The sequence below is a fragment of the Pseudomonas sp. S3(2024) genome, assembly GCF_036861315.1.
Classification (GTDB): Bacteria; Pseudomonadota; Gammaproteobacteria; order Pseudomonadales; family Pseudomonadaceae; genus Aquipseudomonas; species Aquipseudomonas putida_A.
In genome coordinates this window covers 452,444-507,611 of sequence record NZ_JAZAQQ010000001.1, presented here as the reverse complement: position 1 = coordinate 507,611, position 55,168 = coordinate 452,444, and the positions used below count along the sequence as shown (strand labels likewise).

58 protein-coding genes, 2 tRNA genes and 1 pseudogene (2 of these 61 cut by a window edge) are annotated in these 55,168 nt (G+C 60.0%); 38 read left to right on the top strand and 23 right to left on the bottom strand.

Annotation, left to right across the window (positions count from 1 at the left end):
• From VLA07_RS02450 to recX, 25 genes are all read left to right on the top strand, one after another.
• On the top strand, window positions 1-697 hold the 3' portion of the coding sequence (locus VLA07_RS02450; protein WP_333988354.1) for a phage tail tape measure protein. It extends 1,430 nt beyond the left edge of the window; only the last 697 of its 2,127 coding nucleotides appear in the window; the start codon falls outside the window, past its left edge; the stop codon is at window positions 695-697.
• Window positions 697-1,080, top strand: a complete 384-nt coding sequence (locus VLA07_RS02445) for a phage tail protein (RefSeq protein ID WP_330206349.1) — start codon at window positions 697-699, stop codon at window positions 1,078-1,080. Before VLA07_RS02450 ends, VLA07_RS02445 begins: the two co-directional genes overlap by 1 nt.
• Window positions 1,073-1,285 (top strand): tail protein X, encoded by a 213-nt coding sequence (locus tag VLA07_RS02440; RefSeq protein ID WP_096795852.1) that lies wholly within the window; start codon window positions 1,073-1,075, stop codon window positions 1,283-1,285. The genes VLA07_RS02445 and VLA07_RS02440 overlap by 8 nt, the downstream gene beginning before the upstream one ends.
• A gap of 9 nt (window positions 1,286-1,294) precedes the next feature.
• Window positions 1,295-2,323, top strand: a complete 1,029-nt coding sequence (locus VLA07_RS02435; RefSeq protein ID WP_333988353.1) for a phage late control D family protein — start codon at window positions 1,295-1,297, stop codon at window positions 2,321-2,323.
• A gap of 160 nt (window positions 2,324-2,483) precedes the next feature.
• Window positions 2,484-3,068 (top strand): phage tail terminator protein, encoded by a 585-nt coding sequence (locus VLA07_RS02430; protein WP_333988351.1) that lies wholly within the window; start codon window positions 2,484-2,486, stop codon window positions 3,066-3,068.
• Window positions 3,065-3,244, top strand: a complete 180-nt coding sequence (locus VLA07_RS02425; protein ID WP_027611066.1) for a DUF2635 domain-containing protein — start codon at window positions 3,065-3,067, stop codon at window positions 3,242-3,244. Before VLA07_RS02430 ends, VLA07_RS02425 begins: the two co-directional genes overlap by 4 nt.
• On the top strand, window positions 3,244-4,740 hold the full coding sequence (locus VLA07_RS02420; protein ID WP_225137729.1) for a phage tail sheath subtilisin-like domain-containing protein: 1,497 nt from the start codon (window positions 3,244-3,246) through the stop codon (window positions 4,738-4,740). The genes VLA07_RS02425 and VLA07_RS02420 overlap by 1 nt, the downstream gene beginning before the upstream one ends.
• Window positions 4,741-4,807: 67 nt before the next feature.
• Entirely contained in the window at window positions 4,808-5,155 is a 348-nt protein-coding gene (locus VLA07_RS02415; protein WP_007964335.1) for a phage tail tube protein, read from the top strand.
• On the top strand, window positions 5,152-5,448 hold the full coding sequence (locus VLA07_RS02410; protein ID WP_003222226.1) for a phage tail assembly protein: 297 nt from the start codon (window positions 5,152-5,154) through the stop codon (window positions 5,446-5,448). The genes VLA07_RS02415 and VLA07_RS02410 overlap by 4 nt, the downstream gene beginning before the upstream one ends.
• Before the next feature lie 130 nt (window positions 5,449-5,578).
• Window positions 5,579-7,699, top strand: a complete 2,121-nt coding sequence (locus VLA07_RS02405; protein WP_333988349.1) for a hypothetical protein — start codon at window positions 5,579-5,581, stop codon at window positions 7,697-7,699.
• Window positions 7,686-8,921, top strand: a complete 1,236-nt coding sequence (locus VLA07_RS02400; RefSeq protein ID WP_333988347.1) for a DNA circularization protein — start codon at window positions 7,686-7,688, stop codon at window positions 8,919-8,921. Before VLA07_RS02405 ends, VLA07_RS02400 begins: the two co-directional genes overlap by 14 nt.
• A gap of 3 nt (window positions 8,922-8,924) precedes the next feature.
• Window positions 8,925-9,974, top strand: a complete 1,050-nt coding sequence (locus VLA07_RS02395) for a phage baseplate assembly protein (RefSeq protein WP_333988346.1) — start codon at window positions 8,925-8,927, stop codon at window positions 9,972-9,974.
• A gap of 137 nt (window positions 9,975-10,111) precedes the next feature.
• Window positions 10,112-10,621: a phage baseplate assembly protein V gene (locus tag VLA07_RS02390; RefSeq protein ID WP_027611071.1), complete on the top strand. Its 510-nt coding sequence runs from the start codon at window positions 10,112-10,114 to the stop codon at window positions 10,619-10,621.
• The gene (locus VLA07_RS02385; RefSeq protein WP_007964342.1) at window positions 10,621-11,019 is read left to right on the top strand and encodes a phage GP46 family protein; all 399 of its coding nucleotides are present in this window, start codon (window positions 10,621-10,623) and stop codon (window positions 11,017-11,019) included. Before VLA07_RS02390 ends, VLA07_RS02385 begins: the two co-directional genes overlap by 1 nt.
• Window positions 11,009-12,052 carry a baseplate J/gp47 family protein gene (locus VLA07_RS02380; protein WP_333988344.1) on the top strand — a complete coding sequence of 348 codons (1,044 nt, stop codon included), beginning with the start codon at window positions 11,009-11,011 and terminating at the stop codon, window positions 12,050-12,052. The genes VLA07_RS02385 and VLA07_RS02380 overlap by 11 nt, the downstream gene beginning before the upstream one ends.
• Window positions 12,040-12,639 carry a YmfQ family protein gene (locus VLA07_RS02375; RefSeq protein ID WP_330206355.1) on the top strand — a complete coding sequence of 200 codons (600 nt, stop codon included), beginning with the start codon at window positions 12,040-12,042 and terminating at the stop codon, window positions 12,637-12,639. Before VLA07_RS02380 ends, VLA07_RS02375 begins: the two co-directional genes overlap by 13 nt.
• Window positions 12,640-12,650: 11 nt before the next feature.
• Window positions 12,651-14,204 (top strand): phage tail protein, encoded by a 1,554-nt coding sequence (locus VLA07_RS02370; RefSeq protein WP_333988343.1) that lies wholly within the window; start codon window positions 12,651-12,653, stop codon window positions 14,202-14,204.
• 1 nt (window position 14,205) lies between these two features.
• Entirely contained in the window at window positions 14,206-14,673 is a 468-nt protein-coding gene (locus VLA07_RS02365; protein ID WP_274621276.1) for a tail fiber assembly protein, read from the top strand.
• 145 nt (window positions 14,674-14,818) lie between these two features.
• Complete coding sequence (locus tag VLA07_RS02360) at window positions 14,819-15,706, top strand: gp53-like domain-containing protein (RefSeq protein WP_123587011.1); 888 nt, start codon at window positions 14,819-14,821, stop codon at window positions 15,704-15,706.
• Window positions 15,707-16,153 (top strand): phage tail assembly chaperone, encoded by a 447-nt coding sequence (locus VLA07_RS02355; RefSeq protein ID WP_247269377.1) that lies wholly within the window; start codon window positions 15,707-15,709, stop codon window positions 16,151-16,153.
• A 114-nt stretch (window positions 16,154-16,267) separates the two neighbouring features.
• The gene (locus tag VLA07_RS02350) at window positions 16,268-16,834 is read left to right on the top strand and encodes a glycoside hydrolase family 19 protein (RefSeq protein WP_333988342.1); all 567 of its coding nucleotides are present in this window, start codon (window positions 16,268-16,270) and stop codon (window positions 16,832-16,834) included.
• On the top strand, window positions 16,813-17,337 hold the full coding sequence (locus VLA07_RS02345; RefSeq protein WP_333988341.1) for a lysis system i-spanin subunit Rz: 525 nt from the start codon (window positions 16,813-16,815) through the stop codon (window positions 17,335-17,337). The genes VLA07_RS02350 and VLA07_RS02345 overlap by 22 nt, the downstream gene beginning before the upstream one ends.
• Window positions 17,338-17,405: 68 nt before the next feature.
• Window positions 17,406-17,906 (top strand): CinA family protein, encoded by a 501-nt coding sequence (locus VLA07_RS02340; protein ID WP_333988340.1) that lies wholly within the window; start codon window positions 17,406-17,408, stop codon window positions 17,904-17,906.
• A gap of 83 nt (window positions 17,907-17,989) precedes the next feature.
• Complete coding sequence (gene recA, locus VLA07_RS02335; RefSeq protein ID WP_003222269.1) at window positions 17,990-19,048, top strand: recombinase RecA; 1,059 nt, start codon at window positions 17,990-17,992, stop codon at window positions 19,046-19,048.
• Window positions 19,049-19,056: 8 nt separating this feature from the next.
• The gene (recX, locus tag VLA07_RS02330) at window positions 19,057-19,527 is read left to right on the top strand and encodes a recombination regulator RecX (protein WP_003222270.1); all 471 of its coding nucleotides are present in this window, start codon (window positions 19,057-19,059) and stop codon (window positions 19,525-19,527) included.
• A 56-nt stretch (window positions 19,528-19,583) separates the two neighbouring features.
• Here recX and VLA07_RS02325 read toward each other — a convergent pair whose 3' ends face one another.
• Complete coding sequence (locus VLA07_RS02325) at window positions 19,584-20,702, bottom strand: TIGR00730 family Rossman fold protein (protein WP_333988339.1); 1,119 nt, start codon at window positions 20,700-20,702, stop codon at window positions 19,584-19,586.
• A 356-nt stretch (window positions 20,703-21,058) separates the two neighbouring features.
• Here VLA07_RS02325 and VLA07_RS02320 point away from each other — a divergent pair, with 356 nt between their 5' ends.
• Window positions 21,059-21,253, top strand: a complete 195-nt coding sequence (locus tag VLA07_RS02320) for a hypothetical protein (protein WP_027611087.1) — start codon at window positions 21,059-21,061, stop codon at window positions 21,251-21,253.
• On the opposite strand, the gene VLA07_RS02315 is transcribed toward VLA07_RS02320, so the two are convergent.
• Window positions 21,254-21,679: a PA3611 family quorum-sensing-regulated virulence factor gene (locus VLA07_RS02315; RefSeq protein ID WP_027611088.1), complete on the bottom strand. Its 426-nt coding sequence runs from the start codon at window positions 21,677-21,679 to the stop codon at window positions 21,254-21,256.
• A gap of 189 nt (window positions 21,680-21,868) precedes the next feature.
• Between VLA07_RS02315 and VLA07_RS02310 the strand changes: the two genes are divergently transcribed.
• The 3 genes from VLA07_RS02310 to VLA07_RS02300 all read left to right on the top strand — a co-directional run bounded on the left by VLA07_RS02310 (window position 21,869) and on the right by VLA07_RS02300 (window position 23,927).
• Complete coding sequence (locus tag VLA07_RS02310; protein ID WP_333988506.1) at window positions 21,869-22,615, top strand: tRNA-uridine aminocarboxypropyltransferase; 747 nt, start codon at window positions 21,869-21,871, stop codon at window positions 22,613-22,615.
• A gap of 224 nt (window positions 22,616-22,839) precedes the next feature.
• Complete coding sequence (gene erdR / locus VLA07_RS02305) at window positions 22,840-23,490, top strand: response regulator transcription factor ErdR (protein WP_027611090.1); 651 nt, start codon at window positions 22,840-22,842, stop codon at window positions 23,488-23,490.
• A 74-nt stretch (window positions 23,491-23,564) separates the two neighbouring features.
• Complete coding sequence (locus VLA07_RS02300) at window positions 23,565-23,927, top strand: diacylglycerol kinase (protein WP_003222276.1); 363 nt, start codon at window positions 23,565-23,567, stop codon at window positions 23,925-23,927.
• On the opposite strand, the gene VLA07_RS02295 is transcribed toward VLA07_RS02300, so the two are convergent.
• Window positions 23,924-24,850 (bottom strand): LysR family transcriptional regulator, encoded by a 927-nt coding sequence (locus VLA07_RS02295; protein WP_007964377.1) that lies wholly within the window; start codon window positions 24,848-24,850, stop codon window positions 23,924-23,926. The genes VLA07_RS02300 and VLA07_RS02295 overlap by 4 nt on opposite strands.
• 133 nt (window positions 24,851-24,983) lie before the next feature.
• Here VLA07_RS02295 and fpr point away from each other — a divergent pair, with 133 nt between their 5' ends.
• Complete coding sequence (gene fpr, locus VLA07_RS02290) at window positions 24,984-25,763, top strand: ferredoxin-NADP reductase (protein WP_003222277.1); 780 nt, start codon at window positions 24,984-24,986, stop codon at window positions 25,761-25,763.
• A 170-nt stretch (window positions 25,764-25,933) separates the two neighbouring features.
• Here the strand turns inward: fpr and tsaA are convergent, their stop codons facing one another.
• The 5 genes from tsaA to rimO all read right to left on the bottom strand — a co-directional run bounded on the left by tsaA (window position 25,934) and on the right by rimO (window position 30,288).
• Window positions 25,934-26,632, bottom strand: a complete 699-nt coding sequence (gene tsaA, locus VLA07_RS02285) for a tRNA (N6-threonylcarbamoyladenosine(37)-N6)-methyltransferase TrmO (RefSeq protein WP_027611092.1) — start codon at window positions 26,630-26,632, stop codon at window positions 25,934-25,936.
• A gap of 185 nt (window positions 26,633-26,817) precedes the next feature.
• The gene (locus VLA07_RS02280) at window positions 26,818-27,285 is read right to left on the bottom strand and encodes a DUF1456 family protein (RefSeq protein WP_027611093.1); all 468 of its coding nucleotides are present in this window, start codon (window positions 27,283-27,285) and stop codon (window positions 26,818-26,820) included.
• A gap of 73 nt (window positions 27,286-27,358) precedes the next feature.
• A complete protein-coding gene (locus VLA07_RS02275; protein WP_123587001.1) occupies window positions 27,359-28,069 on the bottom strand; it encodes an rRNA pseudouridine synthase in 711 nt (236 codons plus the stop codon).
• A gap of 189 nt (window positions 28,070-28,258) precedes the next feature.
• Window positions 28,259-28,732, bottom strand: coding sequence for a GNAT family N-acetyltransferase (locus VLA07_RS02270; RefSeq protein ID WP_247269373.1), 474 nt, complete (start codon window positions 28,730-28,732; stop codon window positions 28,259-28,261).
• Window positions 28,733-28,950: 218 nt separating this feature from the next.
• Window positions 28,951-30,288 carry a 30S ribosomal protein S12 methylthiotransferase RimO gene (gene rimO, locus VLA07_RS02265; protein ID WP_003222282.1) on the bottom strand — a complete coding sequence of 446 codons (1,338 nt, stop codon included), beginning with the start codon at window positions 30,286-30,288 and terminating at the stop codon, window positions 28,951-28,953.
• A gap of 349 nt (window positions 30,289-30,637) precedes the next feature.
• Between rimO and VLA07_RS02260 the strand changes: the two genes are divergently transcribed.
• Window positions 30,638-32,479 carry a potassium transporter Kup gene (locus VLA07_RS02260; protein ID WP_409077702.1) on the top strand — a complete coding sequence of 614 codons (1,842 nt, stop codon included), beginning with the start codon at window positions 30,638-30,640 and terminating at the stop codon, window positions 32,477-32,479.
• Between the two features lie 196 nt (window positions 32,480-32,675).
• Here VLA07_RS02260 and VLA07_RS02255 read toward each other — a convergent pair.
• Window positions 32,676-33,001 (bottom strand): annotated as a pseudogene (locus VLA07_RS02255) (DUF3077 domain-containing protein).
• 474 nt (window positions 33,002-33,475) lie between these two features.
• Here VLA07_RS02255 and VLA07_RS02250 point away from each other — a divergent pair.
• Genes VLA07_RS02250 through VLA07_RS02240 form a run of 3 tightly spaced genes read left to right on the top strand, consistent with a single transcriptional unit; the run spans window position 33,476 to window position 35,638 of the window.
• The gene (locus VLA07_RS02250) at window positions 33,476-34,270 is read left to right on the top strand and encodes a MarR family transcriptional regulator (RefSeq protein WP_431061462.1); all 795 of its coding nucleotides are present in this window, start codon (window positions 33,476-33,478) and stop codon (window positions 34,268-34,270) included.
• 1 nt (window position 34,271) lies between these two features.
• Window positions 34,272-34,970, top strand: a complete 699-nt coding sequence (locus VLA07_RS02245) for a hypothetical protein (protein WP_247269371.1) — start codon at window positions 34,272-34,274, stop codon at window positions 34,968-34,970.
• Window positions 34,967-35,638 (top strand): PP2C family protein-serine/threonine phosphatase, encoded by a 672-nt coding sequence (locus VLA07_RS02240; RefSeq protein WP_247269370.1) that lies wholly within the window; start codon window positions 34,967-34,969, stop codon window positions 35,636-35,638. Before VLA07_RS02245 ends, VLA07_RS02240 begins: the two co-directional genes overlap by 4 nt.
• A 101-nt stretch (window positions 35,639-35,739) precedes the next feature.
• On the opposite strand, the gene VLA07_RS02235 is transcribed toward VLA07_RS02240, so the two are convergent.
• From VLA07_RS02235 to VLA07_RS02220, 4 genes are all read right to left on the bottom strand, one after another.
• A complete protein-coding gene (locus VLA07_RS02235) occupies window positions 35,740-37,032 on the bottom strand; it encodes a virulence factor family protein (RefSeq protein ID WP_007964390.1) in 1,293 nt (430 codons plus the stop codon).
• Window positions 37,032-39,671, bottom strand: a complete 2,640-nt coding sequence (mprF, locus tag VLA07_RS02230) for a bifunctional lysylphosphatidylglycerol flippase/synthetase MprF (protein ID WP_333988336.1) — start codon at window positions 39,669-39,671, stop codon at window positions 37,032-37,034. The genes VLA07_RS02235 and mprF overlap by 1 nt, the downstream gene beginning before the upstream one ends.
• Window positions 39,672-39,950: 279 nt before the next feature.
• Window positions 39,951-40,027: transfer RNA gene (locus VLA07_RS02225), tRNA-Met, on the bottom strand.
• A 220-nt stretch (window positions 40,028-40,247) separates the two neighbouring features.
• Window positions 40,248-40,324, bottom strand: a tRNA-Met gene (locus tag VLA07_RS02220).
• A 279-nt stretch (window positions 40,325-40,603) separates the two neighbouring features.
• Between VLA07_RS02220 and dinB the strand changes: the two genes are divergently transcribed.
• Window positions 40,604-41,665 (top strand): DNA polymerase IV, encoded by a 1,062-nt coding sequence (dinB, locus tag VLA07_RS02215; protein WP_097086527.1) that lies wholly within the window; start codon window positions 40,604-40,606, stop codon window positions 41,663-41,665.
• 119 nt (window positions 41,666-41,784) lie between these two features.
• Here dinB and VLA07_RS02210 read toward each other — a convergent pair whose 3' ends face one another.
• From VLA07_RS02210 to VLA07_RS02195, 4 genes are all read right to left on the bottom strand, one after another.
• Window positions 41,785-42,738: a hypothetical protein gene (locus VLA07_RS02210; protein ID WP_027614341.1), complete on the bottom strand. Its 954-nt coding sequence runs from the start codon at window positions 42,736-42,738 to the stop codon at window positions 41,785-41,787.
• Between the two features lie 17 nt (window positions 42,739-42,755).
• A complete protein-coding gene (locus VLA07_RS02205) occupies window positions 42,756-44,471 on the bottom strand; it encodes a proline--tRNA ligase (RefSeq protein ID WP_027614342.1) in 1,716 nt (571 codons plus the stop codon).
• Between the two features lie 129 nt (window positions 44,472-44,600).
• A complete protein-coding gene (locus VLA07_RS02200; RefSeq protein WP_027614343.1) occupies window positions 44,601-46,160 on the bottom strand; it encodes an AmpG family muropeptide MFS transporter in 1,560 nt (519 codons plus the stop codon).
• Window positions 46,161-46,203: 43 nt separating this feature from the next.
• Window positions 46,204-46,557, bottom strand: a complete 354-nt coding sequence (locus tag VLA07_RS02195) for an MGMT family protein (RefSeq protein WP_247269459.1) — start codon at window positions 46,555-46,557, stop codon at window positions 46,204-46,206.
• A 165-nt stretch (window positions 46,558-46,722) separates the two neighbouring features.
• Between VLA07_RS02195 and VLA07_RS02190 the strand changes: the two genes are divergently transcribed.
• A complete protein-coding gene (locus VLA07_RS02190; RefSeq protein ID WP_027614345.1) occupies window positions 46,723-47,730 on the top strand; it encodes a DUF481 domain-containing protein in 1,008 nt (335 codons plus the stop codon).
• Window positions 47,731-47,874: 144 nt separating this feature from the next.
• Here VLA07_RS02190 and VLA07_RS02185 read toward each other — a convergent pair whose 3' ends face one another.
• Window positions 47,875-48,084: a cold-shock protein gene (locus VLA07_RS02185; protein WP_002554837.1), complete on the bottom strand. Its 210-nt coding sequence runs from the start codon at window positions 48,082-48,084 to the stop codon at window positions 47,875-47,877.
• Between the two features lie 353 nt (window positions 48,085-48,437).
• Here VLA07_RS02185 and dcd point away from each other — a divergent pair, with 353 nt between their 5' ends.
• On the top strand, window positions 48,438-49,004 hold the full coding sequence (dcd, locus tag VLA07_RS02180) for a dCTP deaminase (RefSeq protein WP_003222308.1): 567 nt from the start codon (window positions 48,438-48,440) through the stop codon (window positions 49,002-49,004).
• Window positions 49,005-49,106: 102 nt separating this feature from the next.
• Window positions 49,107-49,316, top strand: a complete 210-nt coding sequence (locus VLA07_RS02175; protein WP_027614346.1) for a hypothetical protein — start codon at window positions 49,107-49,109, stop codon at window positions 49,314-49,316.
• Window positions 49,317-49,362: 46 nt separating this feature from the next.
• Here VLA07_RS02175 and pdeM read toward each other — a convergent pair whose 3' ends face one another.
• The 5 genes from pdeM to VLA07_RS02150 form a co-directional block, all read right to left on the bottom strand.
• Window positions 49,363-50,019 carry a ligase-associated DNA damage response endonuclease PdeM gene (pdeM, locus tag VLA07_RS02170; RefSeq protein ID WP_027614347.1) on the bottom strand — a complete coding sequence of 219 codons (657 nt, stop codon included), beginning with the start codon at window positions 50,017-50,019 and terminating at the stop codon, window positions 49,363-49,365.
• Window positions 50,016-52,505, bottom strand: coding sequence for a ligase-associated DNA damage response DEXH box helicase (locus VLA07_RS02165; RefSeq protein WP_333988334.1), 2,490 nt, complete (start codon window positions 52,503-52,505; stop codon window positions 50,016-50,018). Before VLA07_RS02165 ends, pdeM begins: the two co-directional genes overlap by 4 nt.
• Window positions 52,506-52,697: 192 nt before the next feature.
• Window positions 52,698-53,462 (bottom strand): ABC transporter ATP-binding protein, encoded by a 765-nt coding sequence (locus tag VLA07_RS02160; RefSeq protein WP_123586990.1) that lies wholly within the window; start codon window positions 53,460-53,462, stop codon window positions 52,698-52,700.
• Window positions 53,463-53,475: 13 nt separating this feature from the next.
• Entirely contained in the window at window positions 53,476-54,594 is a 1,119-nt protein-coding gene (locus tag VLA07_RS02155; RefSeq protein ID WP_097086538.1) for a succinylglutamate desuccinylase/aspartoacylase family protein, read from the bottom strand.
• Window positions 54,595-54,605: 11 nt separating this feature from the next.
• Window positions 54,606-55,168: the 3' portion of an ABC transporter permease gene (locus VLA07_RS02150; protein WP_041070638.1), read on the bottom strand. The gene runs 148 nt beyond the window's last position; only the last 563 of its 711 coding nucleotides appear in the window; its start codon lies off the right edge, out of view; it ends in the stop codon at window positions 54,606-54,608.

Here is a 55,168-nt window from a genome sequence, read left to right as displayed (position 1 = left end):
TATCAAAGGCCGGGTTGGCAAGAAAGTCGTGGATAAGGGCCTGTCCGTTTTCACCGGCGCCGCCACCGGCACAGCGGGGGCCGCCGCTGCTGGCAGCGGTTTGAAGATCCTCGAGCAAACTTCGCGGGTGCGGGCTCCGCTCCTGGAGTCGACCACCGCTGCCATGCGCCCTCTGTCACGCGCAATGCCCTGGCCTGTAAAAACCGTCGCTGCCCTCGCAGGCCTGGCGGCCGGGGTGGCCACTGGTGACGAAACCCAGATAGCCAAAAGCGTCGGCGCAGCGGGCGGTGGAATGGCCGGCGCTCTTGCAGGCTCTGCTTTCGGTGCGTCACTCGGAGCCGTGGGTGGCCCACCCGGCATGGCCATAGGCGGCCTTCTCGGTGGATTGCTTGGCGGTTGGCTGGGCAGTGAGGGCGGTTCCCTTCTGGGTGAAAAACTCGGCAGTACCCCACCGGACAAACTTGCAGCACCGGCTCAGGTCAGTCAGGCGCTGGCCAGCGCCCAGGCGCCCACGGTGCCAGCCCCCTATGCGCCCACTGTTCAGGTGTATTGCAGCGACCCGGGCAGTGTGGAAAAGATCGGTCAGTTGGTCGACTTTCACCTGAGATCCCAATTCAGCAACGAATTCATTCCACTGATGAACACCAACAGCCTCGCCACCCGCCGTGACGCAGCCCTGACCGATGGAGTCGACTGATGAAACAACAAATGGCTCTAGGCAGTTTCATCTTCGGCCTGTCGCGCAACTTCGCCTACAGCACGCTGGCGCGAAAGTCCGACGGTGGCTGGAGCGACATCCAGATCCTGACCAGCAAACCCAAGTCCAGTCAGACCGGGCAGAAAGCGGAATCGCTGACCATCAGCGGCACCTCGATGTATGCCGTGGGGATGGAACGGCTCGATGAACTGCGTGCGCTGCAAGCACTGCGTACACCGTTGCCGTTGATTGACGGCATCGGCCGCAACTGGGGTTTGTGGCGGATCAACAGCATCGACGAGAACCAGAGCGAGGTCATCGATGACGGTACCGCGATGGTGATCAAGTGGGTGGTCGGATTAACGGAGTTCAACAATGCGTAAGGTACGAAGCGTGGCCGGTGATTCAGTGAATCTGCTGCTCTACCGCGAAACCGGGCGCAGTGATGACGCCGCCGAAGAAGCTCTGTGGACACTCAATCCGACCCTGGCCGAACACGGCCCGATCCTGCCTGCGGGCGTCTGGGTCACGTTGCCGGAACTCGACTCGAAACCGGCCACGATCAAACCGCTCACGGCCTGGGATTAAGGAGGTTGCATGGCACTGGGTTTTACGCCGGTCGTTAAGATTTACGGCGCAAACGCGGATCTGCTCAATCAGCGCCTGATCAGTTGGGAGCACATCGACGCTGCCGGTTTCGAGTCCGATCAATTGACCTTGACGATTGACCTTGAAGGCCTCGAAGGGCTGCCGAATCTGGGCGGGAAAATCGGCCTTAAGGTCGGTTATCTGGAATCGGGAATGGTCGACAAGGGCCAGTTCAAAGTGACGCGCCTGACGCCGACGCTGTTCCCGTTCCGCCTGACGCTGGTGGCCACGGCGGCGCCGTTCAGCAAGGATGATGAGACAGGCTTCAAGCAACGCCGCACGGCCAGTCATGGCCCGACCACCTTGGGTGCGCTGTTTCGCAAACTGGTTTCGAGCCATGGCTTTTCACCGCGCGTTGCGCCCGAGGTGGCGATGATCAGGATCGAGCACGTCGACCAGTCCAACGAAACCGACATGAGCTTTCTGACGCGCCTGGCGAAAAAGTACAACGCGGTAACCAAACCCTACAACGACGTGTACGTGCTGGCCCGTCCCGGCCAGACCAAATCGTTGTCGGGCCAGGTGCTGGCGGACGTGACCTTGTCGGTGACCAGCAACAACCGTCCCGGCGATCACGCGTTCGTCAGCGCCACGCTGGAGGAGTCTGCCCGCGAGCAGACCAAGGGTTGCAAGACCTGTTTCTGGGATGGTGCTGCAGGTGTGTTGCGCTGGGTTGAAACGGGACTTGCACCGTTCAAGACCCTCCGCCAGAAACAACCCAGCGAAGCCGATGCGATCGCCGTCGGCGAGGGCGAAGTGCGCAAGATGCTCCGGCAGAAGTACAAGGTGAAAATCACCTGCCCCGGCAATCCACTGCTGGCCGCCGAAGGCCTTGTGCTGCTCGATGACACCTGGCCAGACTTCATGCGCGGTCGCTGGTCGATCGAAAAAGTCACCGCCAGCGGCAATCGCGAGAACAGCTATCGCTGTGTGATCGATGCCAGCGGCCTTGATCCCAAGGCGGGCGCCAAAGACTGATCTCACAGCCCGCGAGCCCCCTGTAGGAGTGAGCCTGCTCGCGATAGCGGTGTGTCAGGCACATTGCTTGTGGATGTGGCACCGCCATCGCGAGCAGGGCTCACTCCTACAGTGGATTCGCGGTGTTTTCTGCACCTCATTTCAACTCTGGAACACCACCATGAAGATCACCCCGATCCTCACGCAACTGCGTGGGCAATGCCCAAGCCTTGCCAACCACATTGCGGTGGGTGTCGATCTGGCGTTGCTGCAAGGCAATGCTGATCTGCCGACACCCTCGGCCCATGTTCTGCCCCTGGCGGATCTCGCCAGCACCAGCACCGCACAAAACCTCACCGCGCAACCGATCCGCGACCGCTTCGAAATCGTCCTGGCGCTCGACGCCAGCGACAGCACAAAAGCGCTGGATCTGTTGCACGACCTGCGCGCCGAACTGTGGCGCGCGCTGGTGGGATTCAAACCGGGCAATGACTACAGCGCCATCGTCTACGACGGCGGCGAGATGGTCTCGATCAACAGCAGCCGGGCCTTCTATCGGCTGCGCTTTTTTACCGAGTTCCAGCTCGGCCGCAATCTGCCGAGTCAGCCTGCGGAGAGTTGGCACGAACGTGAACTGGACGGTTTGTCGTCCTTTACCGGGGTCACCGTGCGGGTCGATGCGATCGACCCGGCCGACCCCAATCTGAAACACCCGGGCCCTGACGGGCGCGTGGAATTGACTTTCTCTGGAGACGTAACCCCATGAGCAATCGCATCACCGTACTGCCGGCCGCTGGCCGTGCCGTGCCTGACCCGGAAGCGGGCGATCTGCTGCCCAAAGAAGGCCGTGAAGTGCTGGACAGCGCCTGGTGGCGCCGACGTCTGGCCGACGGCGATATCACTCTCAAAACCGTAAAAGTCAAAGCACAGGGAGCCAAATAATGGCGATCGGATTCAGCAACATCCCCGCGGACATTCGTGTACCGCTGTTCTATGCCGAAATGGACAACTCGGCCGCCAATAGCGCGACTTCGGCCATGCGCCGTTTGATCGTCGCTCAGGTCAACGACAACATCGCTCCGACTGAAGTCGGCAAACTGGTGCTGGTCTCCAGCGTCGCGCTGGCAAAAAGCATCGGCGGTCAGGGCTCGATGCTCGCCTCGATGTACGAGACCTTCCGCAAGGCCGACCCGATCGGCGAGATCTGGTGCCTGCCGCTGCACAACACTGAAGGCGCCATCGCCAAAGGCGTGCTGACCCTGACTGGCACTGCGACTCAGGCTGGCGTGCTCAACCTGTACGTCGCTGGTGTGCGTGTGCAGGCCACCGTGGTCAACGGTGCCACCGCTGCTCAAGCGGCTACCGCACTGGCACAGAAAATCAACGCCACCGCCGATCTGCCGGTGAGCGCTGCGGCTGCTGAAGGCGTGGTCACTCTGACCGCCAAATGGACCGGCGACAGCGCTAACGACATCAGCCTGCAGTTCAATCGCCTGGGCAAGAGCAACGGCGAAGAAACCCCGGCCGGCCTGACCACTGCGATCACCGCCATGACCGGCGGCGCCGGTGTACCGGACCAGGTCGCAGCCGTGGCTGCACTGGGTGACGAGCCGTTCGAGTTCATCGCTCTGCCGTGGTCGGATCTGTCGACCCTCAATACCTGGCAAGCAGTGATGGATGACAGCACCGGTCGCTGGTCCTGGGCCAAGCAACTGTTCGGTCACGTCTACAGCGCCAAGCGCGGTACCGTCGGCACCCTGGTTGCTGCTGGCCAGGCACGTAACGATCAGCACATGACCATCCAGGCGCTGGAGCCGGGCGTACCGCAACCGTTCTGGGTCCAGGCGGCAGCACTGGCTGCGCGCACCGCGGTGTTCATCTCCGCCGACGCCAGCCGTCCGACCCAAAGCGGCAGCCTGCCGGGTGTTGATCCGGCGCCGGCCAGCGAGCGTTTCACCCTGACCGAGCGTCAGTCGCTGCTCAACTACGGCATTGCCACCGCGTACTACGAAGGCGGTTACGTGCGCATTCAGCGTTCGATCACCACCTACCAGAAGAACGCTTACGGTCAGGCCGACAACTCCTATCTGGACAGCGAAACCATGCACCAGTCGGCGTTCATCGTGCGTCGTCTGCAAAGCGTGATCACCAGCAAGTACGGCCGGCACAAACTGGCTTCCGACGGCACCCGTTTCGGCGCCGGCCAGCCGATCGTCACTCCGGCGACCATTCGCGGCGAGCTGATCGCCCAGTACGCCAAGCTGGAACTCGAAGGCCACGTGGAGAACGCCGAGCTGTTCGCCGAGCACCTGATCGTCGAGCGCGACGTACAGGATCCGAGCCGCGTGAACGTGCTGTTCCCGCCGGATTACATCAACGGTCTGCGCGTGTTCGCACTGCTCAACCAATTCCGTCTGCAATACGACGACGCGGCCTGATCGCCGCGTTTGGCCGTAAGCATTCAGCCCACTCCGGTGGGCTTTTTTATTTGAAGGGAGTAACACCATGGGTCAAGTGATTGCAGGCACCTGCTACGTCAAAGTCGACGGTGCACAACTGACTATCAACGGCGGCTGCGAAGCCCCGCTGATGGCCGTCAAACGCGAAACCGTCGTACCGGGTTTCTACAAGGAAACCGACGTCGCGCCGTCGTTCAAAGTGACCGCGCTGCACACCGCCGACTTCCCGCTGAAGAAGCTGATCGAAGGCACCGACATTACCGTCACCTGCGAATTCAGCAACGGCAAAGTCTACGTGCTGGCCGGTGCCTATCTGGTCGAAGAGCCGGTTTCCAAAGGCGATGACGCCACCATCGAACTGAAATTCGAAGGCATCAAGGGGACCTGGCAATGAGCGGCGCCGTGAAGCTTCAGGTTGCGATCGAAGCTCACGGCGAGCCTCTGACCGAACTCGTCCTGCGCCGTCCGACGGTGCAGGAAGTGCGAGCGATCAAGGCGCTGCCGTACAAGATCGACAAAAGCGAAGAAGTCAGCCTCGACATGGACGTGGCGGCCAAATACATCGCCGTGTGCGCCGGTATTCCACCGTCGTCGGTCAACCAGCTCGATCTGGCTGACCTCAACGCGCTGAGCTGGGCCGTTGCGAGTTTTTTCATGAGTGCGGCGTCGGAGCCATCACCGACCTGATCGCAGTCGCCTATGACCTGGCCTGGTTCTGGAAGGTTGACCCCGAACAGATGATGGCCAGGCCACTGGATGTGCTCCGCGAATCGCTGGAGCACGCGCAACGGATCAATGCGATGCAGCAGGTGCAGTGATGGCGAATACAAATTTGAGCCTGATCCCGCAGAACTTTCCCGTCACGGTCAACATGCTCGTGGTGCTCAAGGGCGCCGAGAAAATGGAGACCGAGATGAAGGGGCTGCGCGGCAAGGTCGCAGCATTCAAGAAAAGCATGGAAGACAGCGGCCTCGAGCCGCTGGACGTGGCCGGTTTTATTGCCGAAGGTGGTTTGCTCAAGCCGTTTCAGGACGGCATCAAAAAAGCCATCGAAGCGCAGGATGCGCTGGCGAAGAAAGCCAGGGCACTCAAGGGCCTTAAAGTGCCGAAGGTGGTCCAGGGGGAAACCTCGGCCAACCTGGAAAAATTCAACAAGGCGCTGGATAACATCTCGCTGAAAATCGGTCAGGCGTTGTTGCCGGCGGTTAACGGCATCGTCACGGCGCTGACACCGGTGATGACTTCGATTGGCCAGTTTGTCGCCAACAATCCGTATCTGGTCGAAGGGCTGGCGGCCGCTGCCGTAGCGTTTACGGTGGTCACGGTCGGGGCGATGGGGCTGGTCGCGGTGCTGGGGATTCTGACCTCGCCCATCGGGCTGATTGCGGCGGCTATCGCTGCAGCGGTGGCCATCATCGTGATTGGCGCACGGTTGATTACCAATAACTGGGCGTCGATTTCCGGATTCTTCGGCAGGATGTGGGACTACGTTTCGACGAAATTCAACGCTGGAGTTGCGGCGACCACGCAGGCAATCGAATCGATGGGCGCATTGATCAGCAAAACGTGGGGAGAGATCAGCGCGGAATTTTTTGCCGGCGTCGACAGCGTCGTCAATATTTACAACGGCTTGGTATCGAAAGCGCAGGCAGGCACTGACAAGCTCGTGGCGGCTTTCGACTTCTCGCCGAGTGAGCTGTGGAACAAGGCGTTGGCGAAAGCCAGCAGCGTTGTCAGTGATTTCTTCGCCAGCACCATGGCGAATGCACAAGCAGGGATCGACAAGCTCAGGGCGAAGTTCGATTTCTCGCCGCGTGAGGTGTGGAACAAGGCATTGGCTAAGGCCAGCGGTGTCGTCAGTGATTTCTTCGCTGGCACTATGGCGGATGCGCAAGCGGGTATCGACAGGCTCAGGGCGAAGTTCGATTTCTCGCCGCGTGAGGTGTGGAACAAGGCGTTGGCGAAAGCCAGTAGCGTTGTCAGTGATTTCTTCGCTGGCACCATGGCGGATGCGCAAGCGGGTATCGACAGGCTCAGGGCGAAATTCGATTTCTCGCCGAGTGAAGTGATGAGCAAGGCTTTTGCAACCGCGAGCAATGTCGTCAGTGATTTCTTCGCTGGCGCACAGGCCAAAGCTGCTGCCGGTGTGGACGCGCTCAAGGCGAAGTTCAGTTGGTCGCCAGTGCAGACGATTACTGACGCCTGGGGTTCGCTGAACAATGTGTTTGGCAATCTTGTTGGCGGTGTTGCCGATAACGCCGCGGCGCAGTGGGAGCAGGTCAAATCGATCTTCACGCAATCGCCGGTGGCGATGATTGAATCGGCATGGCAACCCTTGGCGCCGGTTTTTTCCGCGCTGTGGGACGTACTCAGGGCTGGAGCCCAGCCGTTGAAAGACGAGTTTCAAAACCTGTTTGGCAGCGCGCCTGTGGAAGCGGTCATGGCGAAGTGGAATGGCGTGAGCGCTTACTTCTCCGGTCTGTGGGCATCGTTGACCACGGATGCACAAGTGGTGAAGAGCATCTTCGGCGATCTGTTCAGCCAGTCGCCGCTGGAGTCGATCCAGCAGAAATGGCAGCCGGTACTGATCTGGTTCAGCGACATGTGGACAAACCTGCAAGGGATTTTCGGGCAGCTTAAAGAACTGTTCGGTGGCAATTTCTCCGGTGTCTTTGCAACCCTCACCGGTACCGCCCCGGCAGCGCCTGCCGGTGCCCCGAAGTTAAGCAGTTCGCTGCCACAAACCTCCAGCGCCCTGATCCAGCAAAGCGCGGCCAACAACCGTACGCAACTCGAAGGCGGCCTGACCGTGCGCTTCGAAAATGCACCGGCGGGGCTGCGCACCGATCAACCACAAAGCAATCAACCGGGCCTGGCGCTGTCTTCGCGCATCGGCTATCGCTCGCTGTCGGCAGGAGGTTCCAATGAACTGGCGTGACCGCTTGTTGCCGGCATCGTTTCGCGGTGTCGGATTCTGGATCGATCAGGCGAAAACCCCGGTCGGTCGCAAAGGTCAGTTGCACGAATACCCGCAACGCGACCTGCCGTATTTCGAGGATCTCGGACAGCAGGCCAAGACCCACGATCTGACGGCGTTCATCATCGGCGCCGATTGCCTGGAGCAGCGCGACAAGCTGCTCAAGGCCTTGGAGGCGGGCAGTGGTGAACTGGTGCATCCGTGGCTCGGACGCTTGCAAGTCAAAGTCGGCGAATGCGACATGACCCACACCCGCCAGGACGGCGGGCTGGTGACGTTCAGTCTGAAGTTTTACCCGGACCGGCCGCTGCCGTTTCCGACTGCCACGGTCAGTACGCAAAAAGTTCTGTTGGCCAAGGCTGACACGCTGTTGGGTTCGGCGGTGGCGCGCTTTGAGCAGGCGATGACGTTGATCAAGGCTGCGCGGATTGGCATTGCCAATCTGCGCAACAGCCTGACCGGCGTGTATGAGGTGATCAAAGAGCAGCTCAAACCGCTGATCGAGCAGTATCGGCAGATCACCGAACTGGTCAAAGCGGTCAAGGAGTTGCCCAAGGAAGTGGCAGCGGAGTTCAAGGGCTTGCTCGGCGATATCAAGGAGCTCAAGGCATTCGCGAAGGAGGGCTACCGTGGCGTGATTGCCGACGTGTCCCAACAACTCGAAGCCATCCGCAAGGCAGATGCGCCGAAGATCACCACCGCTAAGGACACCAACGCGGCGGCGCAAGCCATGGCCGATCTGGTGCAGGACACGGTGCTGGTCAAAGTCGCGCAATGGGTGGCGTCGATGCCGGTGGCGACTCCGGCGGTGAAGCTGTCGTCGACACCTTCGGTGGCGCATCAGGCGGATCAACCGGTGACTCGTCAGGAAGTGCCGGTGACCGAAGAAATGAAAGCACTGCAGAAGGCGGTCGGGGTGGCAATTGACCCGATGCTGGACAAGGCCGATCCCAAACATCACCAGGCAATTAACGATGTGAAGGAAGCGCTGATTGCGCATCTCAAGGCAGTGGCGTCATCCGGTGTGCGCCAGGTCACCAAATCGTTTCAGGAAAGCCTGCCGGCGCTGGTGGTGGCCTACAAGCAATTTGCCGATGCCACACGGGTGACTCAAGTGACGCAGAGCAACGCGATGAACCATCCGGGCTTTTCTCCCAACGACGTAAAAGTGTCTAGGGAGTGAGTCATGAGCGAGATGGATAACCATGTCACGCTGACCGTCAACAACATGGAATACGGTGGCTGGAAAAGTGTGGAAATCACCGCCGATCTTGAGCGCCAGTTCCGCACCTTCAAACTCGACATCACCTGGCAGTGGCCGGGGCAGACGGTGGATCAACGGATCAAACCGGGTGACCCGTGCGAAGTGAAAATTGGCCAGGACCTGGTGCTCACCGGCTACGTGTTCAAGGCGCCGATCAGTTATGACGGACGCCAGATCAGCTTGAGTATCGAGGGCAGTTCCAAGACTCAGGATCTGGTCGATTGCGCAGCCACCAACCGGCCGAACCAATGGCAGGAGCAACCGCTGCTGAGCATCGTCCAGGCTCTGGCGGCGGAATACTCGCTGTACGTGGTCAACGAAATTCCCGAGACCGCGCGGCTCGCCAAACACACCATCGTGCCGGGCGAAACGGTGTTCCAGTCGATCGATCGTCTGCTCTCGCTGTTCCGGGTGTTTTCCACCGATGACGAGCAGGGCCGGCTGGTGCTGGCCAAGCCCGGTAGTGGTGGTCGGGCCAGTGACGCGCTGGAGTTGGGCAAGAACATTCTGTCGGCGAACGCGCCGATGGATCAGAGCCAGGTGTTTTCTGAATACCGAGTGATCGGTCAGCAGAAAGGCTCGGACAAGAAGAGCGGGGCGGCCGTCAGCGAGGTTCAATCCAGCGCGGCTGATCTGAGCTTCAAGCGCCGCCGCACCACGATCATCAACGAGGGCACCGCGCTGACGTTCGAGTTGGCCCAGCAACGCGCCCAATGGGAAAGCGCCACCCGCATGGGCCGGGCGCAGACCACCACCTATCAGGTGCAGGGCTGGCGTCAGGCCAATGGCGATCTGTGGCGCCACAACACGCTGGTGAAGGTCACGGATCCGGTACTCGGCTTTGACGGCGACATGCTGATCTCCAAAGTCACGTATTCGCTCTCGGCGCAGGGCTCGGTGACCACGCTGCAAGTGGCGCCACCGCATACCTTCGATCCTGATCCCATCCCACCGAAAAAAAACCAGGCCTGACACCCATTCCCTGTGGGAGCGGGCTTGCTCGCGAAAGCGTCGGCAGGTCCAACATCCCATTGACTGACCCACCGCTTTCGCGAGCAAGCCCGCTCCCACATTTTGTCCGTGTCGGGTCTGCTCCCTGAGGACAATTCATGAGCCTACTGACACGCCTGCTGGCGCGCGGCACTGTCGTGCTCGCCCATTCGGCATCCAAGCTGCAATCGCTGCAAATGCGCCTCACCGCCGGCGAGGTGAACGACGACATGGAGCACTTCGAACCCTATGGTTTCACCAGCAACCCGCTGGCCGGCGCCGAAGGCATCGTCACGTTTCTCGGCGGTGACCGTTCCCACGCCATCGCCCTGGTGGTCGCCGACCGCCGCTATCGCTTGCAGTCGCTGGCCTCTGGCGAAGTGGCGATCTACACCGACGAGGGCGACAAAATTCACTTCAAGCGCGGGCGGATCATCGACATCGAAACCGCCACCCTGAACATCCGCGCCAGCAGCGCGGTGAACTTCGACACGCCGGTGATCAACCAGACCGGCAAGATCGTTTCCACCGGCGACCAACTCGCCGGCGGCATCAGCCAGATCAAACACGTGCACGTCGGCGTGCAGGCCGGTAGCGGCCAGACCGGTGCGCCGGCAGGAGGCAAATAATGCTTGTCAGCCAGAACCTCCACGCCGCACTGACCCGCGCCGTGCTCATCAGCCTGTTCACCTGGCGCCGCGCCGCCGATGACGACGCCCTCGACGACGAGGAGCGCTTCGGCTGGTGGGGCGACAGCTTTCCCACCGTCGCCGACGATCGCATCGGTTCGCGGCTGTGGCTTTTGCGTCGGGTCAAGCTGACCCGACAGACCCAGATGGACGCCGAGTTCTATGCCCGCGAAGCCCTGCAATGGCTGATCGACGACGGCCACTGCAGCGCCATCGACATCATCAGCGAACGCCTCGACGCCCAGCGCCTGAACCTGCGCACGGTCCTGACCCTGGCCGATGGCGAACGTCTGGACATCAACCCCGATAACAGTTGGCAGGTGATCTATGCCGTTTGAAACCCCTTCGCTGCCGGTGCTGATCAAGCGCACCCAAAGCGACCTGGCCGGCGATTCGCTGCGCCAGTCCGATGCGCAAGTGTTGGCCCGCACACTCGGTGGCGCGGCTTATGGTCTGTACGGTTATCTCGACTGGATCGCCGAGCAGATCCTGCCGGACAAGGCCGACGAATCGACCCTGGAACGCATCGCCGCGCTGCGCCTGAACCAGCCACGCAAACCGGCGCAAGTCGCCACCGGCAGCGTCAGTTTTACCGCGACCGCCGGTGCGGTGCTGGATGTCGACACGCTGCTGCAAGCGAGCGATGGCCGTACCTACAAAGTCACCGCCGCGCGCACCACCGTCAATGGCAGCAACACCACCACGATTGCTGCGCTCGACGCTGGCAGCCTCGGTAATGCCGACGACGGTCTGGCGCTGAACCCGGTGCAGCCGATCGCCGGTGTAGTCGGCAACAGTTTTGTGGTGCTCGCGCCCGGCCTCAGTGGTGGCGTGGCGCGAGAAAGCCTGGAGTCGTTGCGCTCGCGGGTGATCCGCTCTTATCGCGTGATCCCCCACGGCGGTTCGGCCAGCGACTACGAAACCTGGGCGCTGGAAGTGCCGGGTGTGACGCGGGCCTGGTGTCGTGGCGGGGATGGTGGTTTGGGCATTGTCAGCCTGTTCATCATGCGCGATGACGATCCCCAGCCGATTCCCGGGGATGAACAACTGGCCGAAGTTCAGGCCTATATCGATCCGTTGCGTCCGGTAACAGCCGAGTTGCACGTGCTGGCACCGGAGCAAGTCTCCGTCACCTACAAAATGCGCTTGAACCCGGATACCAGCGCCGTGCGCGCGGCTGTGGAAGCGCAGCTGCGCGACTTGCACAACCGGGAAGCCGGTCTGGGCGAGACCTTGCTGCAAAGTCACATCCGCGAAGCAATCAGCAGTGCCACCGGCGAATACGACCACCAACTGTTTGCTCCCGTCGGCAATGTCGTACCAACCGCCAACCAATTGTTGACCTTCGGGGGCTGCGTATGGGAGGCATAAGAACTCCGGCGCAATATCAGGCCCAGTTGCGCAACTTAATGCCGAGTGGTCCGGCCTGGGATCCAGAGCGAGTACCAGAACTGGATGCAGTGCTTGAGGGCATTTCTCAGGAGCTGGCACGCCTGGACGCCCGCGCCGTTGACCTGCAGAACGAAATGGATCCTGCCGGAGTCAGCGAGCTGGTACCGGACTGGGAGCGGGTAATGAATTTGCCTGACCCCTGCCTGGGACAGAAACCGTTGTTTGACGATCGGCGTCTGGCCGTGCGCCGACGATTGCTCGCAGTCGGCAGCCAGACCATTGGCTATTTCGTTGAAATTGCCCGAAGTCAAGGCTACCCCAACGCCAGTGTTACTGAGTTGAGGGCGCCGCGAATGGGGCGCTCACGTTTTGGTATCGGGCACTTTGGCAGTTGGCAGGCGCAGTTCATGTGGACCCTCAATACCGGCGGGCGGCAATTCATCGGCCGCCGTTTTGGCGCCAGTTACTGGGGCGAGCGCTTTGGCGTGAACCCGGGAAGTGCCCTGGAATGCCTTATCCACCGAAGTGCACCTGCGCATACCCACGTGCACATCAACTATGAATAGAGGTTAGAAGTATGGATTACCCAAGAAACACCCCCGGTGTCGGGCTGGTGAATGGACAGTTTGTGGACGAAAACCCGGTGGCGGGAACACCGGGGTCGTTGATCCCGGCGACCTGGGGCAATGCCGTTACGCAAGAGATCCTGAACGTGATCAAAGCGGCGGGGATGGAGCCACAGGAAGATGTTTCAACGCAGTTGCTGGAGGCCATCCAGAGTTTTGCTGCGCATGATTTCAAAAACTCGGTGCGGGTCGCGACAACGGGAGCGATTGCCCTCAGCGGCTTGCAAGACATCGACGGAGTACAACTTGCCGTAGCCGATCGAGTGCTGGTCAAGGATCAGCCCAATGCGTCGCAAAATGGTGTTTACGTGGTGGCTGTCGGCTCATGGTCGCGTGCAGTGGATGCGGCTCAAGACTATCAAGTGACCAGCAGTTTTATCATTGCGACCGATGACGGCGTAGTGAACAAGTCCCGTCTTTGGCAACTGACCACGCCGGGTCCAATCAAGGTCGGAACCACGGCGCTGACGTTTGAATTACTGGCGGGTTGCACCGGGGTTGCATCCGGCGAATACCGCAAGGTCACGGTCAATGCACGCGGGCAGGTGACTGCCGGCTCTAATCCGACCACGCTTGATGGATACGGAATTGCGGATGCTTATACCAAAGTGGCTGCCAATAGTGCCTTTGTGAAACAAGGCACTGGTGCCGGGCAACTTGGCAATTCGGTCTCCATTGGCTGGGATGGCAAGAACATCCTGATCCAGGTAGATGCCACGAGTTTTGGCAACCTGTGGTGCTCGGCCAACTTTGATCCAGGCACCAAGGCCAACGTGTCGGACGTTTACAGCAAGGGGGCAACAAATGCCTTGCTGGACGCCAAGATCGGTTCGGATGCGTGTTCGGTGGCCGGTTTTGCAGGTGGTAGTTCCGCTTCGCCGTATATGCGAAACAAAAACAACAACGAAGTTGTGATGCTGGCGAAAACTGCCTCGACACTGGCTGGCTATGGCATCACAGATGGCATGACCCGTGCCGAGATCACCGGACAAGTCAATGCTCGAGTTCTGAGTGATGGCATTACTTGGGCAGGGTTTGCCAGTAACGACCCGAATCAGCCCTATATGCGGCGGACTTCCGATAACGGTGTTTATCTGCTGCAACCTCGTCTCGGGTTTACGCCGGTTCGCCAAGGCGGCGGAAACTTCCAGTCGACCAATACGGTAATGATTGGTTGGGCGGCTGATGGTACTTCTCTGCGCGCACAGGTCGATGCTACCGATCTGGGTAGCATCTGGACCGATGGTATCGGTAATCCCAAAGCGGTTGCCGCGCAATCGACCGCAGAGGCCGGGGTGGTCGGCTCTTATGCCTTGCTGGTCGTTGGCGGTGGTGGTGCTACAGGCACGGGGGGGCTCGCTGCCGGTGTCAATTGCCGGTTCACGGCCACCGACGGTACTGCCTGGGGCGGAGCACCTGCCGGCACTTGGCGAATTATGGGCGCTATCCGAAACGCGGACGGTGCCAGTCCGGACTCCACCACTCTATGCCTGAGAGTTTATTGAAATGATGACAATTCTGAGTGCACGTCAGCCTTGCTGGAACGACGTGGAACATACCTCGCTAAACCTGTTGGTTACCTTCGAAGAGACCAGGGACTCATTGGGTGAAGTGCCATTTACGGCTTCCCCGAAAGATCCTGAACCTCACGGTCGAGAGTTGTTTGAACGAGCGATTACGCTGGAATACGGCGACATCGCCGAACCTGATCAAGAGTCACTGAAAAATGCAGTACGAATGAAATCCTCCGGACTTTCAGCATTGGCCTCGTCGATGATCACGAAGTTGCAGGGTGACGTGAACACGCTTCAGGACTCCGTGGCACTGGGCATGGCAACGGACGCAGAAGTCACGCAATTGCCAACGACTCAGGCACAACTGGATCTTTGGAGAAAGTACCGGGTACTGCTTTCCAGGGTCGAAACTCAGCCCACTTTCCCTCGTGCGATCGATTGGCCACCGCAGCCTGATTGAATGCTTTTGTGCAGGAGCCGAGTGCGTCAGGCCTGGAAACTGTATGCAAGTCGCCAATGAAATTTGCTTATTGCAAATGCGTTCAAGGGACAGGACAGGTTGTGTGCGCGACTCGGCGTCGACTCAGTAATAGCCGGAGACAAAAATGGATTATCCAAAGAGTGTGCCCAATATCGGACTGGTCAACGGCAGGTTCGTGGATGAAAACCCTACAAGCGGAGCGCCGGGTTCGTTGATTCCCGCCGTGTGGGGCAATGGAGTAACGCAGGAGATTTTGAGTGTCGTGCAGGCAGCGGGTATTACGCCGGATGAGGCGGCCAATGATCAACTGCTTGGCGCACTTCGCAGTCCAGCGCTGTTTTTGACCGCTCCCCAGTTTGATAAAGGTCGGTCAGTAGCCACTGCTGAGTTTGTTCAACGTGCATTGGGCAGTTACGCAAGTGCACGTGGAATATCCACCGCAACGCAACTGTCGGTCGCTGATATCGGTTGCACGATCGGAATGGGAGGAACAATTGCCTATACCGTTACCTTACCTGACGCAGCCTCAGTACCGGATGGCGCGACGATTGGCCTGCACTGTCGCAACAGTGCCCCGGTCACCGTTGCCAGCAAAGCCGGAGCACAGATCAGTCCACAAGGCTCCTATTTGACTTCGATTGTGATGAACAGCGGAGAAAGTGCCAACTTTGTCAAAGAGAGCGGCATCTGGACGGTTTATGGAACGGCAAGCCTGAAATATGCCGCGCTGTTCTCCGGGCTTGTGAGTAACCCTGGGTATCAGAAACACGCCAGTGGGAATATCGATCAGTGGGGCTCGGGAGTATCGAATGCTGACGGTAATGTGTATGTGACATTTCCGATCCCGTTTCCGCGAGGCTACTTCTCAGTTGTGGCAACCCATTCGGGGGGCGACGCGGCGATGGTCGCAGTGACCGCGTTCAGCCAGCAGGGCTGCACGCTGAAAATCCGTAATTCTGCCGGTCAAGTGAGTGTGGGTTGGTCCGTGAACTATTTTGCAAAGGGTTATTAAATGAACACTTTCAATGTTTTGTTCAGCGCCAGCACGTGCAGCGCATATGTGCCGGGTATCAACTCGTCGGACATCCCTGACGACGTTATTGAAATTCCTCAGGGCTATTGGATTTCCCTGCTGCAGCAGCTGGCAGTCACTCCAAAAATGATTGGTGTGCGTGCCGACAATGGTTTTCCGATTCTGGTTGACCCGCCGCCGCCCTCGTCGGATGAAGCCGCTGCAGCCGAGCGCTCTTGGCGCACGGCACAATTGGTCGCCTCTGACTGGTTGGTGGCGCGCGACCGGGATGAACTTGAGGATGGCGACGGCACCACGTTGACCACCGAGCAGTACGCTCAATTGCAGGCTTATCGTCGTGCGCTGCGAGACTGGCCGCAAGGATCATTCTTTCCGTTCAGCGAGCACCGACCGGTGGCTCCGGGGTGGTTGGCTGCTGCAGGATGAAACAGTAGCAACTGATTAAAGCCACTATTGCCTGAAAACTCCGGAAAAAAATGGCTGGCAAGCATTCGCTCTTATCCATGATTCAATCGGAGCATCCAGGGAGGATTACGCATTATGCAAATAACCGAAGACAACCTTAAAACCATCATGCCCAACGCCCGCTCCCAAGCGGGCGTTTTTGTTTCTGCACTGAATAACGCAATGAATCGCCGCCATATCGACACGCCCAAACGTATCGCTGCGTTTCTTGCGCAGATCGGTCACGAGTCGGGCCAGTTGCAATACGTGCGCGAGCTGGGCAACAACCAGTACCTGAGCAAATACGACACTGGCACGCTGGCGTTACGTCTGGGCAACACGCCCGAGGCCGACGGCGACGGGCAGAAATACCGCGGTCGCGGGCTGATCCAGATCACCGGGCGCAGCAACTATCGGCAGTGCAGTCTCGGCCTGTTCGGCGATGAACGTCTGCTGTCCTTGCCGGAATTGCTTGAGCAACCGCAATGGGCAGCGGAATCGGCGGCATGGTTCTGGGAACAGAACGGCCTGAACGATCTGGCCGACCGCGATCAGTTCAACAGCATCACCCGCCGAATCAACGGCGGGTTGAATGGCCTGCAGGATCGGCTCGACATCTGGACGCGGGCGAGGGCGGTGCTATGTCCGTCTCCTGGCGTTTAACCGGCTTTTTGTTACTGACCTTGGGAGGCGCTGCGCTGGCCTGGCAGTTTCAGGACTGGCGTTACGGGCGACAACTCGCGGAGCAGGCGCGGTTAAACGCCGACACTCTCAATCAGCTGAATGTGGCCGCAGCCAGCGCGCAGCAGGTCGAGCAGGATAAACGTCTGGCCCTTGAGCAACGCCTCGCGGCCAGTGAACAAACCCACTATCGAGCACTCAGTGATGCCCAACGTGATCAGGATCGCCTGCGCGATCGTCTTGCCACTGCTGATTTGCGCCTGTCAGTCCTCATCGACGCCGGCGACGCTGCCCAAGGCTGCGGGGTGCCAGCCGCCACCGGCCCCGGCCCCGGCGGCGTGGATCATGCAGCCGTACGCGCCCGACTTGACCCGGCGCATGCTCAACGAATTATCGCCATCACCGACACCGGCGACCGCGGACTGATTGCCTTGCAGGCCTGCCAGGCCTATGTCAGAGCGCTGGCGCCCGAACATTTTGAATGAGTCTGTGTATTGAAAGCGCAACCGGGTCGTGTACGGTGGTAGTCATTCCACCCGATCCGGAGCGCACCGTGAAAGAGATCACTCAACTGGCTGCCGAGCTCGGCCGACGTTTGCAGTTGCTCAACGCCCACGTCACCACGGCCGAGTCGTGTACCGGTGGCGGGATTGCTGAAGCGATCACGCGGATTCCGGGGAGCTCGGCGTGGTTCGAGGCCGGTTACGTGACCTACTCCAACCGGCAGAAGACCCGGCAACTGAATGTCCCCGTCGAATTGTTCGGCACGGTGGGTGCGGTCAGTCGCGAAGTCGTCGAGGCGATGGTGCGTGGTGCGCAGAAGCACAGTCTGGCGCGGTTTGCCGTGGCGGTCAGCGGCGTGGCGGGGCCCGATGGCGGTACACCGAACAAACCGGTGGGCACGGTGTGGCTGGCCTGGGGCGTGGGCGATGCGGTTTCCAGTGAGGTTCAGCACTTCCCCGGCAACCGCGATGAAGTCCGCCGACAAACGGTGAAGGCCGCGCTAGAGGGGCTGTTGCGACTAGCGGCACGAGAAATCGAAAATCAGGGGTAGGCGATCCGCGAACGCTGTGGAATAATACTGGCTACTTATACAGGTGTTGGCCGTCAGGCCTTATTGATTACGTGAGGACTTTAATGGACGACAACAAGAAGAAAGCCTTGGCTGCGGCCCTGGGTCAGATCGAACGTCAATTCGGCAAGGGTGCCGTAATGCGTATGGGCGATCAGGACCGTCAGGCGATCCCGGCTATCTCCACCGGCTCTCTGGGTCTGGACATCGCACTCGGCATCGGCGGTCTGCCAAAAGGCCGTATCGTTGAAATCTACGGTCCTGAATCTTCCGGTAAAACCACACTGACACTGTCCGTGATCGCCCAGGCTCAAAAAGCCGGCGCGACCTGCGCTTTCGTCGACGCCGAACACGCTCTCGATCCTGAATACGCCGGCAAGCTGGGCGTCAACGTCGACGACCTGCTGGTGTCCCAGCCGGACACCGGCGAACAGGCACTGGAAATCACCGACATGCTGGTGCGCTCCAACGCAGTAGACGTGATCATCGTCGACTCGGTGGCGGCACTGGTACCGAAGGCTGAAATCGAAGGCGAAATGGGTGACATGCACGTGGGCCTGCAAGCCCGTCTGATGTCCCAGGCGCTGCGTAAAATCACCGGTAACATCAAGAACGCCAACTGCCTGGTGATCTTCATCAACCAGATCCGCATGAAGATCGGCGTGATGTTCGGCAGCCCGGAAACCACCACCGGTGGTAACGCGCTGAAGTTCTACGCCTCGGTCCGTCTCGACATCCGCCGTACCGGCGCGGTGAAGGAAGGCGACGAAGTGGTCGGCAGCGAAACCCGCGTCAAGGTTGTGAAGAACAAGGTGGCTTCGCCGTTCCGTCAGGCTGAGTTCCAGATTCTTTACGGCAAGGGCATCTACCTCAATGGCGAGATGATCGACCTGGGCGTGCTGCATGGTTTCGTCGAGAAATCCGGCGCCTGGTATGCCTATGAAGGCACCAAGATCGGTCAGGGCAAGGCCAACTCGGCCAAGTTCCTGGCAGACAACCCGGAAGTCGCTGCCAAGCTCGAGAAGCAGCTGCGTGACAAACTGCTGTCGCCAGCGGTGATCGCCGATTCCAAGGCTTCTGCGGTCAAAGAGACCGAAGACGACCTGGCTGACGCTGATATCTGATCGCAGCGATGACCACCGCTGTACTCGATACCCTCGTCGCGGTGCGGCGAACCGCCATGGACCTGCTCGCTCGACGCGAGCACGGTCGAGTCGAACTGACGCGTAAACTGCGTCAGCGCGGCGCCGAGGCGGAAATGATAGAAACAGCCCTCGACCGGTTGACGGAAGAGGGGCTGCTTTCCGAAGCCCGTTACCTTGAAAGCTTTGTTTCCTACCGTGCCCGTTCCGGCTATGGCCCTTTGCGCATTCGTGAAGAGCTGGGCCAACGGGGTTTGCAACGTGCCGATATCGAGCTCGCTCTGCGTGAAAGCGGTATCGACTGGCAGGAGCAGCTTCGCGAGACGTGGCAACGCAAGTTCTCCGGACACTTGCCGATTGATGCCAAGGAACGCGCCAAGCAAGGCCGTTTCCTCGCCTATCGGGGGTTTTCGATGGAGATGATCAACCGCTTGTTCAGCGGCAGAGGCATGGACGATTAAATCGGTTTAAATAGAAACGGCCCGCTATGAAAATAGCGGGCCGTTTTTTTTTGCCTTCAAATTACCTTTGATGGCTCACGTGCACGTTGGGCGGTCTGCGGTTGGGTGTGAGCCCAGTTTTCGGGGAGGTTGATGTAATCCACCAGTTCCCTGAGACGGCCATGATTTCGGGCATTGAACGCGAAAGCCAACCGCACCAGGTGGCTGTACTGCGCTTCGTCATGTTCCTCGCCGCTGTAAGCGTGTTGATGGAACTGGTCACTCAGGCACAGATCGGCGAAAGCCTCCTGCATATGCGCCATCGCCACGTCACTGAGCTTGTGATGCATACGAATCACGAACTGACGCTTGAGCCAGCGACTGGAGTGGAAGTTGCTGTAGAACTGGTTGATCTGCTCCACCGCCTCATCGACGTTATAGACCAGACGCATCAATTTCAGGTCGGTGGGCAGGATGTAGTGGTTCACTTCGAGCTGCTGGCGAATGAAATCCAGCGCGCCTTGCCAGAATGTTCCGCCCGGCGCATCCAGCAACACCACCGGCACCAACGGGCTTTTGCCGGTCTGGATCAGCGTCAGTACTTCCAGTGCCTCGTCCAGGGTGCCGAACCCGCCAGGGCACAGCACCAGCGCATCGGCTTCCTTGACGAAGAACAGTTTGCGGGTGAAGAAAAAATGGAACGGCAGCAGATTGCCGGTGCCGTCCACAGTCGGGTTGGCATGCTGCTCGAAGGGCAGGGTGATGTTGAACCCGAGGCTGTGGTCACGCCCGGCGCCTTCGTGCGCGGCGGCCATGATCCCGCCACCCGCACCGGTGATGACCATCATGTCTGATCGCGTCAGGGCCGCGCCGAGTTCACGCGCCATTGCATACAGGGGGTGCTCGACCGGCGTGCGCGCCGAGCCGAATACCGTGACTTTGCGTCGTCCCTTGAATTGTTCCAGCACCCGGAACGCCTGCTCCAGTTCACGCAGGGCCTGCAGGGTGATCTTGGCGTTCCAGCGGTTGTGATCCTCTTGGGCCATGCGCAGCACGGTCAGGATCATGTCGCGATAAATCGGCAGGTTCGGGCTGTCGGGGGAAATCTGCTTGAGCTGTTCTTCGACCTTGCTGATGAGGTCGGGGCCGCTTTCCTGAAAATGTCGGCTGAGCAGGTCATTCGGTTGGTAAGGCATTCAACGTCTCCTTCTGCACAGAGCGGGTGGCCCTGACGTGCGGCGTCAGTGCCGCGCTGCAAAAACACACACTCGGCAGCTCCTTTTTCTGCCGTGAACAGGTGATCGGGAATACTTTGAATCTAGACCCTTGCGAGCCATTGCGCTGAGTTGATCTTTACGCCGCGCAGGCTTTGCTGGCAACCGTTGCGGGTTTATTGGAAATGAATATTCACCACTCGTCCGAAGGTACGCCGTAGAGCAATCACTCTGATTTACTAACCTACAGGCACTGTACGACAGCTTTGAGTCAGCAATCGTACGCAGGGTGCGCGTTTTTCAAGGATTCGCGGGTAGCAGGCATGGAGGCGGGAGAGATGGCCAGAGTGGTTCTGGAAATCGATACGCAGTTGTATCGGATGCTGAAAGCATCAGCCGAGACCAATCAAGTGAGTCTCGAAGAGGAGTGCTGCCGTCGGTTGGCAGGTGGAGAACGACGTTCTCGCTACTTGCAGGCCCTGGTGGCCGAATTGCGCGCCGAGGATGAACAACGGCGCGCCAATACCCGATGATTACTTCTTCTTCGCCGGGGCAGCTTTCGGGCAATCGGAATCCTGGTAGCTGGCCGAGCCGATGGCCTTGTTGGTTTTATATTCACTGAAGTCGTAACGCATGATCGCACCCTTGGCCATCAGCTTGCGGTACGACGGGTTATTGCACACCGAAGCACCCAGCTGGAAATACACGGCTTTTGGGTCAGCGCGCATCTTTTCGGCGTGGCTGGCCTGGACGCTCAGGTGGTTGATCAGGGTAACGCCCTCAACGGTGTAGCCCTGATCGAGAATGTCTTCATTGATCGCCCGCGGCGTGCCGACGCTGCTTTGCTCGGCGATGTTGCGCAGTTCTTTGTTCAGATTCTGCTCTTTCAAGGACGCCGCTTGTGCGCTGAAGGACAACGCCAGTGCGATGGCCGCGGTAGGAACGATAAGGCGCAGCATGAAACTCTCCTGATTCAGTGACTGGTGGTTCGACCAGCCCCGTGGCTGTGCGTTCAGTGGCGCCGGATTATAGGGGAGCCGGTCGGGACGGTACAGGTTTGCGCTCGTCGCTCTGGTAAACTGCCGGCCTTTATTGCCTTGCCGAGTGCTGTGTGTGTCGAGTTTTCCTGCCATAAGGCGTTGCCCGTGATCCATCATGCCCCCAACGCCGTAGCCCGCTTGCGTGACCAGCGCGAGGACGAAGGTATCAAGCCGATTCAGGCCCGTGGTTTTCGCTCCGAGCGTTGCCGCGACTGCCGGGTGATCATCAGCCACTGCCTGTGCGCCTGGCGGCCGACCGTCGAAAGCCGTTCCGGTGTGTGTCTGATCATGACCGGCAAGGAAGTGTTCAAGCCGAGCAACACCGGCTGGTTGATCGCCGATGTGGTGCGCGACAACCACGCGTTCATCTGGTCGCGCACCGAACCCGACCCGCGGATGCTGGCGCTGCTCAACGACCCGCAATGGCAGCCGTACCTTGTATTTCCCGGCGAATATGTAGAACCGTCGCGGGTGACCAACACCGTCGTGCCCGATAGCAGCAAGCGTCCGTTGTTCATCCTGCTGGATGCGACCTGGACCGAGGCGCGCAAGATTTTCCGCAAGAGTCCGTACTTCGACCGTTTGCCGATTCTCAGCCTGCTGCCCGACAGACTCTCGCGTTATCGCCTGCGCCGCTCGACCCGCAGCGAGCACCTGTGCACCGCCGAAGTCGCGGCTTTGTGCCTGGAACTGGCCGGGGACAGCGATGCAGCGTCGGCGCTGGACGCTTACTTCGATGTGTTCAGCCAGCATTATCTGGGCGCCAAACAACAGTTGCCGCTCAACGAGTCGACTCCGGCCCACGCCGAGCTCTTGCCTTATATACGAAAGCCGCAAGCGGTGTTGGCCCGATAGTGGCCCATACTTCACCCAGCGGCGGCCGTGCTGCTTGACCACCCCGGCTACGCTGGGCATGCTTGGCGCCGATTGGGGTGCGGCCAGGGTTTGAAACGCCGTGTTTGCTCGTGATTGGCGTTGAACGTGCCCCTGTGGATAGCGCTGTGCGGCGGTATCTCGAGTTGCTTTGGCGAGGCCCGAATGCGTCGGGTCTGCCATCAAAAAACAGGATCATTTGAAAAATGGCCACATACGACATCCTGATTGCCGATGATCACCCTCTGTTTCGTAGCGCGCTGCATCAAGCGGTGACACTGGGCCTTGGCCCGGATGTGCGACTGGTGGAGGTGGCGAGCATCGCCGAGCTGGAAGCGCGCCTGACCGAAAAATCCGACTGGGATCTGGTCCTGCTGGACCTGAACATGCCCGGCGCGTTCGGGTTTTCCGGTCTGGTCATGCTGCGCGGGCAGTACCCGCAGATTCCGGTGGTGATGGTCTCGGCCCAGGAAGAGGCTTCGGTCATGGTCAAGTCCCGGGAGTTCGGCGCCAGTGGCTTCATTCCCAAGTCCAGCGACCTGAATGTGATTCAGCAAGCTGTGCGCAAGGTGCTCGATGGCGATGTGTTCTGGCCCCCGCAGGCATTCGAAGCCGTCAGTGTCTCCGATGAAGCCAAAGCCGCCAGCGACGGCCTGGCCAGTCTCACCCCGCAGCAGTTCCGCGTACTGACCATGGTCTGTGAAGGCCTGCTGAACAAGCAGATTGCCTACGAGTTGAGCGTGTCCGAAGCGACCATCAAGGCCCACGTCACGGCGATCTTTCGCAAGTTGAATGTGCGCACCCGGACTCAGGCGGCATTACTTCTGCAACAACTTGAGTCAATTCCGAGCCAATAAAGGCTGGCGTCTTCACGCTTTTTTGACTTTTGTTGCTCTAGCTTTCCCACTCCTTTCTGGTTGGTTTTTACGTTATGTCACCTTTCAAGGGCCAGACCGGCCTGAAACGCATCCTCAACGCATCCGGTTACTCGCTGGACGGCCTGCGCGCAGCCTTCACCGGCGAAGCCGCATTTCGCCAACTGGTGCTGCTCAATGTGGTGCTGATTCCGCTGACGTTCTTCCTGAATGTCAGTCGCGTCGAACAGGCACTGCTGATCGCCGTGTGCCTGCTGGCGCTGATCGTCGAGTTGCTGAACTCGGCGGTAGAAGCGGCGATTGACCGCATTTCCCTGGAACTGCACCCGCTGTCGAAGAACGCCAAGGACATGGGCAGCGCCGCGCAATTCGTGGCCCTGAGCATGATTGCCCTGGTGTGGGCGGTGATTCTGCTTTAAGCGATACTCGGCAAGACGATCTCGTCGCTGCGCTGCACCCCGGCGGTGAAGGCGCGGCACAGATCGAGAAACTCGCGCATGGCCGAAGTCTGGTATTTCTGCTTGTGCCAGATGAAGTAGAACTGCCGGGCCAGGTCCAGATCCGGGGTTTCCACCGCCACCAGGCTACCGCGTCGAAACGCATCACGCAGCGCCAGCCGCGAAATACAGCCAATCCCCAACCCTGATTCCACCGCGCGTTTGATCGCTTCGGTGTGCTCCAGCTCCAGGCGGATATTCAGCGCACTGCGATGGTGCCGCATGGCCTGATCAAAGGTCAGGCGCGTGCCGGAACCCTGTTCACGCAGAATCCACGCTTCGTGCGTCAACTCTTCCATGGTCGCGCTGCCACGTTTGGCCAGTGGGTGCTGCGGCGCGCAAAACACCACCAGTTCATCTTCCACCCAGCTCTGCACTTCGATGTCCGGATGGCTGCAGTCGCCTTCGATTAGACCCAGATCAATTTCGTAATGAGCGACTTGATGCACGATATTGGCAGTGTTCTGTACGTGCAGTTTTACCTGGCTTTCCGGATGGCGCTGCATGAAGCCGCCGATCAGCAGGGTCGCCAGGTAATTGCCGATGGTCAGGGTGGCGCCCACCGAGAGTGAGCCGAAACCGGATTTGCCGTTGAGCAGGTCTTCGATTTCCTTGGACTGGTCGAGCAGTGCCACCGCTTGCGGCAACAGCTGTTTACCGAGGGCGTTCAGGCTCAGGCGTTTGCCGGCGCGATCGAACAGCTGGCAGCTGGACTGGCGCTCCAGTTCGGTGATCGAGGTGCTCGCCGCCGACTGCGAGAGGTTGAGCAGACCCGCAGCACGGGATACGCTTTCCTGCTGGGCGACGGCGACGAAGACTTGCAGTTGACGAAGAGTAAATCGCATATCGATATAACCGATAACCCTTATCTTAATAATCCAGTTAACAGATATTGTCGTCGCTATTAGAATGCGATGCAATTGCGCACTGTTGGCCGCAAAGGCGAGCGCAGACCCAATATCCAGGAGTCCCACGTACATGAGCAACATGAACCACGAGCGTGTCCTCAGTGTTCACCACTGGAACGACACTCTGTTCAGCTTCAAGTGCACCCGCGATCCGGGCCTGCGCTTCGAGAACGGTCAGTTCGTGATGATCGGCCTGCAACAGCCAAACGGCCGCCCGCTTATGCGCGCTTACTCGATCGCCAGCCCGAACTGGGAAGAGCATCTCGAGTTCTTCAGCATCAAAGTGCCTGATGGTCCGCTGACCTCGCAGCTGCAGCACCTGAAGGAAGGCGACGAGATCATCATCTCGAAGAAGCCTACCGGCACCCTGGTGCTGGACGACCTGAACCCGGGCAAGCATCTGTATCTGCTGAGCACCGGCACCGGTCTGGCGCCGTTCATGAGCGTGATCCAGGACCCGGAAACCTACGAGCGCTTTGAAAAAGTGATCCTGGTGCACGGCGTACGCTACGTCAACGAAGTCGCCTACCGCGAATTCATCACCGAGCACCTGCCGCAGAACGAGTTCTTCGGTGAAGCGCTGCGTGACAAGCTGATCTACTACCCGACCGTGACCCGCGAGCCGTTTGAGAACCAGGGCCGTCTGACCGACCTGATGCGCAGCGGCAAGCTGTTCAGCGACATCGGTCTGCCACCGATCAACCCGCAGGACGACCGCGCAATGATCTGCGGCAGCCCGAGCATGCTCGACGAGACCAGCGAAGTGCTCGACAGCTTCGGCCTGAAGATCTCGGCGCGTATGCGCGAGCCGGGTGACTACCTGATCGAGCGTGCATTCGTCGAGAAGTAACCCGCAATACCTGTGGGAGCGGGCTTGCTCGCGAAGGCGTCGTGTCAGCCAACACACCTGTTAATGACAGACCGCTTTCGCGAGCAAGCCCGCTCCCACAATGGTTTCGTGCTACACAGAAAAGCCCGCGTTGCCTGAGAAGGCAGCGCGGGCTTTTGCGTTTCCGGGGTTCAGGTGTTGGCGGGGATGACTTCCAGTACCCGGATCTGCTCCGGCGTCGGGTAATGCCAGCGCACGTCCAGATCCCAGAACTGCGCACCGTATTCGCGCTCTGGTGTCGGCGTCTGATACGCCGGACGCGGATCCTGGGCCAGACACTGCTCGATCAACTCGACCAGAGGCTCGCCGAGGCGCTGAGCATGGCCGTGCGCCTGTTGCAGTGCGGCGTCCGTCCACCGCACGTCAATCAGCTGTGGCGCGGCGCTGGCGATGCTGTTGGAGGCGTCAGCGATGATGTCGGCGTAAGGTACATAGGGTTTGATGTCGAGAATCGGTGTGCCATCGAGCAAATCGATCCCCGAAATGAACAGCCGATTGGCCTCGACCTTGTCCAGCTTCACCACAGACTGCCCGATGCCATTGGGCCGGTGCGTCGCACGGGTGGCGAACACGCCCATGGACTTGTTACCGCCCAGACGCGGTGGCCGCACCTTCAGACGCGGCTTCTCTTCCAGCGCCTGATGAAACAGGAACAACAGCCAGACGTGGCTGACCTGCTCTAGCCCCTGCACGGCGTCTCCCTGATCGAACGGCGCCACCAGTTCCAGCACGCCACGGGCGGCGGGAGCCAGTTGCGGCTGGCGCGGGATGGCGAACTTCTCCTTGAAGCAGGAGCGCACGAAGCCGATGGGGGAGACGCTGTAAGTCATGGTCTGGAGTCGAGGTGGGAGCGGGGTGGGGATGATAACCCGAGGTGGCCGGGCCGACGCCTTCGCGAGCAAGCCCGCTCCCACAGGGATCTCGAGTGGAGTCCGGTTTTGTGTCAGCCACAAAACCTGTGGGAGCGGGCTTGCTCGCGAAGGCCGCGCCGCCGATTCAGAGCTTGTGGCGCAGATCAGCCACGAACGCGCAGGGTCAAGCCCTTGAGGAAGTTGCGCAGCAGCTGGTCGCCGCACGCGCGGTAATTGGTGTGGCCGACCTTGCGAAACAGTGCGCTCAGCTCAGGCTTGGACACCGGGAACTCGGCTGCCTTGAGGATCGCGTGCATGTCGTCTTCCTTGAGTTCGAAGGCCACGCGCAGCTTCTTCAGGATGATGTTGTTGGTCACTGGCACTTCGATCGGCTGCGGCGGACGGCTTTCGTCCTTGCCGCGCTTGAACACCACCAGACCGTCGAGGAAGTGCGCCATGACTTCGTCCGGGCAGCGCACGAAGCCTTCTTCGTCTTCTTCTTTCTTGTCGAGGTACGCGACGACGTCTTTGAGCTCCACGTCCAGGCCGCCGAGCTTGATGATCTCGATGACTTTCTTGTCGCTGATGTCGAGCATGTAGCGCACGCTGCGCAATACGTCGTTATGAATCATGTGGGTAATCCTGATATTTCGTTGTGGGCAACGCGCAGGCGCGCTGCCGGAATGTGTGGCGGCAGTGGAAGCTTTAGAACTTCTCTTTGCCGGACAGGTAGCGCCATTGGCCCACCGGAACCTTGCCAATCGACACGCCGCCGATGCGGATGCGGCGGATGCCGACGACCTTCAGGCCAACCGCTTCACAGAACTGGGCGATGATCCCCGGCTGCGGGTTCTTCATGGCGAAGCGCAGGCGGTTTTCGTTCTGCCAGCTGGCCTTGACCGGCGGCAGCTCCTTGCCCTTGTGAGTCAGGCCGTGCTGCAGGCGATTGAGGCCGTGGGCAACCATGTCGCCTTCGACCTCGACCACGTATTCCTGCTCGATCTTGGCCGCGTCGGCAGTCAGTTTGCGCAGCACTTTCCAGTCCTGAGTGAACACCAGCAGGCCGCTGGCCTTGGGCTGCAGATCGGCGCTGGCCGTCAGGCGCAGGAAGTGCCCGCGCAGCGGGCGTTTGCCGTAGCGGTGCTCGTCGCTGAGGGTGTCGGCGCTGAGCGACTGCATGGCGGTGTCGACATCCATGCCGGCCGGCACGTTGAGCAAGATGGTCACCGGCTCCGGCGCGGTGGCCTGAGCGTCCTTGTCGAGCTCGACCTTCTGGTCGCCGACCTTGAATTGCGGTTCGTCGATCACTTCGCCGTCCACGGTGACCCAGCCGCCCTCGATGAACAGCTCGGCCTCCCGGCGGGAGCAACCGACCAGTTCGATGAGGCGTTTGGAGAGGCGAATCGGGTCAGTCATGACAGGGCCGTAACAAAAAAGGGGTGGGCATTGTACCTGCCTGGCGCCGGTTAAGCCCGGTTCCATTTCGGTAGGTGGTTTTTTGTAGGAGTGAGCCTGCTCGCGATTGCCGTCTGACATTCAGCATTGATGTCGGCTGGTCCGGCGCTATCGCGAGCAGGCTCACTCCTACAAGGGTTCTTTGGTGTGTCAGGCGTGGCTTGAGCGCTGCTGGGGCCGCCGCAGGCGCATATGCAGCAACGGGTACGGCTGGCCCATGCCATCCACCTCCGAGCGGCCGATCACTTCAAAACCCTGCTTGAAATAAAACCCCAGCGCCTGCGGGTTCTGTTCGTTGACGTCGAGTTCATCGGCATTCAGATGTTGCATGGCGTAGTTGAGCAGTTTCTTGCCCAAGCCTTGGCCACGATACTCGGGATCGATGAACAGCATTTCGATCTTGCCCGCCGCCACCCCGGCGAATCCGGTGATGCGTTGCTGATGATCCCTGGTGCAAATCAGCATCACCGCGTCCAGATAACGGGTGAGCACCAGATTGCGCAGCAACTCGATGTAGCTGTCCGGCAGAAAATCATGGGTCGCGCGGACCGAGGCCTCCCAGACCCGGGTCAGTTCTTGATAGTCGCTGAGTTTCGGCGTGTGAATGACCGAATGCTGACGCATGCCCGATGGCCTCTTGTTCGTTTCAAGGGAGTCCTTCCCCCGGTAAACGATAGCCGTAAAAAAGCCCCGCATCTCGTAAAAAAGAGCGGGGCTTTTGATGACACGACTATCCCCTGTGGGAGCGGGCTTGCTCGCGAAAGCAGTGTATCCGTCGACATACCAGTGACTGATACACCGCCTTCGCGAGCAAGCCCGCTCCCACAGGTACTTCGTGGTGCTTAGATCTGCTCAGCCCACAGGTCGTATTCGTCAGCGTCAGTCACCTTGCACCAGACCTTGTCGCCCGGCTTGAGGTTGCTGCCGTTGTCGATGAACACGTTGCCGTCGATTTCCGGGGCATCGAAGAAGCAGCGGCCGACGGCGCCTTGCTCGTCGACTTCGTCCACCAGCACTTCGATCTCGCGGCCGATGCGCATTTGCAAACGGGCCGAGCTGATCGCCTGCTGGTGCGCCATGAAACGCTCCCAACGGTCTTGCTTGACGTCGTCCGGCACTACTTCCAGGTCCAGATCATTGGCGGGCGCACCATCGACCGGCGAGTACTGGAAGCAGCCGACGCGGTCGAGCTGGGCTTCGGTCAGCCAGTTCAGCAGGTACTGGAAGTCTTCTTCGGTTTCGCCCGGGAAGCCGACGATGAAGGTCGAACGGATGATCAGGTCCGGGCAGATCTCGCGCCAGTTCTTGATCCGCGCCAGAGTCTTGTCTTCGAACGCCGGGCGTTTCATCGCCTTCAGCACTTTCGGGCTGGCGTGCTGGAACGGGATGTCCAGGTACGGCAGGATCTTGCCGGCGGCCATCAGCGGGATCAGCTCGTCAACGTGCGGGTACGGGTAAACGTAGTGCAGACGCACCCACACGCCCAAGGTGCTCAGCGCCTCGCAGAGTTCGGTCATGCGGGTTTTCACCGGCGCGCCGTTCCAGAAGCCGGTGCGGTATTTCACGTCGACGCCGTAGGCGCTGGTGTCTTGCGAGATCACCAGCAGCTCTTTGACGCCGGATTTGACCAGACGCTGAGCTTCGTCGAGCACGTCGCCGACAGGACGGCTGACCAGTTTGCCGCGCATCGACGGGATGATGCAGAAGCTGCAGCTGTGGTTGCAGCCTTCGGAAATTTTCAGGTACGCGTAGTGACGCGGGGTCAGCTTGATGCCTTGCGGCGGTACCAGGTCGATCAGCGGGTTGTGATCCTGACGCGGTGGCACCACTTCGTGCACCGCGTTGACCACTTGCTCGTACTGCTGCGGACCGGTCACGGCCAGCACGCTCGGGTGTACGTCGCGGATGTTGCCTTCTTCCACGCCCATGCAACCGGTGACGATCACCTTGCCGTTTTCCTTGATCGCTTCACCGATCACTTCCAGCGACTCAGCCTTGGCCGAGTCGATGAAACCGCAGGTATTGACCACCACCACGTCGGCGTCCTGGTAGGTGGACACCACGTCATAGCCTTCCATACGCAGCTGGGTCAGGATGCGCTCGGAGTCGACCAGTGCTTTCGGGCAACCCAGAGATACGAAGCCAACCTTTGGATTGGCCGGCGCAGGAGTGGTGGACATGTCTAACCTCGGTGTTTTGTGACGTCGCTTGCCGTGTGGGAAAACCGACGGATGGGCGCTTAGGGTGCGCCTCTGATCAAAAAGTGCGCAATTCTAGCGATGAGCAACGCACTTGACCAGCTTTATGCAGGGAAATACGACGAGTGCTGCGCTATGCTTCGCGCCGTTGAGCTTTACCAATTTTTTACAGTCAACAAAACGTCTGTAACAACAGGTAAAACAGCGCATGCTGCACCACAAAGCATAGTGCTTCATTCAAAGAAGCCGGTTCGAGAATCAGGAGTGTTGGATGGGTCAGGCAAGTAGTCAGGCGGCGGGCGCCGAGCATTCGGCTGCAAAACCGCTGAGCATGCTGGTCGCGGCAGTCGGGGTAGTTTACGGCGACATCGGCACGAGCCCGTTGTACACCCTCAAAGAAGTGTTTTCCGGCGCGTATGGCGTGCCCGTCAATCACGATGGGGTGCTGGGCATTCTGTCGTTGATCTTCTGGTCGCTGATCTGGGTCGTTTCGATCAAATACATGATGTTCGTCCTGCGCGCCGACAACCAGGGCGAGGGCGGCATCATGGCGCTCACCGCACTGGCACGTCGTGCGGCGGGCAAGCGCAAGAGGTTGCGTTCGTTGCTGGTGGTTTGCGGACTGATCGGCGCGGCGCTGTTTTACGGCGACAGCATGATCACCCCAGCGATTTCCGTGCTGTCGGCGATCGAAGGCCTGGGCCTGGCGTTCGACGGCATCGACCACTGGGTGGTGCCGCTGTCGCTGGTGGTGCTGGTCGGGTTGTTTCTGATCCAGAGCCACGGTACGGCGCGGATCGGCATTCTGTTCGGGCCGATCATGGTCACCTGGTTCCTGGTGCTCGGCGCCCTCGGGGTGTATGGCATCAGCCATTACCCGGAAGTGCTGCATGCGTTGAATCCGGTCTGGGCGGTGCGTTTCTTCATGGTGCACGCCGGCATGGGCGTGGCGATCCTCGGCGCGGTGGTACTGGCGCTGACCGGTGCCGAAGCGCTGTACGCCGACATGGGCCACTTCGGGCGCAAGCCGATTGCCCGTGCGTGGTTCCTGCTGGTGCTGCCGGCGCTGGTGCTGAACTACTTCGGTCAGGGCGCACTGCTGCTGGAAAACCCGGAAGCGGCACGTAACCCGTTCTACCTGCTGGCGCCGAGCTGGGCGCTGATTCCGCTGGTGGGGCTGTCGACGCTGGCCACGGTGATCGCCTCGCAAGCGGTGATTTCCGGCGCGTTCTCCCTGACTCGTCAGGCGATCCAGCTCGGTTACATCCCGCGCATGTACATTCAGCACACCTCCAGCGATGAACAAGGTCAGATCTACATCGGCGCGGTGAACTGGTCGCTGATGGTCGGCGTAGTGCTGCTCGTCCTCGGCTTTGAATCCTCTGGCGCCCTGGCTTCGGCCTACGGCGTTGCGGTGACCGGCACCATGCTGATGACCACCATTCTGGTGTCGGCCGTCATGCTGCTGCTGTGGAAATGGCCGCCGGTCCTCGCGGTGCCGGTGCTGATCGGTTTCCTGCTGGTGGACGGTCTGTATTTCGCCGCCAACGTGCCGAAGATCGTGCAGGGCGGTGCATTCCCGGTGATCGCCGGTATTGCGCTGTTCGTGCTGATGACCACCTGGAAGCGCGGCAAGCAATTGCTGGTCGAACGCCTCGACGAAGGCGCGTTGCCGCTGCCGATCTTCATCAGCAGCATCCGCGTGCAACCGCCGCACCGCGTGCAGGGCACCGCCGTGTTCCTCACCGCACGCTCCGACGCCGTGCCGCATGCGCTGTTGCACAACCTGCTGCACAACCAGGTGCTGCACGAGCAAGTGGTGCTGCTGACCGTGGTCTACGAAGACATCCCGCGCGTGCCGCCATCGCGCCGCTTCGAAGTCGAGGCCCACGGCGAAGGCTTCTTCCGGGTGATCCTGCACTTCGGCTTTACCGACGAGCCGGATGTGCCTCAGGCGCTGAAACTGTGCCATCTGGATGAACTGGACTTCAGCCCGATGCGCACCACTTACTTCCTCAGCCGCGAAACGGTGATCGCCTCGAAACTCGAAGGCATGGCCCGCTGGCGCGAGGCGCTGTTTGCGTTCATGTTGAAGAATGCCAACGGCAACTTGCGGTTCTTCAATCTGCCGCTGAACCGGGTTATTGAGTTGGGGACGCAGGTCGAGATGTAACCCCGCCTCAACTGAAAAGCCCCCGTCAGCTTCAAGGCTGGCGGGGGCTTTTTTGTGCCCGCACATAAACCTCTAACCCACTGCAAATCCCCTGTGGGAGCGAGCTTGCTCGCGAAGGCCGAGTGTCAGTCGAGACATGTGGTGGCTGATCCACCGCATTCGCGAGCAAGCTCGCTCCCACAAGGATTCTGTGGTGTCAGTGGCTTTCAGGCAATTCTTCTTCAGATTCGGTCTTCGTCCGCGCAGGTCGCGGCATCAGCGCTTGGATCACGTCATCAATCAAGGCTTTGCCCATCACGGTCAGGTAATGCGCAGCCCAGGCGTGACGGTCGGTGTCTTCGATGAAGGCAGCGTCTTCGGTGAATGATTTGGCGAGGGACAGCAGGTCGGAGGATTGGGACAGTGCTTCGAGAATCGGAATGCCAGAGCGGACATTGAAGAACGCTTGATCCGAGTGGTAGAGGAAGGGGTGCAGCCGATGGTTTTAACGTTCGCGGGTCCGTGCAGATCAGTTTCGGTCATCGTGTTACTCCTTGGTTCGAAGTGCCGTGACTTTCGTTTCCACGCGAATGGGTGGCAGCTGTACGCAGGGTGGTAAACCGGGAGAGCAAAAAAACCGGCAGACCCGAAGGTCTCCCACGCACAGCCGCCATGACTCGGAATTGCAGACGTAAAAACACCTGAGTCGTGTTGGGAGCGTTGTTGCACTTTGCTTAGCCGGGTTACCACACCCGATCACTGAATTGGTCAGCGACCTCTGGAGAGTATCCCGTCGAAAACAGCGCAACAGAGCGGCAAAGTGCCTAAACATGAGATTAGGAGTTTGCCTACAAGGTATGCGAACGTCATCTGATATTGCGACACCGGTAACCGGAATTAAGGTAGCGAGCAATCTCGGGGCAGGTGAATTCTTGAGTTGGCGCCACAGGAGCGGGGCCGAATAAAGGGCTTGACTATCGGATATTTTGAATGAGAAAAGTGTCCACGTTTTATGGAATGTGGACGCTTGGGGTTTTAAGCTTCATGAAGAGTCAAGACATTTTGCTTTTGTTCAAGATGGCCAGCCTTCACGCTCAGGAGGAAAACCTCCTTGGGGTAATGGAGTCGGAGTCAAATTCGAACAGAGTCGAGGAGTTGTTGAAGCCCTACGTGGTCAGTCAAATGACGGCGGGCGGTCGGGTGGGGCAACCATTGGTCACCTACTCCACCGACGGTGAAGATACTGTATTCCGTCGACAGGATTTCGATTCGCCCCTGGACGATGAGGCGGGGTGGGAAGGGTGGTCGGAGCCGGTAGCTGTTCCGCCACTGGCGAGCTGGAGTGAAGGTTACTCGTTGCGTGCGTTGTCTGCTGCACTTGGGCTAAGCAAGAGCGAAGTTTCAAATTCCATCGCCAGGTGTCGTGTGTCCGGGCTGCTCACCAATGACTATGACACCGGACTTCCAAAAGTTAACCGGCGGCAGTTGCTAAACATCACCGAACACGCTCTGAAATACTTTTTCCCTGTAAAGCCCGGGGCAATGGTTCGCGGCATCCCGACGGGTTTTGCAGCACCGGCACTGTCCAAAAGCATCAAAAGTGCTGGCGGACTGATTCCGGTTTGGCCAGATGCACTTGGAGCTGAGCGTGGACAGGCGATAGAGCCGCTCTACAAAACAGTGCCGGAAGCGGTGAAGAGGGACAGGATCCTTTACCACTATCTTGCGCTTGCTGATGCAATCCGCCTTGGAGGTCCGCGAGAGTGTGGTGTTGCGGTCAACATTCTAAAAGCAGGGATGGGACTGAAATAACATGTCATCCAACACTGATCACAACTACGAGCTTATAGAGTTTGTTGCTGAGGGTTTGGGAGAGGCGTTTCTCGCGGAGGTTGCCTTTGTCGGAGGTTGCACCACAGCCATGCTGGTAACTGATGCTGTTGTGCTGGACGACATTCGCTTCACCGATGATGTTGACCTGGTGATCGAGCTGGCAGGCATTGGCGCCTGGCAGCAGCTTACCGAACGGTTGGCGGCCAGGAATTTCAAGATTACTGGCGAGGATGAAGTGAACTGTCGTTTCCGCTTCAACGACATCGTCGTTGACGTGATGCCTTCTGATCCCGAGGTTCTCGGATACGCCAACCGCTGGTTTGTAGAGGGGCTGGCGCGGGCCAATAAATTTACGTTACCCAGCGGTACCGTCATCCAGATATTCAAACCTACCTATTTTCTCGCGACAAAACTGGAAGCCTTCAGTGGTCGTGGTGGTGGCGATCCATACCATAAAGACGTCGAAGACATCATTATCTTGATTGATGGACGTCCAGAGCTTTTAGAAGAGGTTCGGCAGGCGGAATCCGAGCTCAAGGAATTCATCACGGATGGAGTTCGAGCACTCAGGGTTCTCAGTGGCATTGACTATGTGATTGAAAGCTCGGGCTCGGTACAGGCCAATCCGGGAAGAGGACAAATCATTCATGGGCGCATGAAAGAACTGGGCAGCGCATGAAATACCACGTCAGATCGGTAGCAGGGCGAGCCAGGAGAACCAATCATGACTTTGCTGGAGCGCTCTGTGATGGAGAAAACGGCGTATTTGTTATCACGGACGGTACCTCGAGGGTTGGCAGTGGCCAGTTGGCTGAGTCCTTTGTAAAGGGTGTTTTAGATGTCTGGTCAAAACACTTTGATCACGGCCTCGATATCACTGAGTGCGAAGCTGTTGAACAGGTACTGCTTTCTATACTGGCCGACCTCCACCCCGTGTTGTTTGCAAGTCACACAGGCGCCACTTGTTATGTGGTGGGTGTCGCCGCTCATGGGAAACTCACGCTTGCGTATGAGGGTGATTGTTCGTGCGGTGTTGTGACGCCGGCAGGCGCGATCGAATGGATTACGTCGCCCCACTGTAAGGCTAACTGGAGGCGCGACCGTTCCCACTCCGAGTTGGCGCAAGATCCGGCTCGACACCGGGTGACTCGTTGCTTGAAGGCGAGTCGCGCACCGAACCCTGACTTTGTGTTTCATTCATTGACCCTAAGAGAGCGACTGGTATTTGCAACCGATGGCTTTTGGGCGGAGCTAACCGAGTTACAGCAAAGCTACTTGCTAGCAGCGCCGGATGGCAGCTGTATCGATGTAGAAGATGACATCACGTGGATAGATGTTCAGCTTTAGTCTCGGTATCGATAGAAGTTTCGACTGGCAGGAAGTGCTGCAAGTTTGCGTAAAAAAGCCCCCGCAACCGTGAGGTTGCGGGGCTTTTTTATCGGCGCAGATCACTCTGCCGGCTGATCCTTGCTCTGACGCTTTTCGATCAAGTCCACCAGACGCTTGGCCAGCGCCGGGTAGTTCTCATCGAAGTGGTGGCCGCCAGGCAGTTTCACTGCTTCGCCGACTGCCGTCTTGTCGGTGCAGCCGCTTTCGTCGGTTTCTTCGGCGCCGTAGATGCACACCACTTTGGCGGCAGGCAGCTTGGCCATTTCCGGGCCGGTGGCGGCTTCTTTGCCGGCGTTGCCGAGCCAGCCTTCGACTTCGATTTCGAAGCTGCCGGTGCGGGCGAAAGCCAGCAGGATGATGGCGTCGACGCGTTGCTGCTCGGTGTCCGGCAGGCGGTTGTAGATCGCCGGCAGGACATCGGCACCGAACGAGTATCCGGTCAGGATGAAGCGTTTGGTGCCCCATTTTTGCCGGTAGTGCTGCATCAGTTCGGTCAGGTCCAGCGCGCTTTGCTCGGGGCTCTTGTGCTGCCAGTAGTAGCGCAGGGTGTCGATGCCGACCACCGGGTAGCCAATCTTGGCCATCTCGCCGGCCACGTCGCGGTCGAGGTCGCGCCAGCCGCCGTCACCGGAGAGGAACAGGGTCACGGTGTCCTTGGCTTGACCGGCCGGCACTTCCACCACCGGGATCGCCAGACCGCCGTTGGCCTTGTCGCCGCCGACGAGGATTTTGCGCAGCTCGTTGTTCAGCACTTGCGGCAGGTTGATGTCGTAGTCGCTGATGCTGGTTTCGGCGTTCGGTTGATCGCGCACGAAACCGGCGCTGGTGTCGTCCGGGTTGTCGTTCCATGCCACCAGCCAGTGGCCATGTGCCGCGGATTTCGGCAGCAGGTGGGTGCAACCGGGTTTTTCCAGGGCCAGGTCTACCGAGATCGCCTGGGCCTTGTCGTCCTTCTGCTCGGACAGCCAGCGCCAGGCCAGCACCGCGCCAGGGCCGATACCGCTGACCAGCGTGGCCGGGCCATTCAGTTCGCGCAGGCCGGTTTGCAGGGCGCGGCTCTGTTGCAGGCAGTCCTTGGGCAGAATCACTTGAACGATCTGCGCCGAGGCGCTGCGGCTCAGGGTGCTCAGTTGGTTGTCGGTCAGCTTCTGGTCGTCATTGACCGCGACCAGCACCTGAGCCTTGGGCTGGGTGCCGGGAATGACGCGGGTCATGACCGTGCCGTCGGCGGCCGTCAGTGGTTGCAGAGTCGGTTGCGGTGCCGGGCGTTTGAGGTACCAGTAACCGCCGCCGGCAATCACGGCCAGCACGATCAGTGCGGCCAGGATGTACTTCAGGGAGCGTTGAATCATCAGCGTTTCACCAATCCAGTCAAGCCGCCCGCGATCAGGGCAGCAGTATCGGCCAGCGCCACCAGCGGATCGAGTCCGGCGGGCACTGCCATATAACGGGGTTCCCAGTCAGGCTGGAACTTGTCTTTGAAGCGGCGCAAGCCTTGGAAGTTGTACAGCTGCTCACCACGGCGGAAGACCATCGAGCCCAGGCGCTGGGTCAGCGGTGCACCACGCCGGGGTTGCAACCCCGACAACGGCACCATGCCCAGGCTGAAACGCGCGTATCCGTGACTCTTATAGTGTTGAATCAGGCCGACCATCAGGAACTCCATGGTCAGCTTGGGGGCGTCCGGGTGCGAGCGCATCAGGTCGAGACTGGCCAGGTCATGGCTGAAAGTCTCGAGCAGGTTGGCGAACGCCACCGGGCGGCCTTCGAAGCGAATCACCGCAATGCGGAAATGCTTCAGGTAATCGTCGCTGAATCGACCGAGGGAGAAACCTTTCTCGCGCACGTTCTTGCCGGTCAGCCACGCATCGGAAATCACTTTCAACTCGTCCATCGGCGCCTGGCCCGGCTCATGGATTTCCAGCGACAGACCATCGCGGGTACCGCGGTTCCAGGTGTAGCGCAGGTCCTTCATCTCTTTGCCCTTGGCTTCCAGGTCAAAGCGATGCAGATCGACCCGGGCTTCTTCGCCGAGCTTGATCGCGGTCAGGCCGATGTCCATGTAGTACGGCAGGTTTTCCGCACGTACCTGATAGAACACTGGACGGGCGTGATGGATGTCGCACAGGTCGCGGAACTGCCAGATCATCTCGGCGCGTTGCTGGCCGGGGCCGATCGGGTCGTACAGCGCCACCAGGCTGCGGCCACGGCGGGCGTACATCAGAAAGGCTTCGTCGTTCTGGTGAAACAGCAACGCCTTGTCACCGGTCAGCGCGAGGCCGCCATCGGGTTGCGACGAAGCCATCAGGATTTTCGCGGCGCGATCCAGTTCGTCCGGGGTCGGCAGGTGGATCACCGGGCGCGCGGTGCGCAGCAGCCAGGTCAGCGCGATCACCAGCAACAGCACGGCGGCGCCGAGCAGCGAACGCAAGCCGCGCGGGGCGTCAGCGTCGAGGGTGAACTGCCACCACAGTTGATGGCTGTACGGCACGTCCTGATAGGCGAACAGCAGCAACCAGGTCGAGGCGCCCAGGACGCAAAGGCTGGCCACCAGATACAGCGGCGAGAAGGGCAGTTCGGTCAGGCGGCTCGGACGATAGAACGAACGACGGAACACTCCCAGCAACGCGGCGGTGAGTGTCATCAGCGTGGCTTCTTCCCAGTCGAAGCCTTTGAGCAGCGAGAGCAGGGCGCCGACCAGCAACAGAATGGTGGTCAGCATCCACGCGGCTGACAGGCGACGGCGCAGGCCCTGCGCCAGCATCAGGCACAGCACACCGATCAGGCTGGCGCCGAAGTGCGAGGCGTCAACCAGGCGATGCGGGATCAGAAAACCGATGTGTTCAAGACGCGTGTCGATCTCCGGGGTGGCGCCGGAAAACAGCAGCACCACGCCGGACAGGAATACCAGCACCGCCAGAATCGGCGCGGCCAGACCGGATGCGGCGCGCATGGTCTGGGTCTGGAACAGGCGCTGACCTTCATTGATCAGCAAAAACAGGCAGGCCACCAGCAGCGGCAGCACGACGTAAATCAGACGATACAGCAGCAGGGCGGCGGCGAGTGGCGCGGCCCCGAGGGTGTCGGCAAACGCGGCCAGCAGGATCGCTTCAAAAACCCCGACACCGCCAGGCACGTGGCTGAGGACGCCGGCGGCCAGTGCCAGCAGGTAAACCAGCAGGAAGGCGCCGAACGGCGGGGCTTCCGGCAGCAGCAGATAAAGCACGGTGGCCGCTGCGGCGACGTCGAGGGCGGTGATGATCAGTTGCAGGAAGGTCAGGCGGCGGCCCGGCAGGCGCAGCGTCCGGCGACCGGCCCTGACCAGCAGGTTGTCGCGGTACGGTTGCTCCGGCAGACGGCGGCGATAGATGCCGGTCGCCAGAATCGCGCCCAGACCCAGCACCACCATGGCGATCGTGCCGAGCAGGCCTTCTGACAGGCCCAGTGCGGCGGAGGCGGCGGGCAGGTCGCTCAGGGTCGCGAGAGCCGCCAGCGGTGGCAGGGCGCAACCCAGCGACAGGCTGGCGAACAGGGTCATGTGCGCGACTTCGGAGGCGCCCAGCCCATGGCGTGCATATAAACGGTAGCGCACCGAGCCGCCGGACAGCAGCGACAGGCCGATGGCGTTGCCAATCGCAAATGCGGTGAAGCCTCCCAGCGCCAGAGTGCGCGGCGGCAGTGTCACGCCGGCATAGCGGCTGGCCGACCACTCATAGCCCAGCAATATGATGAAGCCGACCACCGTAGCAGCCACTGCGCCGAGCAGGGCCGGTTTCGGCACAGCCAGGATCGAGTCGTGCAATGCGTAGAGATCGAGCTCGCTCAGCAGGTGGCGGCAGGCAATCAGCGCAATGGCAAACAGCAGCAACGTGACCGCCAGACCGATCGGCTGGCGATATTTGCTCAACCGATCCAGCAAGCGCAGGCGCTCGGGTTTGATCGGATGTTCTGCTGTGACGGTGTCTTGTGAATCAGACGAGTTGGCGCGCATCAATCACCTCTTGGATTGTGCGCGACAGGATGGAGGTATCCAGCCAAGTTACCAATCCCTGTAGAAAAAAATAATCACAAAATACTACGCCTCTCATCCGGGATCGGCGAGGGCGGGTCATGGATTGCAGACGTCTTGCCTGCGACTCAAGCATAGTCGCAACTGGGCGGGTCTGATGATCCTGAGCGTTTCACTGCAGCGTGACAGATCATTGTTGCGAAAGGACTTTTTCCACAGATACAAAAAAGGCCACTCTTTCGAGCAGCCTTTTTTGATGTTTGGTTGCGGGAGCCGGATTTGAACCGACGACCTTCGGGTTATGAGCCCGACGAGCTACCAGACTGCTCCATCCCGCGTCTGTGTGGCGGCATTCTACAGGCGAACGGCGAGGTGTCAACCGCTAATCCCGTAAAGGGTCAAATAAGTGTGAATTTGCGTCAAACGGTCGCAGCGGCGCGGTAAGTTTCGGAAATGCAACGAATTCCTGTTCGCCCGGATGTGCGTGATGCGGAGGCTGGTCTGAAAAACACACAGGCACAAAAAAGGCCACTCTTTCGAGTAGCCTTTTTTGATGTTTGGTTGCGGGAGCCGGATTTGAACCGACGACCTTCGGGTTATGAGCCCGACGAGCTACCAGACTGCTCCATCCCGCGTCTGTGTGTCGGCATTCTACAGAGGATCGCCGGGGTGTCAACCTTGAATCTGGATAAATCTGTTCCTGTTCAATCGGTTAGCGCTTTTTGCAGTGCAGGAGAAGGGCGCGCAGGGCAGGTGGGGCAAGGCTTTCAGCTCTATCGGTCGGTGATTCTCGATTGAGAAAATAAATTCATGGTTGTTTCCTACAATCTGAAAAGAACCTTCAGACCACTGGTGCTATATACAGGTGCGAGTGAGATACTGCGTTTCCGGCTCGCCATGTTTCCTTTTCTGTCATGACCCAGCGAAAAATCATCCACGTCGACTGTGACTGTTTCTACGCCGCCATCGAGATGCGCGACGACCCGAACCTGGCCGGCAAACCGCTGGCGGTGGGCGGGTCGGCGGATCGGCGTGGGGTGATTGCCACCTGCAACTATGAAGCGCGGGCGTATGGCGTACGTTCGGCAATGTCGTCCGGGCATGCCTTGAAGCTGTGTCCCGACCTGACCATCGTCAAGCCGCGCATGGAGGCCTATCGCGAAGCCTCGAAGGAAATCCATACGATCTTTCGCGATTACACCGACCTGATCGAGCCGCTGTCGCTGGATGAGGCCTACCTCGACGTCTCCGACAGCGCGCATTTTGGCGGCAGTGCCACGCGCATCGCGCAAGATATCCGCCGGCGGATCTCCAATCAGTTGCACATCACCGTGTCTGCGGGCGTGGCCCCGAACAAGTTTCTGGCCAAGATCGCCAGTGACTGGAAGAAGCCCAACGGGTTGTTCGTGATTACCCCGGATCAGGTCGAGGATTTCGTCAGTGGCTTGCCGGTGAGCAAGTTGCACGGCGTCGGCAAAGTCACTGCCGACAAACTGGGCAAGCTCGGCATCGTCGATTGCCTGCAACTGCGCGAGTGGGACAAGTTGGCGCTGGTGCGCGAATTCGGCAGTTTCGGTGAGCGACTCTGGAGTCTGGCCCGTGGGATTGATGACCGGTTGGTGCACAACGACAGCCGCCGTCAGTCAATCAGTGTGGAAAACACCTACGACGTCGATCTGCCGGATCTGCGCAGTTGCCTCGACAAGCTGCCGGAGCTGCTGGAAACCCTGAAAACCCGCATGGAGCGGATCGACAGCAGTTATCGCCCGGGCAAGCCGTTCGTCAAAGTGAAGTTCCATGACTTTACCCAGACCACACTGGAGCAAGCCGGGGCAGGGCGCGATCTGGGCAGTTATCAGTTGATGCTGACGCAGGCGTTCAACCGGGGTGGGAAACCGGTGCGGTTGTTGGGGGTAGGGGTGAGGCTGGAGGATTTGCGCGGCGGGTTTGAGCAGATGGAGTTGTTTGAGCGCTAATGCCTGTGGTGTTGCTGATGCCGCTTTCGCGAGCAAGCCCGCTCCCACATTTGATTGCATTCCATCTGAAGGAACTCGATCAAATGTGGGAGCGGGCTTGCTCGCGAAGCTTTTCAGGCTTAATTCGGTCCAGGATCAGCGACCAGACGCCCCGCATCCTTGGTCAGCGACTTGAGAAATTCCGCCTGCAACTCAGGATCGTTACGCGTCAGTTCGATCAGGCTCTGCTCCAGCTCGCTGGCTTCTTCTTCCAGACCCAGCTCCGACAGACGCTTGACCCGGTGGACCCACTGGCTCACTTCGTCGTCTTCCAGATCGTCGTAAATCAGCCCGTGCGCTTCCAGCAACTTGCTGCGCAAATGGCTGCTGATCGCCAGGGATGAATCGCTGTGCACGTCATCCTTGCCGTCTTCGACGCTGATCTGCAGTTTGCCGATATGATTCAGGTCATTTTCGGCGAACGGACTGTCCAGCAGGTTCAGGCGCAGCACGCCGTTGCGGTCGGTGGTCATGTCGAAGGTCTGCTTGCCGGCCTTGACTTGCACCGGACGCTCGCTCCACGGCAGGCTCGAATACTCCGTGCGCTTGTCGCGCTGGACTTCATCGATACCGGCCAGATTCTGTTGCGCACGACCGTGGGACTGCACGTTCATGAACGGGTTGACCCCGGCAATGCCGTAGTTCAACCAGTCCTTGGTCACGCTGTCCGGCAGGTTGCCCAGAGCGAATACGTTGACCACATTGGCGCCGATACCGGCAACCACGGCCACCGCGCCCAGCGGAATCTCGTAGATTTCGCGCCAGGGTTGGTAAGGCGTGTAGCGATCGTAACGGCGGGTGACCTCAAACTCGGTGACTTCGAAGGTCTTCTGTTCGTTGATTTTCACGCGACGCTGCGGCAGTTCGAGCACCTTAGGCTCACCGACATCGATCTGCAGGCTGTGATCGAGCAGTTTGCGCTCGACCCGCTCTTCGTGCTCGCTGCGCTGTGACATCTGATTGGCACAGCCGCTGACCAGCAGGGCGCCGCACAAGGCGGCGCCACCGAGGCCCAAGGTGTTTCGCTTGAACATGAGGTCTCTATCTGGATTCAGCGGCGGATACGGGCCTGAAGGAAGGACAGCACATCGGCAACCGGCAGCGCTTGCGCTTCGGCCTCGGTGCGACTCTTGTATTCCAGGTTGCCTTCGGCGAGGCCGCGGTCGCTGACCACGATCCGGTGAGGAATGCCGATCAGCTCCATGTCCGCGAACTTGATGCCCGGGCTGGTTTTCTTGTCGCGATCGTCCAGCAACACTTCGAAACCGGCCGCCGTCAGTTCTGCGTACAGCTTGTCAGTGGCTTCGCGCACCTGCTCGGTTTCATAACGCAGCGGTACCAGGGCGATCTGGAACGGCGCCAGGGTGTCGCTCCAGATGATGCCTTTCTCGTCGTTGTTCTGCTCGATGGCGGCAGCGACCACGCGGGATACGCCGATACCGTAGCAACCCATTTCCAGGGTGACCGGTTTGCCGTTCTCGCCCAGCACTTCGCACTTCATCGCCTTGCTGTACTTGTTGCCCAGCTGGAAGATGTGCCCGACTTCGATACCGCGCTTGATTTCCAGGGTGCCTTTGCCGTCCGGGCTTGGGTCACCGGCCACGACGTTACGCAGGTCGGCAACGGTTGGAACCGGCAGATCGCGCTCCCAGTTCACGCCGAAGTAGTGCTTGTCGTCGATGTTCGCACCGATGCCGAAGTCGCTCATCAGTTCGACCGAGCGGTCGATGATGATCGGCAGCGGCAGGTTCAGCGGGCCGAGGGAACCGGCGCCGGCGCCAATGGCGTCACGCAGCTCGGCATCGGAAGCCATGACCAGCGGGCTGGCGACGCCTGGCTGGTTGGCAGCCTTGATTTCGTTCAACTCGTGGTCGCCACGGATGATCAGGGCAATCAGCTTGCCTGGCTCTTCGGCGTGGACGATCAGGGTCTTGATGGTCTTTTCAATCGGCAGATTGAATTTTTCCACCAGCGCGGCAATGGTCTTGGTGTCTGGAGTGTCGACCAGGCGCAGCTCTTCGGCCGGCGCTGGACGCGAGGTTTCCCGTGGCACGGCTTCGGCTTTCTCGATGTTCGCCGCGTAGTCGGAACCGTTGCTGAAGACGATGTCGTCTTCGCCGGACTCGGCCAGTACGTGGAACTCGTGGGAGCCAGCGCCACCGATCGAGCCGTTGTCGGCTTCAACCGGACGGAATTTCAGGCCCAGACGGGTGAACACGTTGCAGTACGCCTGATGCATGCGGTCGTAGGTGACCTGCAGCGACGCCTGATCGGCGTGGAACGAGTAGGCGTCCTTCATGATGAATTCGCGGCCGCGCATCAAACCGAAGCGTGGGCGGATTTCGTCACGGAATTTGGTCTGGATCTGGTACAGGTTGATTGGCAGCTGTTTGTAGCTGCTCAACTCGTTGCGCATCAGATCGGTGATCACTTCTTCGTGGGTCGGGCCCGCGCAGAAGTCGCGACCGTGGCGGTCTTTGATGCGCAGCAGCTCAGGGCCGTATTCTTCCCAGCGCCCCGATTCCTGCCACAGCTCGGCCGGTTGGGTGCTCGGCATCAACACTTCAAGAGAGCCGGCAGCGTTCATTTCTTCGCGAACGATGGCTTCAACCTTGCGCATTACCCGCAAGCCCATCGGCAGCCAGGTGTACAGGCCCGAAGCGAGTTTGCGGATCATGCCGGCGCGCAGCATCAGCTGATGGCTGACGACGACCGCATCGGAAGGCGTTTCTTTCTGTGTGGCGAGCAAAAATTGACTGGTGCGCATGGTTGGCCGTTGTCGGTTGCTATGACTGGAAATGACGGAGCAGTGTACCGGCGAGATTTGCCGACGTACAGGATTGCGCTCGGCGGTGAGGCGCTACGGCGGGAATCCTCCCGCCGTAGCTGAAATGTCCTACGATTCTTCGACGACGGAGGTCGGTGCAGGCTCAGGCGTTGGCGTCGGGCCCGCGCGGCGGTTTTCCTGGAACCAGTGCAGGGCAATCAACAGCAGCGTCGGCACGCCGAGCAGCGCCGTGATCATGAAGAAGCTGTGGTAGCCGAACTTCTCGACCATTACCCCGGAATAGCCGCCCATCAGCCGCGGCAGCAACAGCATGATCGAACTGAGCAGGGCGTACTGGGTAGCCGAGAACTTGAGGTTGGTCAGGCTCGACAGATAGGCGACGAACGCCGAGGTCGCAAGCCCGGAACTGAAGTTGTCGAGCGAAATGGTGACCACCAGCATCTTCAGGTTCGGCCCCATATCGGCGAGCATCACGAACAGCAAGTTGGTCGCCGCCGACGCCGCGCCACCGATGAACAGGATCGGCAGGATGCCGAAGCGCACGATCAGCAGGCCGCCCATGCCGGCACCGACCAGGGTCATGATCAGGCCGAAGATCTTGCTGACGCTGGCGATCTGGTCCTTGGTGAAGCCCTGATCGATGTAGAACACGTTGGCCATCACGCCCATCACCGTGTCGGACATCCGGTAGGTGGCGATCAGTCCGAGCAGCAGCAACGCCTGCCAGCGGTAGCGCAGGATGAAGTCGTTGACCGGAGTCAACACTGGCGCCAGGCCGCGACGGCCCATGGTCGACAGGCACAGACCGGTGAGCAGGGTATAGAGGATCGCGCGCAGGAAGGCGCGGTCTTCGAGCAGCAGGTCGAGCGGACTCATCTGACCGAACAGTACGCTGGCGAAATCAGTGTTGTAGAGCTGGGTGAACATCGCCGGAACCGACACCAGCAACACGATCAGTACGAATACCGAGGCCAGTTGATGCGCGAAGCTGTAGCGGCCGGCCTGCAGCTGCGTGCGCAGTGGCACTGGCGGCTCGCGCATCAGCAGCGAAGTCAGCAGGGCAGGCACCATCAACACGCCGAACAGCGCGTAGGTGCCGGTCCAGGCCGAATGTTGATAGTTGAAGCCGGTGGAGCCGAAGCCTTCGGCGAAGAACAGTGCGCCCGCGGTGGCCAGCAGGGCGGCGACGCGATAGCCGGACATGTAACTGGCGGCCAGCGCGGCCTGGCGGCTGTCGTCGGCGATTTCCAGGCGATAGGCGTCTACCGCAATGTCCTGGGTGGCGGAAGCGAAAGCGACGATAACGGCAATGGCGATCAGCCAGGACAGGTGTTTCTGTGGATCACAGAAGCCCATGCCGATCAGGCCCAGAATCACCAGCGTCTGCGAGAGCACCAGCCACGAACGGCGGCGGCCCAGCTTGCCCAATAAAGGCAGGCGCCATTGGTCGAGCAGCGGTGACCAGACCCATTTGAAGGCGTACGCCAGACCGATCAGGCTGGCGTAGCCGATGGTTTCACGGGCAACGCCGGCCTCACGCAGCCAGACGGAAAGCGTCGAAAACACCAGCATGTACGGCAGGCCGGCAGCAAAACCGAGCAACAACAGCACGAGCGTCGAGGGACTGGCATAGGCGGCGAGCGCGGCGCGCCAGGTTTTACGGGGCATGGGCTGAAGTCTGCCTCAAGATTGCGAAAACAAAGCGCGCACTCTAACCGCTGTGCTCTACCGGACGCCAGCCATGGCGCTGAATATCCACACGATTGTTCAGGACGGTGACGCCTTCAGAACGCAATCGTGCCCGTTGTTCGTCCCCCGAAGGGCTGCCCGGCGGCAGGCTGATCCGACCGCCGGCACCCAATACCCGGTGCCACGGCAGTCTGGTATCGCCGGGTAATTGGCTCAGGGTCCGACCGACCCAGCGGGCGGCGCGCCCCAACCCTGCGAGTTCAGCCAACTGACCATAGCTGACCACCTTGCCCTCAGGCACTTGGGCAAGGGTGGAATAAAGCGCCGTGCGTCGGATTTGCGCTTCGCTTTCCTCGGGATGATTCGGCTCTTTCACCTGCGCGGTTCCTGAACAATAGTCGTATCGATGGGCTCAAGCGTAATCGCTCGTTGGTCAGATGAGAAATGAACTCAATGGAAATCGCTCGGTCAGTCCTTGTCAGGGTCTTATTCCTACGGATAATGCCGACCTTTTTCGCAAACTTGAGCCCTCGATCCGCTTATGTTGTCCAGAACCTTGCTGTGCCTTGCTGTTTTCAGTGCCTCCACGCCGCTGCTTGCCGATACCGTCTGGTTAAAGAACGGTGACAAGCTGAGCGGTAAGATCTCCGTTTTCGATGGCGGCAAATTGCTGATTCAGACCCAGTATGCGGGTGCGGTCAGCATCGACTGGAAAGAGGTCAAGACCCTGCAAAGCGATCAGGAACTGCTGGTCAAACAGGATGCCTACAACGGTGAAAAAGCCAAGTCGCTGACCGCTGCCGATGACGGCAAGGTCACCCTGGCCAACGGCGAGGCGCCGAAGACCGTCGAGCTGGCGAGCATTCAGCAGATTCTCAAACCCAAACCGGTGGTCGAGGATCTGGTATGGAAAGGCAATATTGGCCTGGCGATGGATTATCAACGGGCGGAAAAGGACACCGACGACTACGACATCGACTTCAAGACCACCGCGCGTCATGGCCGCTGGCGGCACACCGCCGAGGGCGAATACAACCGCGAAGTGCAGGACGAGCAGGTCACCACCAATAACTGGCGCGCCGAATACGCACTTGACCGCTTCCTCACCGACAAATGGTTCTGGCAGGGGCGCCTGAACTACAAGCGCGACTACGTTGAAGAGCTGTCGCGTCAGCGTGTGGTCGGTACCGGTCCGGGTTACCAGTTCTGGGACGACGAGCTGGGCGCGTTCTCGCTCGGTTCGCTGCTCAACCGCACCGATTACGAATACAGCGATGGCGGCAAGGACAACTTCTATTCGGTCGCCATGAAGTGGGATTACAACCGTTACCTGATCGGCAAAAAAGTCGAGTTCTTCACCAATGGCGAACTGGGCAAGCCGCTGTCTGACGTAGCCAACTATGCGCTCGATGCCGAGATGGGCTTGCGCTACAAGGTCACCGACTGGGCGTCGCTCAACCTCAAGGCCGAACGCGACATCATCAGTGGTACCAAGGATGCGGATTTGAACAAGACCCGCTACACCGCAGGGTTTGGCGTGGCCTGGTAAGGCACAAACGAAAGATCGCAGCCTGCGGCAGCTCCTATAGGAGGGCTGTCACGGACTGCGATCTTTTTTGTGGTCGTTAAAAACACACGCCCACAAAAAAGCCCCGCTTTTGAGGGCGGGGCTCTTTTCTAAAGAAGCTACAAGTTAGATAACTTGTACTTCTTCAGCTTGCATGCCTTTCTGACCGCGGGTAGCGATGAAAGAAACCTGTTGGCCTTCTTTCAGGCTTTTGAAGCCGTCGGATTGGATAGCTTTGAAGTGAACGAACAGGTCGTCACCGGATTGTGGAGTGATGAAGCCGAAGCCTTTTTCATCGTTGAACCACTTAACGGTACCGGTTTGGCGATTAGACATGGTGTAACTCCTTGAACAAAGATAACTGCGACTCAGGAAGAACCCTGGCCGAGACTGAGTGCAAAGAGCAGGAAAAATTCTTGTAGATGGTTGGATCGAAATTCAACATATCGTGTAGAGATTCTCAGTGACACAAGCAACACAGTGGCGCCACCTTAACCCTTTTTCCGGAACGTGCCAATGTTTCTTGCGAAGGTTTCTCTGTTTTAGGGATCGACGGTGTGACGGTTCGTCGCCAGAGCCTGTATTTCCAGGGTGTTCGGCGAGAATTGCAGCGCGGACTTTGAACCCGGCGGCGCGCCCGGTAAGATGCCGGACAGATTTTTTCCACCTCGCTATTCAGGACACCCGCCATGAGCATCAAATCGGACAAGTGGATTCGCCGCATGGCGCAGGAACACGGCATGATCGAGCCCTTCGTCGAGCGCCAGGTGCGCGGCAGCGACGACAGCCGTGTGATCTCCTACGGTGTGTCGAGCTATGGCTACGATGTACGCTGCACCAACCATTTCAAGGTGTTCACCAACATCAATTCGGCGATCGTCGATCCGAAGAACTTCGATGCCGGCAGCTTTGTCGACATCCACAGCGACGTCTGCATCATCCCGCCGAACTCCTTCGCCCTGGCCAGCACCGTCGAATACTTCCGCATTCCGCGCAACGTATTGACCATCTGCCTGGGTAAAAGCACCTACGCGCGCTGCGGCATCATCGTTAACGTCACCCCGCTCGAGCCTGAGTGGGAAGGCCACGTGACCCTGGAATTCTCCAACACCACCAACCTGCCGGCGAAAATCTACGCCAACGAGGGCGTGGCGCAGATGCTGTTCCTCGAATCCGACGAGCAATGCGAAGTTTCGTACAAGGATCGCGGCGGCAAATATCAGGGCCAGCGTGGCGTGACCCTGCCGCGTACCTGATCCATCCGGCAGTTCGCGGGAATTCTTTGGCGGGCAGACACTCTATGGGGTGTACTGCCCGTTTTTGCTTCTGGCAAAGCGGGCCTTCGCCGAGGAGGTTGCATGAAGATCGATCCGCATATCACCGCCCAACTGGCAAGGCTTGAGCCCAATCAGGTTGGCGTTTTGGCCTGGTCATTGTTGGCACACCCGGCTTTCCATATGGCAGGCGGCATTCCCGGTCAGCCTGATCCCGACACCCCTAACGAACAACCGACCGAACCCGGCGAGCCGACGCTGCCGGACGAGCCGCCACCCGCGCCGGTGGCCTGAGTCGCTACTCCATGAATGGCCAGTCAGCTGAGGTTTGCCCAAGACCTCAACTGACGGGCCATATTTCGTTGTCGCCGATGACGAAAATCCTGCACTGAGCGTCTTTCTCGACCTGATAACCCCCGGTAAAGGCACCAAAGGCCGGCAGCAGGCTCAATCGCTCACCCAGTCGAAAACATGCCAGGCGCAAACGCTGCCGCCCCTTGCCGTTGAGCCGATAGACCGGATGCACATGCCCGGCCAGCACGTGTCGTTCGGGATGGGGGGCGGGTTCGTGTTGCAGGGCAAACGGCCCGAGCAGCATCGGTTCCGGAACCACCCGGATATTCAGCGCCGTCGGTGGATCCCCGGCACGTTTGTCGTGGTTGCCGCGAATCAGCGTCATCGGCAGATCCGCGTGCCGTGCACGCCATTCGGCCAAGGCATTCAGCGTACCCGTCGCATGCGAACCGGGGCCGTGCAGAAAGTCACCGAGGAAAATCAGCTGCCGACAGGGCAGTCTGGCCAGCAAGCGGTCGAGCACTTCGATATTCGCCGTCGTGGTGCCTTGTGGTACCGGCTGGCCGAGGCTGCGATAGGCCGCGGCCTTGCCGAAATGCACATCGGCGATCAGCAGTGCTTGCTGCGCCGGCCAATACAGGGCCTTTTCCGGCAGCAGCCAGAGCTCCTCACCAGCCAGGCGCACTGGATACGCTGCACTCATGAGGCTTGACCCTTGTCGGCGGATTTCTCCAGATCGCCGACCATGCGCCGGATGCGGTCAGCGAGTTTTTCCGAACTCATGCTTTCGCGCATGCGCTCCACCAGCAACGGAAAGCCTAGCGGTGTAGGACGTTTGATCAGGTGCATGTCCAGTTTCATCCGGTTGATCCGCTCCAATGTCTGTTCCAGACGACGAATATCCAGTTCTTCCCGTAAGACTTCTTCCCCGGCTTGAGCCAGCAGCAGGTTGTCAGCGTCGTATTGTTTGAACACTTCGAAGAACAATCCGCTGGAAGCCTGTACCTGTCGGGTACTTTTCGGCGCGCCGGGATAACCGGCGAACACCAGCCCGGCGATACGCGCGATCTCGCGAAAGCGCCGCAGCGCCAACTCCCCGGCATTGAGGCTGGCCAGCACGTCGCGTAGCAGATGCTCGGGGCTGAGCAGCGCCGTATCGAATTGCTCGAACCAATCGACCGGCGTGGCGCTGAGCAACTCCAGCCCGTAATCATTCACCGCAATCGAGAACGTCAGCGGCTGGCGCTGACTCACGCGCCACGCCAACAGGCTGGCGAGCCCCAGATGCACCTGGCGCCCGGCAAACGGATAAAGGAAAAGGTGCCAGCCTTCACGGGATTTCAGCGCTTCGGCCAACAGACAGTCGGAGGTGGGCAGACCCGACCAGCGCGCCTGGGTTTGCAGCAACGGTTGTAGCGCCTGCATTTCCGGGCCGACGAACTCGCCCCGTGCTGCCGCCGTGAAGCGGCTGACCACAGCGGCGGCCAATTCGTTGGAAAGCGGCATCCGCCCGCCATTCCAGCGCGGTACAGCAGCTTTTTTCGCGGTGCTGCGTTTGACGTACGCGGTCATGTTTTCCACCCGCACCAACTCCAGCAGGCGCCCGGCAAAGAGAAAGCCATCGCCCGGTTTCAGCCGCGCGATAAAGCCTTCCTCGACGCTGCCCAACTGCTTGCCGCCGCCACCCTTGCTCCAGAATTTCAGATTAATGCTCGCGTCGCTGACGATGGTGCCGATGCTCATGCGATGACGGCGGGCGAGTCGCGCATCGGGTACCCGCCAGACGCCGTGTTCATCCGGTTCGACCCGGCGGTAATCCGGATAGGCTGTCAGCGACATCCCGCCGTGACGTACGAAAGCCAGCGCCCAAGCCCAATCTGCCAGTGTCAGGTCACGATAAGCCCAGGCACCACGCACTTCTTCGTACAGCTCTTCGGGAATAAAGCCACCGCCCAGCGCCATGCTGACCAGATGCTGCACCAGCACATCCAGCGGTTTGTGCGGCGACAGACGCGGTTCGATGAGTCGTTGCGCCACGGCATCGCCTGCGGCGGCGGCTTCGATCAGTTCCAGGCTGTGGGTCGGCACCAGCGTCACTCGCGAGGTGCGCCCCGGCGCGTGACCGGAGCGCCCGGCGCGTTGCATCAGTCGCGCTACGCCTTTGGCCGAGCCGATCTGCAGGACCCGTTCCACCGGTAAAAAGTCCACGCCCAGATCCAGGCTCGAGGTGCAGACCACGGCTTTCAGCTTGCCGTCCTTCAACGCTTGCTCGACCCAGTCGCGGGTCTCGCGGGACAGTGAGCTGTGGTGCAACGCGATCAGCCCGGCCCAGTCCGGCCGCGCTTCGAGCAATGCCTGATACCAGATTTCCGACTGCGCGCGGGTGTTGGTGAACACCAGGCTGCTGGCGCAGGCGTCCAGTTCGGCAACAACCTGCGGCAGCATCTTCAGACCGATGTGCCCGGCCCAGGGAAAACGCTCGATGGCCGGTGGGATCAAGGTGTCGACCTTGAGTGATTTTTCGCTCTGGCCTTGCACGCTGATGCCGCCACCCTCTGGGATCAGCACCTGTTCGGCGTGGGCTTGATTGCCGAGGGTGGCGGACACGCCCCAGACGATCAGCTCGGGTTGCCAATGGCGCAGACGGGCGAGGGCCAGTTGCAGTTGTACGCCGCGTTTGTTGCCGAGCAGTTCGTGCCATTCATCGACAACGATCATCCGCAGGCTCGACAACGCAGTCCTGGCGTCGGCTCGGGCAAGCAGCAGGGTCAGGCTTTCCGGGGTGGTGATCAGCGTGGTCGGTAGGCGCCGGCCCTGACGCGCACGTTCGGCGCTGCTGGTGTCGCCGGTGCGCAGACCGATGCTCCACGGAATCTGCAAATCGCTGACCGGCGCTTGCAAGGCGCGCGCGGTGTCGGCGGCGAGGGCACGCATCGGCGTGATCCACAGCACGGTCAGTGGTTCGGCTGGTGCTTTGCGTTTTTTGCTGTCTGCAACGCTGGGTTTGATGCGGGCGAAGCGGTTGAGCGCGGCGAACCACACCGCATAGGTTTTACCGGCGCCGGTGCTGGCATGGAGCAACCCCGACTGACCTTGTTTGACGGCGGCCCACACCTGCTTTTGAAAGGCGAACGGCTTCCAGTTGCGTGCGCTGAACCAGAGTTTTGCGAAGTCGGTGGAGGTGGGCATACCGGCGGCGTGCGCTCTGAGGGTGTTCCTTCAGTGACCGCGCCGTTGCGGGACAAGTTTAATTTTGTGCGATTACCTACACCATTGTGGGAGCGGGCTTGCTCGCGAAAGCGGTGTGCCAGTTAGAACAGTTTTGACTGACACACCGCTTTCGCGAGCAAGCCCGCTCCCACAGGTTTTTATCTGCGTCTATTACTTGAGGTTCCCGCTGAGGAACTGCTTCAGCCGTTCGCTGCGCGGATTGCCCAGCACGTCTTCCGGCGCACCTTCTTCCTCCACCAGGCCTTGATGCAGGAACAACACCTGGCTGGAGACTTTGCGGGCGAAGCTCATTTCATGGGTCACCATGATCATCGTCCGGCCTTCTTCAGCCAGACCCTGAATCACTCGCAGCACTTCACCCACCAGCTCCGGGTCGAGTGCCGAGGTCGGTTCGTCGAACAGCATCACTTCCGGCTCCATCGCCAGCGCCCGGGCAATTGCCACCCGCTGTTGCTGGCCGCCGGAGAGAAACGCCGGGTACTGATCGGCAACCCGCGCCGGCAGGCCCACTTTATCCAGATAACGGCGGGCGCGGTCTTCAGCTTCCTGCTTGCTGCAACCCAGCACCCGGCGCGGGGCCATGGTGATGTTTTCCAGCACGGTCATGTGGCTCCACAGGTTGAAGTGCTGGAACACCATGGCCAGTCGCGTGCGCAGGCGTTGCAGTTCATTCGGGTCGGCGACGTGCATGCCGTGGCGGTCGGTGACCATGCGGATCGCCTGGCCATCGAGGCTCATGGCGCCGTCGTTGGGTTGTTCGAGGAAGTTGATGCAGCGCAAAAAGGTGCTTTTACCCGAGCCGCTGGCGCCGATCAGGCTGATCACGTCGCCGGTTTTGGCCTTGAGCGAAACGCCTTTGAGTACCTGATGGTCGCCATAGCTTTTGTGCAGACCTTCAACAGTCAATTTGTACATGGGACAGACATCCTCAAGGCGAAAGTAGATAGCCGCTGCGATAGGCTTCGGCGCCCGCCACGTGGGCGATCACCATGCCGGCAGTAGCCATGCGCCGCAGCGAGCGGGCGTACAGCAGGCCGGCGGCAGTGCAATGAATGGGGGTGACCCGGTCGTGGATCGGGTCGATGATTTCGGCAATCTGTTGCCCGGCTTGCAGGTATTGCCCGGCCGTGGCGGTGTACACCAGCAAGCCGCCCACCGGCGTGGTCACCGGTTCGACGCCGGCCAGCGGCGTGGCGGGGAACGGCAGGGGCGGCTGCGGCTTGGTCTCGCCGACGATCGCGTCGAACTGGATCAGGTAATCGATCAAGGCCTGGCAGTCACGACTGGCCATTGGGTGATTGACGTCACCCTGGCCGCGCAATTCCACGGTCACCGAAAAGCTGCCCAGCGGAATCTCGAAGTGTTCGCCAAAGCGCTCCTGCAGTTGCCACCACAACAGGGTGAAGCATTCGTCGAATGACTGGCCGCCGGAATCGGTGGCCAGCAGACTGGCCTGAGCTTCGATGTAACGCGCCAGCGGCTCGACCTGCGGCCACGCTTCGGGCGTGGTGTAGAGATGAACCACGGATTCGAAATCGCAGTGCAGATCCAGCACCATGTCGGCATCGCACGCTAGCCGTTGCAAGGTCAGGCGCTGGGATTGCAGTTGTGTGCCGGGCGTTTGACGGGCGAGGGCGTTGCGCAGGCTGGCGCGGATCAGCTCAAGGTTGCGCTGCGGGTCGTCGCCCAGTTTGCCCTCGATGTCGTTGCCGATTTCTTCGCTGAGGTCGACGAACCAGCGATTGAAATTCTGCCCGCTCTCCATCTCGTACCGGCCCAGCGGCACGTCCATCAGCACTTGTTCGAGGCCGACCGGGTTGGCCACCGGCACCAGCACAATCTGGCTGCGCAGGCGCCCGGCGGCTTCCAGCTCCGCCAGTCGCTGCTTGAGGTGCCAGGCGACGAGCATGCCGGGCATTTCGTCGGCATGCAGCGAGGACTGGATGTAGATCTTGCCTTGGGCCTGCTCCGGGCCGAAGTGGAAGCTGTGGATCTGTCGTGCGGTCCCCGGCACCGGGGCCAACAGGTCATGGATCTGGTGTCGCATTACAGGTTTTCCTAGTGGGTCGGCCCGAGGAATGCCAGCCATCGGCGTTCGGCGAGGCGGAACAGGCCGACCAGCGCGAAGGTGATGGTCAGGTAGATCAGCGCGGCGATGCCGAACGACTGAAAAGTCAGGTAGGTCGCCGAGTTGGCGTCCCGCGCAACTTTCAGGATGTCGGGGATGGTCGCGGTGAAGGCCACGGTGGTCGAGTGCAGCATCAGGATTACTTCGTTGCTGTAATACGGCAACGAGCGACGCAGCGCCGACGGCATGATCACGTAGGCGTACAGCTTCCAGCCGGTCAGGCCGTAGGCCTTGGCTGCTTCGACTTCGCCATGGTTCATGCTGCGGATCGCCCCGGCGAAAATCTCCGTGGTGTAGGCGCAGGTGTTCAGGGCGAACGCGAGGATCGTGCAGTTCATCGCATCGCGAAAGAAACTGTCGAGCAACGGCTGCGCGCGCACGGCGGCCAGGCTGTAGATCCCGGTGTAGCAGATCAGCAACTGGATGTAGAGCGGCGTGCCACGGAACAGGTAGGTGTAGAACTGCACCGGCCAGCGCACATAGAAGTGCGAGG

Bases quoted from the DNA above. Each gene is read 5' to 3' on its own strand.
- VLA07_RS02355 (WP_247269377.1), top strand. From the start codon at position 15,707: ATGAACACTTTCAATGTTTTGTTCAGCGCCAGCACGTGCAGCGCATAT.
- VLA07_RS02275 (WP_123587001.1), bottom strand. From the start codon at position 28,069: ATGACTGACCCGATTCGCCTCTCCAAACGCCTCATCGAACTGGTCGGT.
- VLA07_RS02295 (WP_007964377.1), bottom strand. From the start codon at position 24,850: ATGCGATTTACTCTTCGTCAACTGCAAGTCTTCGTCGCCGTCGCCCAG.
- VLA07_RS02365 (WP_274621276.1), top strand. From the start codon at position 14,206: ATGATGACAATTCTGAGTGCACGTCAGCCTTGCTGGAACGACGTGGAA.
- VLA07_RS02385 (WP_007964342.1), top strand. From the start codon at position 10,621: ATGCTTGTCAGCCAGAACCTCCACGCCGCACTGACCCGCGCCGTGCTC.
- VLA07_RS02445 (WP_330206349.1), top strand. From the start codon at position 697: ATGAAACAACAAATGGCTCTAGGCAGTTTCATCTTCGGCCTGTCGCGC.
- VLA07_RS02280 (WP_027611093.1), bottom strand. From the start codon at position 27,285: ATGATTCATAACGACGTATTGCGCAGCGTGCGCTACATGCTCGACATC.
- VLA07_RS02350 (WP_333988342.1), top strand. From the start codon at position 16,268: ATGCAAATAACCGAAGACAACCTTAAAACCATCATGCCCAACGCCCGC.
- VLA07_RS02325 (WP_333988339.1), bottom strand. From the start codon at position 20,702: ATGCCTTACCAACCGAATGACCTGCTCAGCCGACATTTTCAGGAAAGC.
- VLA07_RS02405 (WP_333988349.1), top strand. From the start codon at position 5,579: ATGGCGAATACAAATTTGAGCCTGATCCCGCAGAACTTTCCCGTCACG.
- VLA07_RS02375 (WP_330206355.1), top strand. From the start codon at position 12,040: ATGGGAGGCATAAGAACTCCGGCGCAATATCAGGCCCAGTTGCGCAAC.
- VLA07_RS02345 (WP_333988341.1), top strand. From the start codon at position 16,813: ATGTCCGTCTCCTGGCGTTTAACCGGCTTTTTGTTACTGACCTTGGGA.
- VLA07_RS02250 (WP_431061462.1), top strand. From the start codon at position 33,476: ATGTGGACGCTTGGGGTTTTAAGCTTCATGAAGAGTCAAGACATTTTG.
- VLA07_RS02425 (WP_027611066.1), top strand. From the start codon at position 3,065: ATGAGCAATCGCATCACCGTACTGCCGGCCGCTGGCCGTGCCGTGCCT.
- VLA07_RS02235 (WP_007964390.1), bottom strand. From the start codon at position 37,032: ATGATTCAACGCTCCCTGAAGTACATCCTGGCCGCACTGATCGTGCTG.
- VLA07_RS02395 (WP_333988346.1), top strand. From the start codon at position 8,925: ATGAGCGAGATGGATAACCATGTCACGCTGACCGTCAACAACATGGAA.
- VLA07_RS02415 (WP_007964335.1), top strand. From the start codon at position 4,808: ATGGGTCAAGTGATTGCAGGCACCTGCTACGTCAAAGTCGACGGTGCA.
- VLA07_RS02260 (WP_409077702.1), top strand. From the start codon at position 30,638: ATGCTGGTCGCGGCAGTCGGGGTAGTTTACGGCGACATCGGCACGAGC.
- recA (WP_003222269.1), top strand. From the start codon at position 17,990: ATGGACGACAACAAGAAGAAAGCCTTGGCTGCGGCCCTGGGTCAGATC.
- VLA07_RS02160 (WP_123586990.1), bottom strand. From the start codon at position 53,462: ATGTACAAATTGACTGTTGAAGGTCTGCACAAAAGCTATGGCGACCAT.
- VLA07_RS02440 (WP_096795852.1), top strand. From the start codon at position 1,073: ATGCGTAAGGTACGAAGCGTGGCCGGTGATTCAGTGAATCTGCTGCTC.
- erdR (WP_027611090.1), top strand. From the start codon at position 22,840: ATGGCCACATACGACATCCTGATTGCCGATGATCACCCTCTGTTTCGT.
- tsaA (WP_027611092.1), bottom strand. From the start codon at position 26,632: ATGACTTACAGCGTCTCCCCCATCGGCTTCGTGCGCTCCTGCTTCAAG.
- VLA07_RS02245 (WP_247269371.1), top strand. From the start codon at position 34,272: ATGTCATCCAACACTGATCACAACTACGAGCTTATAGAGTTTGTTGCT.
- VLA07_RS02380 (WP_333988344.1), top strand. From the start codon at position 11,009: ATGCCGTTTGAAACCCCTTCGCTGCCGGTGCTGATCAAGCGCACCCAA.
- VLA07_RS02270 (WP_247269373.1), bottom strand. From the start codon at position 28,732: ATGCGTCAGCATTCGGTCATTCACACGCCGAAACTCAGCGACTATCAA.
- VLA07_RS02315 (WP_027611088.1), bottom strand. From the start codon at position 21,679: ATGCTGCGCCTTATCGTTCCTACCGCGGCCATCGCACTGGCGTTGTCC.
- fpr (WP_003222277.1), top strand. From the start codon at position 24,984: ATGAGCAACATGAACCACGAGCGTGTCCTCAGTGTTCACCACTGGAAC.
- VLA07_RS02190 (WP_027614345.1), top strand. From the start codon at position 46,723: ATGTTGTCCAGAACCTTGCTGTGCCTTGCTGTTTTCAGTGCCTCCACG.
- VLA07_RS02430 (WP_333988351.1), top strand. From the start codon at position 2,484: ATGAAGATCACCCCGATCCTCACGCAACTGCGTGGGCAATGCCCAAGC.
- VLA07_RS02200 (WP_027614343.1), bottom strand. From the start codon at position 46,160: ATGCCCCGTAAAACCTGGCGCGCCGCGCTCGCCGCCTATGCCAGTCCC.
- VLA07_RS02165 (WP_333988334.1), bottom strand. From the start codon at position 52,505: ATGCCCACCTCCACCGACTTCGCAAAACTCTGGTTCAGCGCACGCAAC.
- VLA07_RS02400 (WP_333988347.1), top strand. From the start codon at position 7,686: ATGAACTGGCGTGACCGCTTGTTGCCGGCATCGTTTCGCGGTGTCGGA.
- pdeM (WP_027614347.1), bottom strand. From the start codon at position 50,019: ATGAGTGCAGCGTATCCAGTGCGCCTGGCTGGTGAGGAGCTCTGGCTG.
- rimO (WP_003222282.1), bottom strand. From the start codon at position 30,288: ATGTCCACCACTCCTGCGCCGGCCAATCCAAAGGTTGGCTTCGTATCT.
- dcd (WP_003222308.1), top strand. From the start codon at position 48,438: ATGAGCATCAAATCGGACAAGTGGATTCGCCGCATGGCGCAGGAACAC.
- VLA07_RS02390 (WP_027611071.1), top strand. From the start codon at position 10,112: ATGAGCCTACTGACACGCCTGCTGGCGCGCGGCACTGTCGTGCTCGCC.
- mprF (WP_333988336.1), bottom strand. From the start codon at position 39,671: ATGCGCGCCAACTCGTCTGATTCACAAGACACCGTCACAGCAGAACAT.
- VLA07_RS02155 (WP_097086538.1), bottom strand. From the start codon at position 54,594: ATGCGACACCAGATCCATGACCTGTTGGCCCCGGTGCCGGGGACCGCA.
- VLA07_RS02240 (WP_247269370.1), top strand. From the start codon at position 34,967: ATGAAATACCACGTCAGATCGGTAGCAGGGCGAGCCAGGAGAACCAAT.
- recX (WP_003222270.1), top strand. From the start codon at position 19,057: ATGACCACCGCTGTACTCGATACCCTCGTCGCGGTGCGGCGAACCGCC.
- VLA07_RS02370 (WP_333988343.1), top strand. From the start codon at position 12,651: ATGGATTACCCAAGAAACACCCCCGGTGTCGGGCTGGTGAATGGACAG.
- VLA07_RS02410 (WP_003222226.1), top strand. From the start codon at position 5,152: ATGAGCGGCGCCGTGAAGCTTCAGGTTGCGATCGAAGCTCACGGCGAG.
- VLA07_RS02185 (WP_002554837.1), bottom strand. From the start codon at position 48,084: ATGTCTAATCGCCAAACCGGTACCGTTAAGTGGTTCAACGATGAAAAA.
- VLA07_RS02420 (WP_225137729.1), top strand. From the start codon at position 3,244: ATGGCGATCGGATTCAGCAACATCCCCGCGGACATTCGTGTACCGCTG.
- VLA07_RS02210 (WP_027614341.1), bottom strand. From the start codon at position 42,738: ATGTTCAAGCGAAACACCTTGGGCCTCGGTGGCGCCGCCTTGTGCGGC.
- VLA07_RS02320 (WP_027611087.1), top strand. From the start codon at position 21,059: ATGGCCAGAGTGGTTCTGGAAATCGATACGCAGTTGTATCGGATGCTG.
- VLA07_RS02205 (WP_027614342.1), bottom strand. From the start codon at position 44,471: ATGCGCACCAGTCAATTTTTGCTCGCCACACAGAAAGAAACGCCTTCC.
- VLA07_RS02175 (WP_027614346.1), top strand. From the start codon at position 49,107: ATGAAGATCGATCCGCATATCACCGCCCAACTGGCAAGGCTTGAGCCC.
- VLA07_RS02300 (WP_003222276.1), top strand. From the start codon at position 23,565: ATGTCACCTTTCAAGGGCCAGACCGGCCTGAAACGCATCCTCAACGCA.
- dinB (WP_097086527.1), top strand. From the start codon at position 40,604: ATGACCCAGCGAAAAATCATCCACGTCGACTGTGACTGTTTCTACGCC.
- VLA07_RS02360 (WP_123587011.1), top strand. From the start codon at position 14,819: ATGGATTATCCAAAGAGTGTGCCCAATATCGGACTGGTCAACGGCAGG.
- VLA07_RS02435 (WP_333988353.1), top strand. From the start codon at position 1,295: ATGGCACTGGGTTTTACGCCGGTCGTTAAGATTTACGGCGCAAACGCG.